The sequence below is a fragment of the Bryocella elongata genome (assembly GCF_900108185.1).
GTDB classification, from domain to species: Bacteria; Acidobacteriota; Terriglobia; order Terriglobales; family Acidobacteriaceae; genus Granulicella; species Granulicella elongata.
Genome location: NZ_FNVA01000002.1, coordinates 1 through 57671 on the forward strand (window position 1 = coordinate 1; position 57671 = coordinate 57671).

At 60.0% G+C, this 57671-nt stretch carries 33 protein-coding genes and 1 riboswitch (1 of these 34 running past the window's edge); of the genes, 13 read left to right on the top strand and 20 right to left on the bottom strand.

Annotation, left to right across the window (positions count from 1 at the left end; genetic code table 11):
• Positions 1-97: 97 nt before the first annotated feature.
• Positions 98-1213, bottom strand: a complete 1116-nt coding sequence (locus C4S68_RS06350) for a Fic family protein (protein ID WP_103932235.1) — start codon at positions 1211-1213, stop codon at positions 98-100.
• 1139 nt (positions 1214-2352) lie between these two features.
• Between C4S68_RS06350 and C4S68_RS06355 the strand changes: the two genes are divergently transcribed.
• From C4S68_RS06355 to C4S68_RS06365, 3 genes are all read left to right on the top strand, one after another.
• Positions 2353-3864, top strand: a complete 1512-nt coding sequence (locus C4S68_RS06355; RefSeq protein WP_160115036.1) for a tannase/feruloyl esterase family alpha/beta hydrolase — start codon at positions 2353-2355, stop codon at positions 3862-3864.
• 242 nt (positions 3865-4106) lie between these two features.
• Complete coding sequence (locus C4S68_RS06360; protein ID WP_103932237.1) at positions 4107-5330, top strand: glycoside hydrolase family 27 protein; 1224 nt, start codon at positions 4107-4109, stop codon at positions 5328-5330.
• Positions 5331-5528: 198 nt separating this feature from the next.
• The gene (locus tag C4S68_RS06365) at positions 5529-6548 is read left to right on the top strand and encodes a ComEC/Rec2 family competence protein (RefSeq protein ID WP_268807271.1); all 1020 of its coding nucleotides are present in this window, start codon (positions 5529-5531) and stop codon (positions 6546-6548) included.
• Between the two features lie 48 nt (positions 6549-6596).
• On the opposite strand, the gene C4S68_RS06370 is transcribed toward C4S68_RS06365, so the two are convergent.
• Positions 6597-7862 carry a hypothetical protein gene (locus C4S68_RS06370; RefSeq protein WP_103932239.1) on the bottom strand — a complete coding sequence of 422 codons (1266 nt, stop codon included), beginning with the start codon at positions 7860-7862 and terminating at the stop codon, positions 6597-6599.
• 315 nt (positions 7863-8177) lie between these two features.
• Here C4S68_RS06370 and C4S68_RS06375 point away from each other — a divergent pair, with 315 nt between their 5' ends.
• Positions 8178-11681 carry a carboxypeptidase-like regulatory domain-containing protein gene (locus tag C4S68_RS06375; protein ID WP_103932240.1) on the top strand — a complete coding sequence of 1168 codons (3504 nt, stop codon included), beginning with the start codon at positions 8178-8180 and terminating at the stop codon, positions 11679-11681.
• Positions 11682-11797: 116 nt separating this feature from the next.
• The gene (locus C4S68_RS06380; protein ID WP_103932241.1) at positions 11798-13315 is read left to right on the top strand and encodes an alpha-L-fucosidase; all 1518 of its coding nucleotides are present in this window, start codon (positions 11798-11800) and stop codon (positions 13313-13315) included.
• A gap of 1278 nt (positions 13316-14593) precedes the next feature.
• Here the strand turns inward: C4S68_RS06380 and C4S68_RS06385 are convergent.
• The 5 genes from C4S68_RS06385 to C4S68_RS06405 all read right to left on the bottom strand — a co-directional run bounded on the left by C4S68_RS06385 (position 14594) and on the right by C4S68_RS06405 (position 20685).
• Positions 14594-15643, bottom strand: a complete 1050-nt coding sequence (locus C4S68_RS06385) for a glycosyltransferase family 2 protein (protein WP_160115038.1) — start codon at positions 15641-15643, stop codon at positions 14594-14596.
• Between the two features lie 164 nt (positions 15644-15807).
• The gene (locus C4S68_RS06390; protein WP_146072045.1) at positions 15808-17958 is read right to left on the bottom strand and encodes a hypothetical protein; all 2151 of its coding nucleotides are present in this window, start codon (positions 17956-17958) and stop codon (positions 15808-15810) included.
• The gene (rffA, locus tag C4S68_RS06395; RefSeq protein ID WP_235011422.1) at positions 17909-19135 is read right to left on the bottom strand and encodes a dTDP-4-amino-4,6-dideoxygalactose transaminase; all 1227 of its coding nucleotides are present in this window, start codon (positions 19133-19135) and stop codon (positions 17909-17911) included. The genes C4S68_RS06390 and rffA overlap by 50 nt, the downstream gene beginning before the upstream one ends.
• Positions 19136-19180: 45 nt before the next feature.
• Positions 19181-19729, bottom strand: coding sequence for a methyltransferase domain-containing protein (locus C4S68_RS23940; protein WP_407641098.1), 549 nt, complete (start codon positions 19727-19729; stop codon positions 19181-19183).
• A gap of 200 nt (positions 19730-19929) precedes the next feature.
• Positions 19930-20685 (bottom strand): GNAT family N-acetyltransferase, encoded by a 756-nt coding sequence (locus C4S68_RS06405; protein ID WP_103932245.1) that lies wholly within the window; start codon positions 20683-20685, stop codon positions 19930-19932.
• Positions 20686-21405: 720 nt separating this feature from the next.
• On the opposite strand from C4S68_RS06405, the gene C4S68_RS06410 reads away from it, so the two are divergent.
• Positions 21406-22854 carry a glycoside hydrolase family 28 protein gene (locus tag C4S68_RS06410; protein ID WP_103932246.1) on the top strand — a complete coding sequence of 483 codons (1449 nt, stop codon included), beginning with the start codon at positions 21406-21408 and terminating at the stop codon, positions 22852-22854.
• 231 nt (positions 22855-23085) lie between these two features.
• A complete protein-coding gene (locus C4S68_RS06415) occupies positions 23086-26469 on the top strand; it encodes a WD40/YVTN/BNR-like repeat-containing protein (RefSeq protein WP_103932247.1) in 3384 nt (1127 codons plus the stop codon).
• Positions 26470-26637: 168 nt separating this feature from the next.
• Here the strand turns inward: C4S68_RS06415 and C4S68_RS06420 are convergent, their stop codons facing one another.
• The 9 genes from C4S68_RS06420 to C4S68_RS06460 all read right to left on the bottom strand — a co-directional run bounded on the left by C4S68_RS06420 (position 26638) and on the right by C4S68_RS06460 (position 40201).
• A complete protein-coding gene (locus C4S68_RS06420; protein ID WP_160115039.1) occupies positions 26638-29571 on the bottom strand; it encodes a sensor histidine kinase in 2934 nt (977 codons plus the stop codon).
• Positions 29572-29707: 136 nt separating this feature from the next.
• Positions 29708-30394, bottom strand: coding sequence for a response regulator (locus C4S68_RS06425; RefSeq protein ID WP_103932249.1), 687 nt, complete (start codon positions 30392-30394; stop codon positions 29708-29710).
• 123 nt (positions 30395-30517) lie between these two features.
• On the bottom strand, positions 30518-30952 hold the full coding sequence (locus tag C4S68_RS06430) for a universal stress protein (RefSeq protein WP_146072046.1): 435 nt from the start codon (positions 30950-30952) through the stop codon (positions 30518-30520).
• A 128-nt stretch (positions 30953-31080) separates the two neighbouring features.
• On the bottom strand, positions 31081-31530 hold the full coding sequence (locus C4S68_RS06435) for a hypothetical protein (RefSeq protein ID WP_146072047.1): 450 nt from the start codon (positions 31528-31530) through the stop codon (positions 31081-31083).
• A gap of 29 nt (positions 31531-31559) precedes the next feature.
• Positions 31560-33854 (bottom strand): patatin-like phospholipase family protein, encoded by a 2295-nt coding sequence (locus C4S68_RS06440; RefSeq protein ID WP_146072048.1) that lies wholly within the window; start codon positions 33852-33854, stop codon positions 31560-31562.
• Positions 33855-33916: 62 nt separating this feature from the next.
• On the bottom strand, positions 33917-35338 hold the full coding sequence (locus C4S68_RS06445) for a TolC family protein (RefSeq protein WP_103932253.1): 1422 nt from the start codon (positions 35336-35338) through the stop codon (positions 33917-33919).
• A gap of 44 nt (positions 35339-35382) precedes the next feature.
• Positions 35383-36990, bottom strand: a complete 1608-nt coding sequence (locus tag C4S68_RS06450; RefSeq protein ID WP_103932254.1) for an MFS transporter — start codon at positions 36988-36990, stop codon at positions 35383-35385.
• Between the two features lie 2 nt (positions 36991-36992).
• A complete protein-coding gene (locus tag C4S68_RS06455) occupies positions 36993-38144 on the bottom strand; it encodes an HlyD family secretion protein (RefSeq protein ID WP_103932255.1) in 1152 nt (383 codons plus the stop codon).
• A 440-nt stretch (positions 38145-38584) separates the two neighbouring features.
• Positions 38585-40201, bottom strand: a complete 1617-nt coding sequence (locus C4S68_RS06460; protein WP_103932256.1) for an FAD-dependent oxidoreductase — start codon at positions 40199-40201, stop codon at positions 38585-38587.
• Positions 40202-40510: 309 nt separating this feature from the next.
• On the opposite strand from C4S68_RS06460, the gene C4S68_RS06465 reads away from it, so the two are divergent.
• Complete coding sequence (locus C4S68_RS06465; RefSeq protein WP_103932257.1) at positions 40511-41140, top strand: response regulator; 630 nt, start codon at positions 40511-40513, stop codon at positions 41138-41140.
• A gap of 434 nt (positions 41141-41574) precedes the next feature.
• Here C4S68_RS06465 and C4S68_RS23580 read toward each other — a convergent pair whose 3' ends face one another.
• Complete coding sequence (locus C4S68_RS23580) at positions 41575-41736, bottom strand: hypothetical protein (RefSeq protein ID WP_235011423.1); 162 nt, start codon at positions 41734-41736, stop codon at positions 41575-41577.
• Positions 41737-42510: 774 nt separating this feature from the next.
• Between C4S68_RS23580 and C4S68_RS06475 the strand changes: the two genes are divergently transcribed.
• The 3 genes from C4S68_RS06475 (at position 42511) to C4S68_RS06485 (ending at position 47529) form a co-directional block, all read left to right on the top strand.
• Positions 42511-43026 carry a Dps family protein gene (locus C4S68_RS06475; RefSeq protein ID WP_103932744.1) on the top strand — a complete coding sequence of 172 codons (516 nt, stop codon included), beginning with the start codon at positions 42511-42513 and terminating at the stop codon, positions 43024-43026.
• Between the two features lie 139 nt (positions 43027-43165).
• Positions 43166-43357, top strand: a riboswitch (cobalamin riboswitch).
• A gap of 100 nt (positions 43358-43457) precedes the next feature.
• Positions 43458-46307: a ribonucleoside-diphosphate reductase subunit alpha gene (locus tag C4S68_RS06480; RefSeq protein WP_103932259.1), complete on the top strand. Its 2850-nt coding sequence runs from the start codon at positions 43458-43460 to the stop codon at positions 46305-46307.
• Positions 46308-46389: 82 nt separating this feature from the next.
• Positions 46390-47529 (top strand): ribonucleotide-diphosphate reductase subunit beta, encoded by a 1140-nt coding sequence (locus C4S68_RS06485; RefSeq protein WP_103932260.1) that lies wholly within the window; start codon positions 46390-46392, stop codon positions 47527-47529.
• A 188-nt stretch (positions 47530-47717) separates the two neighbouring features.
• Here the strand turns inward: C4S68_RS06485 and C4S68_RS06490 are convergent, their stop codons facing one another.
• The 3 genes from C4S68_RS06490 to C4S68_RS06500 form a co-directional block, all read right to left on the bottom strand.
• Complete coding sequence (locus tag C4S68_RS06490) at positions 47718-48164, bottom strand: helix-turn-helix domain-containing protein (protein WP_103932261.1); 447 nt, start codon at positions 48162-48164, stop codon at positions 47718-47720.
• 230 nt (positions 48165-48394) lie between these two features.
• Complete coding sequence (locus tag C4S68_RS06495) at positions 48395-52540, bottom strand: carboxypeptidase-like regulatory domain-containing protein (protein ID WP_103932262.1); 4146 nt, start codon at positions 52538-52540, stop codon at positions 48395-48397.
• 387 nt (positions 52541-52927) lie between these two features.
• Entirely contained in the window at positions 52928-54376 is a 1449-nt protein-coding gene (locus tag C4S68_RS06500) for an amidohydrolase (protein ID WP_103932263.1), read from the bottom strand.
• 540 nt (positions 54377-54916) lie between these two features.
• Between C4S68_RS06500 and C4S68_RS06505 the strand changes: the two genes are divergently transcribed.
• Both C4S68_RS06505 and C4S68_RS06510 read left to right on the top strand, forming a co-directional pair.
• Positions 54917-56053 (top strand): M20/M25/M40 family metallo-hydrolase, encoded by a 1137-nt coding sequence (locus C4S68_RS06505; protein WP_160115040.1) that lies wholly within the window; start codon positions 54917-54919, stop codon positions 56051-56053.
• A 47-nt stretch (positions 56054-56100) separates the two neighbouring features.
• On the top strand, positions 56101-57671 hold the 5' portion of the coding sequence (locus tag C4S68_RS06510; protein WP_103932265.1) for a transferrin receptor-like dimerization domain-containing protein. 685 nt of this gene lie beyond the right edge of the window; 1571 of the gene's 2256 nt are visible here — the first part of the coding sequence; the start codon lies at positions 56101-56103; its stop codon lies beyond the right edge, outside the window.

Here is a 57671-nt window from a genome sequence, read left to right on the forward strand (position 1 = left end):
AGAGGGGCCATGGCCCCTCTCCCTTCGAAAACCACAACCATCAACAATGAAGAGAATCTCCAGTTATGAATGGCAGGAAGGCTGGGGGCAGGTCAGTTCAATTCAGTCTGCCTTCGATCATGGCCTCGTACTGATCCGCCAATCGATAGCGACGTGTCTTTCTAGCCATGCTTGTCGGAATCAGGAAGTTGCTTTCAACCCAGCGCTGGCAGAGGAGTGCAGCAGTTCGTGGCTGAAATCCGAACAAGGTGCCGATCTCCTTCGCGCTGATCTCTCGCGAATCTCGAAAGAGCGCTAAAACCTTTCGCTGACGGGCATCCAAAGTCCTAAGCAGCCGTGATTGGTCGATGGCGCCCCTGGTCGACTCGGCTTGTGCCTGCTCTTTGACCTTCTGGAAGGAGACGGCCATACCGTCGATGAAATAGGAGACCCATCGGGTGATGTCTGCCGAGGCCCGACCCATGTAGTAGTTGTGCGAGGGGCCGATGGTCAGGGCCTCGTAGTAGTCCTTGAGTCCGCGGGCATAGTACTCCTCGAGGGCATAGAGTCCCTTGAGGCCATAGCCTCCGAGATGCAAGATGAGTGTGGTCAGTAGTCGTGCTGTACGACCGTTGCCGTCGTAATAGGGATGGATCGTGGCGAATTGGTAATGCGCAATTCCGGCACGGATCGGTACGGGTAGGTCGTCTTTGATGTTGATCCATCCGACGAACTCCTTCATCAGTGTTGGCACATCCTTCGCTTCTGGAGGCATGTAGACGATGCCGCTCGATCGACTATCGCGGATGACGTTCTGGCCGTCGCGATATGGCGTTGGCCGAACGCGCGTCTTCCCTCCGGCCATCACGAGAGCATGGAGCTTCTGGATCGTCGCCTCGCTGACGGCTCCCTGTCGTTCGGTCAACCGTTCAACCTCATCCAGAGCCGCGTAGTACCCCTTGACCTCGGCTTCATCCCGCTCCCGCCCAGCGAAATGCTGTTCCGCGCTGATCACCCTGCCGACCTGCTCCTGGGTAAGCCGGTTGCCCTCGATCATCGTCGAGTAGTGAGTAGAGAACAGTCGGGCGGTTTCACGGAGGCTTGCCAGTACACGCGGGTTGATCGGAAGGGTTCCTATAGTCTGGCGTACCGCCTCGATCCGCATTAGGTTGGCAGCGGTGGCGGGGCTAATCCCAAAGGTGGGCGCGAACCCTCCTATCCTTTCCTTTGCCATCGGTCTCCTTTGCGCCTGCCGATATGTTGCGCTCTGTATGCCGTTATTTTACTGATAACGTGCCGAAAGGCACAGCTGGATCGACCGTTTCATTGGCATCTGCCTCCTGAGCCTCGATCTACTGCCGCAGCCTGTTCGGGAAAATGAACGGGCTGATCCCCCACGGACCAGCCCTTCGCCGCCTGCCCAAAGTTTGTCGCATTCTTGTCGCAAAGAGCGCCCAGTCATGCGGTTTTGCCGGTTATGCCGACTCGTAAGTTACATGCCGTCTATAGATTGCGCTCGGACCTACAACATGGCATGGGAGAGGTCATCGGTTCGATCCCGATCAGGTCCACCAAATATTCCTGACAGTTTAGTAGGTGTTTGTAACGGTGCCGCTGCCGAGACAGAGCTGCGAGCCTTGTCTCGCTCGTGAGCGCATCTCTGCCTGTGGTGGACGCAATGGCGATCGCCTGCTGCCTCTGGAATTAATCAGCCTTTCAGTCATCGTTCGTTCATGTCTGCGCTATGGATTGGCAATATGGCGAAGGAGCACGGCGAGTGGGCGAGGATGACCAGGATAGCAGCGTCCAAGAGGCGCGCACGAGGCGTGCAGGCTTAGGGCGTCGGCGAAGGCGCCTGGGCGAAGGGGATGAGGGTGCCGCCTCCGACGAGCGCGGCGACCAGTAGGCCGGAGCCGCACGGTGAGCGGGCCGAGTCCAGCGATGGTGGATGTGAACAGTATGGGTACCATGATGAGTTGCACAGGCCGATCGTTAGGAGGCATGTGACGGAGGGAGGTCCGCGTGTGACCAGACTGGCGAGCACCAGCGCCGAGGCGCCGGCCGCGACCCGGGCAAGCTGGTAAGAGCGTTCCGGCCCAGCAGGCAGCGTCAGGTAGTTGATCCGTCGGCTGACGATGGATATTTCCGCGCCCACATCCCTCCCCGCTGAGCGGGCATTGCCTTTCAGGCCACAGGCGATGACTGCAGCTGGGATCAGCTAGAGTGGACGCTGGATGATCAGCCGGTTGTGCCTTCCTGATTACGTTTCTCAGCGTTCTGTTCGAACCGAAAGTTTTCCGGAATTCTGCTTATAGAGCCACCTGGCCACGCTCCAAGACCACGTGTGATCTTGAACTGATCGCGAGCATGAAGATGAAGCACGAAAATGCATGGCGGAGCCGGGCGGCGCGAATCGTGGCTGTTTTCGGCACGCTGATCGGCCTCGCGCCGGCCCACGCCGCGATTCGATGCGAAGATCTGCGCCAAGTGGAGATCTCGCAGATGAACATCTCTGCTGCGGAAGTGGTGCCCGCAGGGGGATTCCACTCCGCGATGGGATTCAACGGGCTCGAAGCCGCCAAGTTGCCGGAGTTCTGCCGCGTTACGGTCGTCGCTCATCCCTCTGCTCAATCGCATATCGGGATCGAGGTATGGCTCCCTACGGGGGATTGGAATGGAAAGTTCCTCGGTACGGGAAACGGTGGGTTTGCAGGGCACATCGCGTATCGTTCCCTGGCCGACGGGCTGCGTTCTCATTACGCGGTTGCCAACACTGATACCGGCACTTCACCGGATGCAGGCTATTTCACCTCTCGGGAAGAGGTGAAGGACTGGGCCTTTCGCTCTGTTCATCAGATGACAATCGCAGCGCAATCGCTGGTGAAGGCGTTCTATGGGAAGCCGCCGAAAGAGCGATATTTCAGCGGATGCAGCAGCGGAGGCCAGGAAGGCTTGACCGAAGCGCAGCGATTCCCGGACGACTATGACGGCATTCTGGCGGGAGCGCCGGCGAACGATCGGGTCGACTTGCACGTCGCCCTCCTCTGGAACTGGCGTGCGATGCACCGCGCTGACGGGACCGCGATCTTTTCGTCCGAGCAGTTGCTGCTCTTGAGCGCGATGGTAGCGAAGTCGTGCCCTTCGGTAAATGGAGTCGTGATGAATCCGGCTGTCTGCGCCTTTGACGTGGCGCAGTTCAAATGTCGCCGCGACGACCACGGGGAGGGATGTTTCACCGGGGAGCAGATCGCGGCGATCCGGAACGTCTACAACGGGCCTGAAGATCCAAAGTCACAACGCCGGATTTATCCGGGGCTCGCGTACGGAAGCGAGAGCCAGTGGACGGCGTTGCTGCCGACTGAGCATGGCGGAGGTGCCATGCCGTATGACGCCCTGTTGCGAGCCGCTTTGGGCGCCGAGTGGCACGGAGTCTTTGGCTTCCGCTTTGGGCAAGACACGGAAGCGGTCGAACGCGACCTCTCCACGGTGGTGAACGCGACCGATCCCAACCTGGATGCGTTCAGGTCGCACGGAGGAAAGCTCCTGTTGACCCACGGCTGGGCCGACCCGGTGATCGCTCCGGGAGGCTCGATTCGCTACGTGGACGAGCTCCGCAAGCGGTACGGGGCGGACGTAAATAGCTTCCTGCGCTTTTATCTGGTGCCTGGAGAGGCGCACTGCGGAGGAGGTCCAGGGCCTTCCACGTACGAGGGTCTGGGAATCCTGGCGGACTGGGTCGAGCGAGGGAAGGCTCCCTCGGCGATTCAGGCGACCGGGGGGAGCCGCCTGAAGGAGGCGCTCCTCTGCCCCTATCCGCAGCGGGCCGTTCTCAAGGGAGCGGGAGTGCCTGATGAAGCGCGCAGCTATGCGTGCGTCTCTCCATAGCGGGCTCTTTCCTTTGCCCCAACCGGTCTGGCGGATCAAACCGGCTGCCTTGTGAAGCGTACGCCTTAGCCGTGGCGGTGCGGGAGATGGCCGAAGGACCGCATAAAAAGCGGGCATAACGGTTCGTAACGCTGGTTTGACGACAGAAGTTTCCTAGGATGAGTGGATCGATCGCCGCACCGGTAGTCGAACGGGGCCGGTCAGAATCATGTCCAGCTTCAAAGATAAGGGAAAGCTTCTGCATGAAATGGAACAAGCTCTCATGGGCCCTGATGGTCGTCGTCATGGTGATGGCCAGGGCGACGGTTTACGCTCAGGCCTCCGTCGCGAATGTTGTGGCCGCACGTCCTCCGATGGGATGGAACAGCTGGAATCACTTTGGGGATAAGGTTACGGCTGCGGACGTAAGGGCTGCGGCCGATGCACTGGTGACCTCGGGGATGCGTGACGCCGGCTATGTCTATGTGAACGTCGACGATGGCTGGCAGGGAACCCGCGATGCTGCGGGAAGGATTCACGCCAACGTCCGTTTCGGCGACATGAAAGCTCTCGTGGACTACGTGCACTCCCGGGGGCTGAAGTTTGGGATCTACTCATCGCCTGGTCCCAGGACCTGCGCCGGATATGAGGGCAGCTTTGGGCATGAGGTCGAGGACGCGCAGGTGTATACCTCCTGGGGCGTGGACTATCTGAAGTACGACCTCTGCACGTTCGGAGGCATCATCGGGACCTATGGCCCAAAGGCGAAGGAGATTTCTTACGCTGACGCTCTTATCCAGATGCGCCGGGCTTACGAGGTCATGCATCGCGCTTTGATGGCCACGGGCAGACCGATTCTTTACAGCTTCTGCCAGTACGGCTTCGGCCGCTCCTGGCAATGGGCTGCTGCTGATGGAGCCAACCTATGGCGTACGACCGGCGACATTCAGGACAACTACGACAGGATGATCAATATCGGGTTCTCGCAAGATGGCCTGGAAAAGTTTGCAGGGCCTGGGCACTGGAACGACCCCGACATGCTGGAGGTTGGCAACGGGCATATGACGCATGACGAGTACCTGTCCCACATGAGCTTGTGGGCATTGCTTGCTGCTCCTCTGCTCGCTGGCAATGACCTGAGCACGATGTCGGATGCGACTCGCGCGATTCTCACAAATCGAGAGGTCATTGCGATCGATCAGGATGAAGCCGGGGTGCAGGGGCATCGAGCCTGGTCCGAGGGCACCCTCGAAGTGTGGGTCAAGCCGCTGGCGGACGGCAGCTCCGCTGTTGGATTGTTCAACGAAGCAGACTGGACCGCATCGGTCGACGTGGACTGGGAGCGGCTCGGCTATAGCGGGCCGCTCAACATCCGTGACGTCTGGTCCGGAACAGACCTGGCCGCAGGGAGTGAAAGATTGAGACGGCTGATACCGAGGCATGGCGTCCTGCTATTGAGAGTGAGCCGTGCAAGCAAGGGCAGTTGATCTGGCTCGGGGGCGCGGTAGCCAGCCATCCCCGCCGCGCGCGGATTGTGCAGTCGATTGGCCCAACATTTATCCCGTCGTGCTCTTGCCTAGACGACAACATAATCGGATAGGAGATCCGTGGTGGTAATGAGTTCTCACATGAAAACACGCTTGACCGGACTACCTATGTATAGGCGGATCGCCTATTTTGCCTTGATGTTTGTCTTGCTGAGCGGCTGCGCCCTTGCGGGAACGCCGCGTGCTAAGAAGGGCGAACGATTCCAAGTGACTTGCCTTGAGGTTGCGGACTCGGGCCGAGGGGTTGGACTGGCGGTGATTCTCCAGACCCCTGGAGGCCACACGTATCTCTACGACACAGGTGTTGGTTACCCCACGAAGGATGATCCCTCTGGCTGGGTTGCGGGGATCAACACCGGTCGCGATCAGATCGCTCCCTTTCTTCGCGCCAATGGTATCGAGCAGATCGATGGCGTGGTGATCAGCCACGCGCACCTCGATCATTGGGGCGGGCTGCTCTGGCTGGTCGATCACTTCCCGGTGCGTAAGCTCTACGACTCTGGCTACGACTTTCCCGGTGCAATGAATCCGGAGTGGCGTCAGGAACTGGGTGGCTATACCGACTTGCGCAACCGATTCATCCAGCGCGGGGCGTATCAGCAGGTCAGAGCCGGCGACAGGTTGCCGTGGGACCCTGAGCTCGAGGTTGAGGTGTTGGCGCCACCGCGCGATCACTATTTTTCCGAGCCACGTCCGGAGCTGCGCAGTGCAGCGGATCCACCGTCCCACTACCTGGTGAATGCCAACTCGGTTGAGTTGCGCATCCGCTACGGCAACGTGGTGTACCTGTTCCCGGGAGACATCCAGAAGGACGATGTCGATCACAGCCTGTTGACAAGCGTTCCGCACGACAAGTTGAAGGCGAATATCCTAATTGCGCCCGCTCATGGCATCAACGCGAACCAGTCGGATGCCTTTGCGAAGGCGGTGAGCCCGCAGGTGGTCGTTGCGAGTTTGTTTCCTCGCTGGCTGCAGGACAAGCTGGCCCCCGCACTATATAGCGATCGTGGGGCGAAGGTCTACATCACGGGTGAGCGCGGTTGGGTGAAGATTGTCTCCGATGGAGAACACTTCACGGTCTATCCCGAGCGTAGTGGCGAGTCGCACGCTGTCAGCGTGCCGGGCGTTCCGGATCATTTCTCGGTGACAGGGAAGTAGTTTCGAGCTCCAGCAGCTGGTTCTTGCGGTGGCAGGCGCGGGTCGGGGTTATCGCCAGTAGTAGCTGGCGACGACCTCTGCCGGTCCTGGCGTCTCACCGACGACCTTGGTGCGCAGCACCAGTTGCAGATTCATCCGCTCCCACCCCTTGGGTGCGGATCGCGTCAGCTTCTGGATGGCCGCAGGGTCGGTGACGAATTCTCCCGCTGCCTGACTTCCATAGCCACTGATACCCGCGATGGACACGAGCGACTGCCCGGTACGTGCGACCAGGACCCTCGATACGATGGCGTAGTCCTCGGTCGCATGTCCCGTCTTCGAGAGCGAGGGGACGGACCAGAAGGTCGACGGCCGGTCGCGATCGACGATGACGCGCTTATCGTCCTGTTCTGCAAAGGAGAAGCGCAGGCCGTTGGTCATGGACATGGTCCAGCGGTTCGAGAAGCCTCCGACCAGCACCGCAGGTGCCTTCTTCAGATCGGAGAAGCTGACATCGTCGCCCAGCCTGGCCTGGCTTCCTCGCCCGAAGGACTGCAACGCGCGGCCGATCAGGAAGCTGGCGTTCGAGTCTCCGATGCCGACGTAACCATCGCGGATCAGCTCGACATCGGGATGGGTGCGGCTCTCGGAACTCGTGACATAAGCCACAGGTCTCAGGCTTTGCAAGGGTCTGGAACGAGCCTCGTCCATTGCAGGCTCACCATGGGTCGGGATATAGACATCAGGATGCCCAAGGCAGACGATTGGTGAGCTGGAGCCGCCGAGCATTGGCTCCCAGAAGAGCCGCAGCGGGTCACGCGAGTGCATGACGGCGCTAACGCCCGCGACGGTGCATAGCATAACAGCCGAGACCACAGCCCAGCGCGACACCAGAACACCACGCCTTGAGGGCACGATCCGGGCCGAGTCCTTATACCAGTCGAACTGCGGAGCATAAGAGCCAGCTGGCAGTTCGATCCGAACACGCCGCGCGGGGTCAGCGCCCAGCGAATATTGTGCAAGGCGTTTGCGCACTTCGTTCGCCTTCACGCGAACGATGGCGTCGTCGCCGGTGTCGTAGTCGGGAGTTCTGCCGAACAGGTCGATGCCGAGCGTGCGCTCTTTCAACTGATCGGCGTTCCCTGTGGACGCTGCTTCGACTACGTAGCGAAGGAAGGCCTGGCACCGCTTGCTGCCCTTGAACGAATCGCTCGCAAGGATGTTGTCGAGTTCCAAGCCGATCAGCTCACGAGGGTCCACCCTGGAAGGGATCGCCTGGTGCGGGCGGACCCGCGAGGCGATGGTTCGAATGACCGCTCGGATCTGATTGTGCATATCGATTGAGCCTACCTGCCTTCGATGAAATTCCCTTGAATGCCGGAACCGTGCACAACAGGGAGCCAACTGTTGCCTGTCATCGTAGAGGAAGAAACTCTAACACCCGGTGAATCAGCTCGTCTGCCTCTCACGCTGTGTTGACGATTCCATCCATTCACACCTCAATCATCTTGGGTCATGGCGAGATTAATCCCTTGAAGAATCAGCGATCCACGTTGTCCATAACGGTTCGTAACGTTGTGAGGGACGTCCATGCTCACTAGGGTCAAGCATGCGTCATGGAGCAAATCGCACTTGTTTGAAGGAAGACCGATGCAATTATCTCGATCGTTGGCACGCCACTCCAGAATCCGATTCTTTCTGACCTTCGGCCTGGTCGTTATGAGCCTGGCCGTTCTCTCGCCCAAGGCCCTGGGGCAGGTCTCGTCAGCCTCCGTGACCGGTAATGTGCGCGACGGCTCTGCGGCGAACGTCGTCGGAGCGGTTGTCGTGCTGCAGAACGTCGACACGAAGGTCGTCCGTGAGACCGTGTCGAATGGCGCAGGGCGCTACTCGTTTCCCAGCGTTCCTCCCGGAAACTACACGCTCAACTTCACCGCGACGGGATTCGAGACCCAGGACGTCCAGGCCTTCCAGGTCGCGGTCGATCAAACGGTGGATGTAAACGCCAATCTTCGTGTCGGCGAAGTCCACACGACGATGGTCGTTGAGGCACAAGGTACCCAGGTCGAAAGCGCTACCGCACAGCTCGGGACAGTGATCGCAGAGAAGCAGGTCAATGACCTACCGCTGAACGGCCGTAACTTTACGCAGCTGTTGCAGCTGACGCCGGGCGCGACGCCGATCAGCGTGGGACAAAATGCGGCGGGGACGCAGACGGCGATCACCGCAGGGTCGCAGTTTACCTTTCCGTCGATCAACGGCCAGCCCAACCGCGCGACGATGTTCCTGGTCGACGGGCTGAACGATAACGATGCCTGGTACAACACGTATGCGATTGCCCCCATCGTCGACTCGATCCAGGAGTTCAAGATCAACTCCCACAGTGACGCCGAGTACGGTCAGGTACTCGGTGGCGTGGTAAATGTCTCGACGAAGTCCGGGACCAACAGCTTTCATGGCTCGGCGTGGGAGTATGTACGCAACAACGACTTCGATGCCACCACCTACTTTCCTTCGCGCCCGCTGTACCACCAGAATCAGTTCGGAGGATCTCTGGGCGGCCCGGTCGTGCTACCTCATCTTTACGACGGTCACGACAAGACGTTCTTCTTCATAGCTGCTGAGGGCTTCCACTACAGCAAGGGCAATGGGACGTACTTCCTTCAGCCCACCGCGGCGCAGCTTGGAGAGTCCACGTGGGGAGGAGCGCAGAACCTGGGTTACGGTGACTTCAGCAGCGCCACGACGGGCGCAGCGGGTTGCAGCGCGGGCGCAACCAGCACGGCCACCTGCCAGCTTTACGATCCGACGGTGAGCAACGCGGCATCCAACCGACCGGCGTATGTTGGAAACCAGATTCCAGTCTCCGAGATGGACTCTCGTGCGGTGGCGTATATCAACGCTATCTTCTCAGCGCCGATCGTGATCCCAGGGGTTTCACCCACGACAGACAACGGAGAGATCACGGACCCTTCGCGGCAGACGCAATATAACTACACGGCGCGGATCGATCAGCACATCGGAACCCGCGACTTCATCTTCTTCCGTTACTCGGGGCAGACCCTGGAGACGGTAACGCCTGGCGCGGTGCCGCACCTGTTCTCCGACAACACGCTTCCCTCGCAGCAATATGGCCTGAGCTGGTTGCACGTCTTCAGCCCATCCACCAGCATGCAGGTTCAGTACGGCCGCACGCACGTCGAGTCCAACATCCTCAGCAAGTTCAACGTGGCCGATATCACCGGAACCTACGGGATGTCGGGGGCCTTCGCAGGGAACTACATCGGAGGTGTCACACTGCTGCCCAGCCTCGCGGTTACAGGGTACTTCTCCGGAGGCGAGGTCGAGAGTACGGCTCCGAATCTCTCCAGCGTGCATGAATGGAAGGGCAGTGTGGTCAGGACCTTCGGCGCTCATGTCGTGCAAGTCGGCGGAGGCTGGGACGAGATCAACTATACGCAGATCATCCGCCAGCCCAGCGTGACGTTCAGCGCGGCTACTACGGGCAACTTTGCGGGTAACCCTGGGTCGACAGTTGCGTCTTCCATCGCGACCACGCAGGCGGGCAACGCACTGGCCAGCTTCCTATTGGACTTTCCCTCAGCGGAGTCGAAGATCAACAACCAGATCCTGGAGCAGCCTGGTGGCATCGCAGAGATCTACGTGCAGGACAGCTGGAAGGCGACGTCCAGGCTGACGGCCAACTTTGGTCTTCGCTATGACCGCACAGTGATTCCGCAGCTGCAGGCGGGATTGCAGTCAGGTGACTTCGACTTCCACACCGGCGAGTACATTCTGCAGGAGACGCCGCAGAGTTGCAGCGTCACGGGGCAGGCGCCTTGCGTTCCGGGCACCGGCGCGTTGCCGGATCACGTTCGTGTCGCCGCTCACGGCAAGATCCTTGAGGGGACAAAGCTGAACTTCGCGCCTCGACTGGGGCTGGCGTATCGCGTGAACGATCATCTTGCGGTGCGTGCAGGCTTCGGTATTACGTTTGACAACTGGGCCGCGACGCTGCAGCTGCCGCAGAACTTTGATGGCACCTGGCCGAACATCGGCAGTCAGGGCCTGTCGAACACGAACACTCCGGGTTCGGCGTACGTGTCTGCGCAGAATCCCTTCGGGACTTCGTCGGGCAATCTGCCTGCAGCATCTCCCTTCTTATCCTCGAACGTGGCCTTCATGGTGGATCCCGAGATACGGAATCCCTACTCGGAGCAGTGGAACGCTGGTATCGAACAGCAGTTCGGCAGCCGCGTGCTGCTCGCACTCAACTATGTCGGTTCGGAGTCGCACCGGTTGGATCTTGGAGGTTTCTACAACACGGGTACACCTGCTGCGGGTATCTCGTTTGCCACAAGGCAGACCGCAGGCACGACCGGCCAGCCTTTTCCGTACACAGTGCCCAATCGTTGGGATCACTCCGGCGGTAACGGTACATACAACGCGCTCCAGGCGTCCCTAGCCAGGAGCTTCGCTTCGGGGCTTGCGTACCAGGTGGCATACACATGGAGCAAAGCGATCGATGAAGGCGACTCAGGATGGTTCGGTGCGGAGGGCTTCGCGCTCGAGGATCCTTACAATCCGCGGGGCAGTCGTAGCGTGTCAGCCTACAACGTTCCGCAGCTGTTTACCGTAAACGTGAACTATGAACTGCCCTTTGGGAAGCAACACTCGACCGGCAATCGGGTGGTGGACTATATCGTTGGCAACTGGCAGGTGAACTCGATCTTTCTGGCACGGTCGGGGCAGGTGTTCTCCATTACCGCTGCAGGAGATATAGCGAACACAGGCAACGGCGCGACCTATGAACGCGCCAACCTGACCGGGAATCCCAAGCTAGTCAACCGCACACGCAGCGAATGGTTCAATACGGCCGCGTTTTCTGCACCTGCAAGCGGGACGCTGGGAAATGCAGGCCGCAACATCCTGCAGGACCAGACTTACTGGGACCTCGACTCTTCGGTGATTCGCAGGTTCCCAATTCACGACAGCCTGGCGGTAGAGTTGCGCGCCGAGGCCTTCAACGTGCTCAACCACCCTGTCCTTGGGACGCCGGCGAACTCCGTGACTACGCCTTCGAGCTTCGGGCAGATTACATCGACAGCGAGCAGCCAGCGCCTGATGCAGTTCGCGGCGAAGATCGTGTTCTAGCACGAGCTCAGGGGCGACACTGAGGCGCGGGCCACACCGTTTCGGGGTATGGCCCGCGCCGGCGCTGGTAGGGGTCTTGCCAGCCAGATACTTCAACCGCTCGAAGGAGATCTTTCTTGCACAACCTTCGCCTCGTCCTTGCCACCGTGCTGCTAGCGGCTGGTTCCTCAAGTGCCTTCGCTCAACTGGAGGGCGCCGCGGTGGAAACTGGCCCGGTGCACCATCCGGTGCCAGCCATTCAGGATACGGAGACGCCGGCCCAGCGCGCAGAGCGCATGCGATGGTGGCGCGAGGCTCGCTTTGGCATGTTCATCCATTGGGGACTCTATGCCGTGCCGGCGGGAAGATGGCAGGGTAAGCAGGTGCCCGGGAACGCCGAATGGATCATGAACGGCGCATCGATCCCGGTCGCGGACTATAAAGCTCTCGCACCCAGGTTCGATCCGGTGGGCTTCAACGCTCACGACATCGTCGCGCTGGCGCGGTCGGCAGGCATGAAGTACATCATCGTCACGGCGAAGCATCATGATGGCTTCGCTATGTTCGATTCTGCTGCGGACCCGTTCAACGTGGTTGCAGCGACGCCGTTCGATCGTGACCCCTTGCGCGAACTTGCGGAGGAGTGCAGAAGGCAGGGCATCAAGCTGGGCTTCTACTACTCCCAGGACCAGGACTACACGGCCCCGGGAGGCGGAGCGTATAAGACTGGCGATCACCAGCCGCCTTCGTACCACTGGGATAAGGCGCAGGACGGTGACTTCGCGACCTATGTCCATAAGAAGGCCATACCGCAGCTCCGCGAGTTGCTAACGCACTACGGCGAGTTTCCGGCTGTCATCTGGTTCGACACACCCAAGGATATGACACCTGATCTGGCCGGAGAGATCGTTGCCCTGCTGAACCAACATCCGAACTTGATCTGGAACAATCGCCTGGGAGGAACGTACGAAGGCGATATCAGGACTCCTGAGCAATACATTCCGCCGAAGGGCTTTCCCGGGGAGGACTGGGAATCGTGCATGACGATCAACGACTCCTGGGGCTTTCGCGCCGACGACCATAACTTCAAGTCGACTGAGACACTGCTGCGCAGTCTGATCGATGCGGCCAGCAAGGGTGGAAACTATCTGCTCAACATTGGCCCTGACGCCCAGGGAGATGTTCCACCTGAGGAGATGCAGCGCTTACGAGAAATTGGCACATGGATGAGCGTGAATGGAGAGGCCATCTATGGCACTACGGCGACTCTGTTTGGGCCGGAGGCGGGTTCGTTCCGCAGCAACGAGACCGATCACGATGGCAAACCTAAGTTCGCGCCGGCGTGGAACTGGAGATCGACCACTTCAGCCCACAAGATTTACATTGAGCTCCTCACCTGGCCCGGCGTGACCTTTCATCTGGAACACGTCCCGCGCAGGGTGAGCGGGGCGTATCTCCTCGCCGATCCGAAGCATACCCCGCTCACAATCGTCCGGAGCAGCGAAGGCATCGACATTGCGTTGCCGCCGAAGCCACCCGATCCAATCGCCACGGTTCTCGTGCTCGATACGACTGGAACCGGCGCTATGTGCTGTGTAAAAGGTGCAGTGGCTGGCGCGGACGATGCGTGGCGTCGAAGGGTGCCTCGGCCTTAGGCTGTTGCGGTCGCTGCGCCAGCCACTCACCGGGTCGGGGCACAGAATCAGCGGCGTCCACTGGACGCCTCTTCAGCGCAACCAGCCGCTCTCGGAGACGATGGATCTCCCGATCAAGCTCCTCGAGCTTCGTCGCAGCGTTTCCCAATTTCGAGACCCGAGATGCTAGCCAGACGACGACCAGGATGAGGAGAGATAAGAAAAGCTCTTACATGGAACGGTCAACAGTATTCCAGTGAAAAGTTTGCTGTGCAACATGATTGGTTCCGACTGGTCAGGGCTTCGCGGACGGCTCCACGCTCAACTGGAGATGTTCGGCGCGAGGTTCACCCAAGAGCCGGGAGTCCATCTGGTCGCGGCATAGACAGTTCGCTTCCGTCCAAGCCGCCACGTCAGTGCCTTCGCTGAGTATTCACGGCGCTCGAGCATTGAACAAGGATTGGGCTGCCCCACGGTCAGCCCAACACCCACTGGTTGGAAATTGATGCCATTTTGATGCCAAACTGCGCCTGAAATACCGGCTATTACCAGTTCTTCCGGTTTATAAGTCCTTTAGAATGTGAGGCCGGCTGGTTTGACCCCACCCCTCTTCCGTGCCATGGAGCGCATCAAAACGCAAGTCACAGACGGTAAAGCCTTCACACAATGGAAGTCACAGGCGCGGATGAGCGCCGATACAGACAGGGATCCAAAGATGAGTTCGGGCCGTCCGCCCACGGCCAGCCCGATCGCCCGAGAGAGATTTTGGCAGCAAAAGCTGCCAAATGTGCCGGGTGTGCCGGTTTATCCGACTCCTAGTGCACCAAAACACCCTTACAGACCAAGCATATGACAGGAGGCGTTCACTCTCTCCTCTCTGTGACCTTGTGTCATTTTGTGTCACGGGCGTTGAAGGTTTACGCCGACCCCGTACGACACCACCAGCTCGCGCCGGTTTTTTCCGCTTCAAACCCACAGTCCACGCCGCTCTTCCTTGCTTGAATTGATGGCGGACCGCACGCCTTCCGGATCTCCTGCATGTAGACATCGGTTTTCAGTTGCCTGCCCGAAAGGAACCCAGACGTCCTGGAAGGGACGGATCTGTGCTGGTCCGGCGTCGATGAATGACTCGGTTATTTGCATCGACTAAGACAGCGGCCGGGCACAATTTCCGAAATTGCATCGCCCACCACAGGAGTGGTCGGATTAGATGGACAACTTGACGGAGTAAGGCATATCTAGCCTTGAAGCTGTCCAGCTCCATCTACGAGAGAGTCGAGAGCGTCAAAAAAGCTCCCTTCAAACAAGAGGCGGTCCTGAACCCAGATCTCCTTTTTGGGTGTCGAGCGAGGATTGCCCCGACCGAAGGCCGGGCTGGGTCAAGTCGTGATGGGTGAGCGTAGCCGAGGGAGCATTGGCGACGATCTGATCGACAACATAGAGCGGCCGCCCTTTGGTCTCATCGTAAATGCGTCCGACATAAATCCCGAGGATTCCCAGATTCAACAGGATGAGGCCTCCGATAAACGTCGTCAGCGTGACGAGACTCATCCATCCGGGAACGGCCAGTATGTGATGAACCAGATACAGAATCAGGACATAGGCCCCAAATCCCACCGAGAACACGGACATAGTTAGACCCACGGCCACGGAAAAGTACAATGGCCGATTCGAAAAGGCGACGATTCCATTCGTGGCTAGCCGGAACAGGCCGCGCAAGTCATAAGAGGATGACCCTTCATACCGGGCCGCATGTTCGACATCCACATAGGCAGTCGTGAAACCCAGCCACTGGACCATGCCGTTGAAGAGCCTGGAAGCCTCCCGCATGCTGCGATAGCCGTCGACCACACTGCGGCGCATCATGCGGAAGCTGCCGACCGCGGGATCCATCCGATGCCCGGATAGCAGATAGTAGACCCCGTAGAAGAAGCGAGAAGCCCAGCGTTTGGACCACCGATCCTTGCGGTCCACGCGACGAGCCAGGACCACATCGTTCCCCTGTTCCGCGACGGCGAGAAGTTTGGCGATCTCTTCCGGTTGATCCTGGAGGTCACAGTCCATGGTCACGGTCCACTCGCCAGAGACAAAGTCGAGGCCCGCTGTCAAAGCGTAGTGCTGGCCAAAATTCCGACTTAGCCGGATTGCCGTGATCGTGGGATACAGCGCAGCCATCTGCCGCATGACTTCCCAGGAGTTATCAGGGCTGCGGTCGTCAATAAGAAAGATCTCATACTCGACGTTCAGGTTCCGCAGGCTTGCGGTCAGCCTCTCGCAGAGAACAGGCAGAATGCTTTCCGCACGGAAGACGGGAATGACGATGGAAATGTAAGGGCGGTCGTTTTTCATGCAACGTGCTTCCTGGTCTCGATTGATTGGGAACTTCGCTGGGCTTTCGCAGTCAGCGTACACGAGAGAATGACTATGACTTGTACGCAGCATAGCGCGCAACATATCCCAAAGCGAAGATCGTGGAGAATTTCGCCATGCTGGTTCTTGGTGTGCGTAGACGCTCAATGAGCGGAGGGCACTTGCTGCAGGTCGTAGAGTCGATACCCTTCGGATGTAAACACCGGATGTTGGACGACATCGGCAGGCCAGGAAAGCGGTTCACCCGGACCAGCAATGTACCAGCGAATGCTGGTCTTGTCTCTAAAATCCTTGAGCGCGCTATCGCTGTTTGCCATTCTCATCTCTTTAAGAGTGTTTGCACGTTCTTCCGATATGTTCAACTCGGGCGTTTTACTTAAATAAAGTATCCAGTAGAAAGGAGAACGCCCAATGTATGCACGCCTCTCCGCCAATGCTGAAAGGAGCGGGTTCAGGTCGAGAGCGTTGGCGGAGTCATGGAGCGGGTCGACGGGTGGAACATTGTCTTGAACGATGTCTATCTGCGCGGAGTGATTACGGACGAATAACGCGCAGTTCAGCAAGCCGAGATCAAAGCGAAGATTGATGGGGGCTTGATAGTCGAACACGGAGTGTTGCACGCTTTTGCCCTGTACCCAGGGAACAGCCATCAGCACTGTGCTGAGTCCAAGAATGAATGCGAGTGGACCGGCTGCGTCGCGCTGGTAATGGGGCTGCAACCACTCAGTAAGGCCTGCCGCGCACCAGACGGCTGCAATGAAATAAAGGCAAACGAAAGGACGGTGCCAGAGTTCGTCCGGCGCGCCAAGCTGGCTGGGGGAAGTGCAAAGCGCATAGTAGAGATAGATCGTTCCTGCGAGCGGCGGCACCACATCGAATAGCTGCCACTGCTTTCGTCTTAGCCTCGAGGACAGAATGACCATCCAGATCGGCAACCAGATACCCAGGATCGCGAATACCAATACGGACACAACTATCGGCTTATGGACGATACGCAGGTCAAATGAGGGGCGAAGGATCAGGTGACTCCAGAACCCAGAGGGCATCATTTTTATGTAACTGGAGACCCACGCCACGCTGCCATTACGTCGAAAGGGCATAAGGTTCGGACCGACGTTGAGATGATGCAGTACACGCAGGGCGCAATAGCCGGTCACTGCCAGGACCATACCGACGAGCAGACGCCTAAGTACAGACCAGCCCTTCTTGCAGCAGACAATCCAGATCAGCCCGAGTGGGATCCCGACAAGAGCGATATGGACCTTGAGGAACGCGTCCGCGGCCAGAAAAGCAACGCCGGCGAGCAGCAGATAGCTGTGGTTTTCTCGTAAGCCCCTTGTAAGGAGAATTAAGCCTGTACTGAGGCCGGCAATGCCGTAGGCAAGACCGATCGAGATGGCCAGAATCCCATGGAAGGCATAGTAGTGGATTGGGACGCTGTAAGTGGGTGCGGAAGGTATAAGGAGGACCGCCGTGATCGCGGCAATGCCGGCCAGGTCGCTTGACCACTCGGTCGCGAGGCAAAAAGCAGCAAACCCCAGCAGAACGAAGCCAAAGGGGATCCAGAACGTCATCACAGTGTCGAAGGCGGTTGTGCCTGGAGACCAGGCTTCGACGGATGCGGGCAGGATATAGCTCGCGTAATGATAGATGGGGAGAGGCCTTCCCATCAGATCGGGATGGCCAAGCTTGATAAAGCTGGCATCATCGTGTATTTCTGCAATGAATTCCGCGTGAAAAAGGGCGTCAATCCAAGGGCCGATCACAACTTGATTGCCCTGAAAGGTCAAGGCGGGTCGCAGGTCTTGTGTCCAGAACGTAGCTGCAGCCAGGATCAGGAAGGTTGCCGCGACGGCCAGCCATGACCGGTTCCCCTCGTCGCTCACGACCATCCGGCTTGGAGAAAATGCAGCTACACACAACGCAACCAAAAATAGAAGGCCGTCCGCAGCGAGCAGTCGCAGGGGAAGGAAGACGTGAAAAAAAAACAACAGCAGAATGCCCAGGACGCTGCCGAACAAGAAGGCTACAGGAAACGCACGCGCGGGGCGCAGGGGAATGCGCAGCCAGCGAAGTGCGCCGTCTCCGAGGTAGAAGAAGGCGAGGGGTAGTAGAAGAAAAAAGAGAACGGCCCGGGCATGAATTCCACCTGTAACGTGCTGCATCCAGAGCAGGAACGTTATGGAACAGGCCACGCTGCAGATCCCGTTGATGCGGTTCAAGCGAAGCTTCTCGACCACAGTTTCATCTGCTCCCCAGGAGAAAGTGTTCTGAAGACTGACGATCGGCGCCATGAGTGGAGCCAACTTCAAATTCGTGAATCGCAGAGATGACAACGTTCTGCTCCTCGGCGCTCATGTCAGTGAAGAACGGCAGACGAAGAAGACATTCGCTGACCCTTTCGGTCACGGGACATTGGCCCTCATAGCCTCCATAGGCTCTTCCCATCTCGGAGCTGTGCAGCGGGACGTAGTGCGAAACGGCCAAGATGCCACGTGCATCGAGGTGGTCTTTGAGATGCCGGCGAACTTCGGGTGAGGGCATCAGCAAATAGAACATGTGAGATGGCTGTTCACAATCGTCGGGAACTGTGGGAAGTCCGATCCCGTAGGTGGTGGCCCAGTCGCTCAACTCTTCGATGTAGTGGCGCCATATCTGCGCACGTGACTTCTGGATCATCTCTCTTTTTTCAAGCTGTGCGTACAGAAACGCCGCGAGAATGTCAGATGGGAGATAGCTCGATCCAATGTCCACCCATGTGTATTTGTCGACCTGCCCCCGGAGAAAACGGCTTCGGTTGGTACCCTTTTCGCGTATGATCTCGGCCCGTTCGAGGTAGTGCGGTTCATTGATCACCAAGGCACCACCTTCGCCGCAGACGATATTTTTCGTCTCATGGAAGCTTTGTGTTGCCATCGCTCCAAAGGTTCCCAGAGGCTTACCCTTATAACTTCCGAATAGCCCATGAGCATTGTCTTCAACGACGTTAAGGTTGTGCGTGTTCGCGATCTCCATGAGGACATCCATTTCACAACCGACCCCAGCGTAGTGGACGGGCACAATGAGCCTGGTCGCGTGGGTAATTGCCTGCTCGACCAGCTTTTCGTCGAGATTGAGCGTATCGGGGCGGATATCCACAAAGACGGGTCTGGCTCCGCGAAGGACAAACGCGTTCACCGTGGAAACGAACGTGAAGGAGGGAACGATGAATTCATCCCCAGGCTGGATATCGAGGAGAAGCGCTGCGATTTCCAGCGCATGGGTGCACGAGGTGGTCAAGAGAATGTCAGCTGCGTTCAATGTCTCCTTGAGGAGGGCATGGCATTTTTTCGTGAACGCACCGTCCCCGGAGATATGGCCCTGGGCGATGGCGTCTGCAATATAGTGAAGCTCATCTCCGGTGAGGGAAGGCCGATTGAAAGGGATTCGATATTTGGTCATTAAATCGACCTCACTGCTGCTGATGTGCACTTTAGTATCCAGAAAGACGACTCCGCATTGTGTGGCTTCCAAGAATCACGTTTGCAATTTCACACCAGCGACCGTTTGTGTGCAATCGTCAGGCAGCTTCCGCCCATGCGAATTGTTCGTTTGTCGACGATCCGCCGTAATTCCCGCTGCGTAAGCCCACGCAGAATCCGGTTTACCAAACGACGTTTCGATCCATGATCGGAGCGGACTGTATCCTTGGAGGCCTCTCTCCGCGTCATGACGAGATGGCAAGGGGTGACGCGGTGAAACAGACTCAGCGGAGGCAGGGAACCCGAACCTATAAGTTTCATAGTCGATGGTGAAGCCGGCCTTCTCAAGCGACTGGCGCAGCATTTTCAAAGTGTATCGCTGGGCGTGACCGGAGGAGGAGTCTTCATCGGACCACAGCCACTGGTACGCAGGGACGGTAATGTAGATGCTGCCGCCTGGAATGAGCAGGCGATGCCTGTTGCGAACGAAGGCGACATCTTCACGGATGTGTTCCACGACGTCGAAGAGCCCGATGCCCCTACGGAATTCGGCAGCACGCGAGGGGCGTTCGATGTCGAATGTACCCCATGCCGTATATCGCACCGCATTGCATTGCGGACACCGCCGATCCCCGCTTCCACCAAGACGACATCGAATCCGGCGTCCCGGATGGCGCGGGCAACATCACTGTTCCCGCCACCCACATCCAGAACAGGCCCGATAAGGCGGAAGGAGTTTCATTGCCTGGAGAATGCAATCATTCCTATGCGTAAACCAGAAGGTGCGTCCTTACCTGTTACATATCAATTCTGCTCAGCCGCCTGATTCGTTCCGCGGGAGATCCACTTGTGGTAGCACAGTTTGGTCCCTCGCATTCGAAACCCCAGTCCTTCGTAGATACGAAGGGCGGTAATATTTCTGGCCTGTGCGATGAAATTCACATGGACGCAGCCGTTCTCCTGGAGATAGCGGGTGCCCTCCCGCATGAGAGCGCCTCCAAGTCCCTGTCCACGCGCCTGCTCCGCCACGGCGAGCAGCCCGAGCGATCCCTCGCCATCCGGATGCAGATGACATGAGATATAACCGGCGGGGGCTCCGTTGAACTCGGCCACTAAAACCTGGTTGGCATATCCCATGCAACTCCGTTCGATCCACCGTGCATACAACTTGTCGCAGGTCTCCTGCGGGAAGCGGCCATCAGAATAAAAGCGGGAACCGCGGTGGCTGGTAGAAGCAAGGCTCATGAGCGCCGGCACGTCTTCGGGCCGGAAAGAGCGTATACCGCTTGTGGGCGCCGTGATTGCCCCGCTTGAAGGGAGCTTCATCTCAAATTCGAGTCGTATGTCCACCAGGTGACAGTTCATGCGCTCGGCGGAGACAATACTCTCGTTATCGTCCGCATTGCAAAAAAAATAGAGACAGTCGATTGCCTCCTCACTTGCCCAGTCCTCGATGAGGCTGACTTGTGCAGCGGTGAGATGGTCATCCTTGATCCGCGCGATGCGAACGCCAAAGAAGTTGGTGTCCCATTCGAGAAAGTCACAGACGGTATCTGGCATTGTTATTGAGCTCTGGGTCTGGCTGAATTCGCCGTGACAGGGTGAGATATGGGTTCGGTAACAGCATCAACATCATACGCGGGCTGACCCATCATGCGGAAATGACTTCGTGCAACATACTCTTCGATAAGGCTAAGAGCGAGGAGTTGTGCCCCGGAAGATATAGCCACATTCGATGCAGGAAGAGGCAATGCAGGATGACTGCCGAGAGAGAGAATATTGCGAATTCCCAGATGGGCCCGTACAGCAACCCGGGCGATCGTGAAGCCAAATCCTGTCAGGCTCGCGAATTGAAGGGGCGGCCAAGCCTGTCCTGTTTCGATCCTTGCTACGGCTATTGCTTGAGAGCGGGACGATCCGCTTTCACTCGTCCTGCCCACGGATGTAGAGACATCATGGCGATGGAGAGCGAGGTTTCCTATTCCATGTTTCTGGAACAACTAAAGCGCACGAGGAGCTGCTGCTGAGGTGAACTGTCGGTCAAGGTAAGCGCAACCTGCGCCAGCGGTGAGCTTCCAGACCTGCGGCCCCGGGCATCGGGGAACTACAGGGGCCATTCACCATGAGGCTGCGGATAGTCCGCTGGCGCATACTGGACGCGTACCAGTTGCTGCATGGAGCTGCATCGAGAGCCAGCTATTGGCCGGCCTGTGTTGCGAAGGCGCAGGGTCATCTCGAGTCGGGGTTGCTTCAGGGGCTTGGCGTGTCAACGGAGGATCGATGTCACCTTATTCGCAGGCCATGGCGCTGGCGGCGCTCTTGCTGCCCGCAGCGGTTGTTGCTCAGGACGCTCGTGTCGTGAAAGAACCGGCGATCCCGCCCGCCTGTGTGAGGCTTGCTGCGCACCTGACGGCGGTGAACGATGGGACGTACAACAAGCTGGCGCCTGAGGACGAGCGCAAGCTGGATACGGAGCGCATCCAGAAGGCGATCGACTCGTGCGGCGCGGGCAAGGCGGTCGTCCTGGAGGCGCAAGGGCCAGCGAATGCATTCGTCAGCGGGGCGCTCGACCTGCGTGCCGGTGTGACGCTGGTCGTCGCTCAAGGGACGACGCTGTTTGAGACGCTGGACCCGAAGGTGCTTGAGATTTCGCCGGGGAGCTGTGGCGTCGTGAGTGCGGGGCCGGGCAGGGGATGCAAGCCGCTCATCACCGTCAGCCATGTGACGGGTGTGGGCATCATGGGCGAAGGGGTGATCGATGGCCGGGGCGGCGAGCCGATTCTGGGTACGACGACCTCCGCGTGGGACCTGGCGCAGGCTGCGCTGAAGGATGGTGGAGGGCAGAAGGTGAGCCGGCTGATCGTCGCGGATCATGCGGACGACTTCACGCTGTACCGGATCACGCTGCGCAACTCGCCGAACTTCCACGTCTCGTACAACGCGGGGGATGGTTTTACCGTGTGGGGTGTGAAGATCGACACGGTGCACCGCATAGCAAATGCGGTGCATCCGCTCTCGCGCAACACGGATGGCATCGATCCTGGCAATGGATCGAAGAACATCACGGTGACGCAGTCGTACTTTCGCGAGGGCGACGACAACATTGCGATCAAGGGCGGCCCGGGTGGCGTGACGAACATGAGCGTCATCCACAACCATTTCTACTGGGGACACGGGATGTCCATCGGCTCCGAGACGAACGGCGGCGTGAGCAGAATTCGTGTGTCGGATCTCACGCTGGATGGGACGGACTCGGGCATTCGCATCAAGTCCACGGGTGCGCGTGGTGGGCTGGTGCACGATGTGGTGTATGACGATATCTGCATTCGCAACTCGGGGCGGCCGCTGGACATTACAGCGGCATATGCAGCGAATGGGCCGGTGAAGGGCGACTCGCCGCCGACCTTCCGCGACATTACGCTGCGCAACGTCAGCATCTCTGGCGGCGGACAGATCCTGTTCGACGGCTACGATCACGACCATCGCGCGCAGCTGAATCTCGACGGTGTGTATCTCACGGATGCGGCGGACTCGGCGCATCCCTACACGTATACCTTCGACCACGCTGACATCGTGTTTGGGCTGGGTGGGAGCAATCTGCAGCTGCCCGCGGGGAACGACGCGACCGTGACGCACGTCGCGGGCGAGGGGGCTCCCGCGGCGGGGCCTCAGGTGCAACGCCCGGCTCCTTCCTGCGCGGAGCGGTTTGTGCCGTTTCCGGCGAGCTAAGGCCGGATTCCCAGCCGAGCGGCCCGGAAGCGGATCGCGAGGCAAATAAGGCGGCTTTCGGAAACTTTGGCGGAGCCGCGACCGTTACCCGGTAAAGAACTGAACGTTGGCGATTGGGCAGCCCGCGAATCGTCTCCTGCCCGCTGCTCCGGTTCTGAGGAGCGCAAGGCAGGGCGACGCCGCCGGGAGCCCCGTATACTACCTCGACCAACTGCGAAGGGTAATTCCACGATGATTCGAATCTCGCGCGCGGCCTGTTTTGGGCTGGCACTTTCCGCTGTACTGGCAACCGCTTCGAGTGCGGCGGCGCAGGTCAACCCCAATCTCTACTCAGGACTGAAGTGGCGGAACGTCGGGCCGTTCCATGGCGGACGTATCTCGTCCGTCACCGGAGTGATCGGCCAGAGCGGCACGTTCTATATGGGCACGCCGCTGGGCGGCATCTGGAAGACAACGAGCGCGGGGGTGACGTGGTTCCCGGTGTTCGATCATGAGACCAGCTTGGACAGTGTGGGCGCCATCGCGGTTGCTCCTTCGGACCCGAACATCGTGTACGCCGGCGCAGGGGATCCCATCGGCGGCAGCCTTGGAAACGGCATGTGGAAGTCGGCCGATGCGGGTCTTACGTGGCAGCACATCGGGCTCGAGGAGACGGTAAAGATCGGCAGCATCGTGGTCGATCCCACGAACCCGAACCTTGTCGTGGTCTCCGCGCTGGGCAATCCGATCCACCATGGTGGCGGCGTGTATCGCACGACCGATGGCGGCGCGACGTGGACCAGCGTCCTGAAGACGCCCGGCTACGATGGAGCGCGCGATCTGCAGTCCGCGTTTGACGACCCCAGCGTGATGATTGCCGCCACGCAAGGCACCAACGATGGCCGAGGCGACGCGGGCGGTGGTCCGCGAGCGAAGGCCAAGCCGGCGCAGGTGTTCAAGTCGACCGACGAAGGCCTGACCTGGACGCAGATCCAGATCCCTCCGTTCGAGGGCCGCATCGCGCTGGCCGTTGCCATGCATACGCACGGACAGCGGTTCTATATCGTGGGCAACAACATTGAGAACGGCTCGGGGCTGTACCGCTCCGACGATAGCGGCGTGACCTGGCAGCACATGGCGGGCAAGGATACCCGCATCAGCAACGGACAGGGCGCCTATAGCAGCGGTGTATTCGTGGATTCGCAGAACCCCGACATCCTGTACACGATGAGCACCGCGATGTATCGCTCGGTCGACGGCGGCAAGACCTTCGAGCCCTTCAAGGGCGCGCCCGGCGGCGAGGACTATCACAAGCTCTGGATCGATCCGACGAACGGCCATCGCATGCTGGTGGGCTCGGATCAAGGTGCGAGCGTCACGCTGGATGATGGCCACACGTGGAGCCTCTGGTACACGCAGACGATCTCGCAGGTGTACCACGTCGCCACGGACAGCCAGTATCCCTATCGGATCATGGCGGCGCAGCAGGACACGGGCGCGGTGATGATCAGCAGCCGCGGCAATTGGGGCCAGGTGAATTTCACAGACTGGAGCCCTCTGCCATCGTCCGAGTTTGGCGTGGTGACGCCTGACCCGAAGAACCCGAACATCATCTACGGCGTTGGCTACGGCCCAGGCGGCGGTGGCAGCGGCATGATCAAGATCGACATGTCGACGGGGCAGTGGCAAAACGTCGCACCGAACTTCGGTGCGGCCTCAGCGAAGTATACGGCGGGTCGCGACTTCCAGAAAAAGTTCGACACGGCCTTTGATCCCGGTGCACTGTATGTTGCCTATCAGTGCCTGCTCGTCACGCACGATGCAGCGCACTCGTTCACGGCAGTGAGCCCTGACCTGACGACGGCCAAGGGAGCACCGCAGGTCGCGTGCGGCATGGAAGCCAAGCCTGCAAGCGCCGCGACCACGGCAACGAGTCCCGGACCGACTCCGGCGCCGCGTGGCGGTGGGCCGCCGCCAACGCCTCCATCGATCTCGGACTTCTCGATCTCACGCGTGAAGCGTGGCGTGATGTGGACGGTGAGCAGCAACGGCCAGATCTTCAACACGATGGACCACGGCAAGACATGGACGAACGTCACGAACCTGCCGGACGTGCCGCCGCACACCTCCTTCAACACCATCGAGGCGGGACATGACGCCAACACCGCTTTCGTTGTCGGACACATCGCGGCGGAACGCGGACAGACGCTGCCTCCGGAGCTGAACGCCGACGTGCCGCTGGTGTGGCGCACGACCGACGGAGGCAAGACGTGGCAGAGCATTGTCACGGGTTTGCCTCGCGACGAGCGCACGGGCAGCTGGGTGAACAGCCTGCGCGTTGATCCCGGCCAGCCCGGCCTGCTGTTCGCGGGCACCGAGACGACCGTCTACGTTACGTTCGATAACGGCGATCACTGGCAGTCGTTGCGGCAGAACCTGCCCAGCACATCTATTAGGGATCTCGACGTCCACACCGATCATCAGGAAAACGATCTGGTCATCGGCACGTATGGCCGTGGCTTCTGGGTGTTGGATGACATTACGCCGCTGCGGCAGATCGCAGCGCATGCGCAGGAGATCAGCTCTTCGTTGGCTTATCTATACGAGCCCGAAGCTGCGATCCGCGCTCGCATCAACAGCAACTGGGATCAGCCGTTCTCGGTTGAAGTGCCGCATGTGGCGAACGTGGCCTATGGCGCGCTGGTGGACTACTACCTGAGCACCGAGCCGAAGGCACCGATCCAGCTGCAGGTCTTCGACGCGCAGGGCACGCTGGTGCGTACGATGACCAGCACGCTGCCGCCTTCGATTGAGGACGCGTTGTATCCGCACTACTGGGTGGCGACGCCGGAGTCACGCGCTCTCGGCACGAAGGTCGGTCTCAACCGCATTAATTGGAACCTGAACTACGACGATCCACCAGCTGTTCGGCATGACCTCGAAAATCAGATGGACATGGTCGAAGGTTCGGCTACGCCAGGACCGCATGGGCCTCAGGTGGTTCCGGGCGTCTACACGTTGAAGCTGACGGTGGATGGCCAGGTCTACACGCGAAATGTCACGGTTATCAACGATCCTCGTGTCGGCGAGAGTCCTGAAGTGATGGCGGCGTTGCGTGTGCAGAGCAAGCTCACGCTGCTGTCGGTTCGCGGCATGGAGCAGAGCTTTGAGGGCCGTGAAGAAGTGGATGCCGTGAGGAACCAGATCTCGGCCATGATGAAGGGTGACCTGCCGGCCGATGTCGCTGCGCAGGCCAAGGCGTTGAACGCTGAGCTGCTGAAGATCGGCGGCGCTATGCCAACGCGTGGCGGTGGAGGCGGAGGTGGTCCGCGCCGGACTGACCTCACCTCGCCCCAGACGTTCTTTGAGGTGAACGACTCCTACAACACCATGGTCAGCATGATGCAGGTAGGGCTCGACATGGCGCCGACGCCAACGCAGATCGACACGTTTATCGTGGACTGCAACGATTACAACCGCACCAGAACAGCGTGGGAGAGTGTGCAGAAGAAGATTGCTGACTTCAACGCAATGCTGGTGAAGAACAGTCTGCCGCAGCTGACTGTGGCACCGACGAAGCTGACTCCAGAGTCGTGCACCTTTGGGCCTGAAGCGAGCAAGAAGGGAAAGAAGTAAGCTCGCTGACTGTCAGCCTTGTCGAATGAACGAATGAAAACGGACCGAGCCCGTATGGGTTCGGTCCGTTTTCCGTTCCAGGTAAGAGATGCGTTCCGCCGCTCGAGCCTCGATCGCGCTCGTCGCGCCGGATTGGAAGTGACCTGGACGCCTTCTTCGGTGGCTGTCTCACTTATCCAAAGAGCGCACGGAATCCCTGCGCCTATTGAGGTATCGCAGGATACGGCACCAGGTGCTGTCGTTGCGATACGCCCTGCGTGCGGGAATCTTTATCTCCAGCGTCGTACCGGCGCCGCCGGTGCTTCGGATCGTGAGTTTGCCATCGATGGTGGCGACTCGCTCGGCGATGCCGACGAGTCCCCAGTGTCCCGGGCGCTGTCGTCTCTTCAGGATCTCTTCCGGGATGCCGACGCCGTTGTCGCCGCAGCGCATTCGCAGGTCAGATGAGGAGTAAATCAGGCTGACGCGGGCGTTCGTGGCCTTGGCATGGTTCATGGTGTTGATGAGGGCTTCGCGCGCGATGCGGCAAAGCTCCGCCTGCACCTTTCCGACGATCACCCTGGGTTCTCCTTCTTCGTTGACTGCGAAGTCGAGGCAGCTTTGGATGTCGAGACCTTGTGCCATCTGGAAGAGCTGCTGGTTGAAATGAGGTTCGTCAGGTACCTCATCGCGCAGGAGTTCGATGCGTTGCCGGGCCTCGAGGAACGCGTCATCGGCACGCTGCAAGGCGAGTTGCAGGGGCTCTCTCGCAGGCTCATCGGGCGGAAGTTCGTTGGTCGCGAAGTGGAAACGAAGCATGAGGCCATGGATCGACTGCAGGAGAGTGTCGTGCAGCTCCCGGGAGATGCGCAGCCTCTCGTTGGCGCGCTCCTGCATCTTGAGGCGCAGTGCGTTGGTGACGATGCGTACGCGAAGTGAGTAGGCCAGGTACAGGATACCGATGACGGCGAGCGCCATCAGGAGCATGAACCAGTACGTCTCATAGAAGGCAGGCTGCACGACGACGGACAGAGGAAGAGTGAGATCCGTCCATTGCCCGAGGTCATCGGACTCGGACACGCGAAAGGTGTAATGGCCGGGCGACAGGTGGTCATAGAACGCCTGACGCCGGTCACCCACCTCCTGCCATGAAGGGTCTTTTCCCTCCAACATGTAGCGATAGCGAATCTTTTCCGGTGCGGACAGATCGACTCCGGAGTAATCGATCTCGAGCTCCTTCAGGCTGGTTCCCTTGAAGGCGATATGCGACACCGGATGTTCGCGGTCTCCGACGACTGAACCATTCAGCAGCAGCCTCTCCATGACGAGGAGAGGTTTCGTGACCGTCTGCATGATCTGCGTGGGGTCGATCTCGAGAAGGGCGCCGGTTGTCGAGGCCCACAGGGGGCCTGCCTTGTCGAGCACCAGGGAAGGGGTTGGATCTCCCTGGGTAGCGGTGCCCTCGACGCCCTGGCGGTCGTCGAAGCGATCATACTCAAGGCCCTGCTCAAGGCTGGATGTGAGTTGTGCGTGCAGGATGCGATAGAGTCCGCCGCCTGTGTTGAACCAGAGATTGCCCGCGTAGTCCTGCACCATGCCGGAGACTCCACGAAGCACGCCGCTCCGCGCAAGCGAGATGCGATGAAAGGCTCCAAGCTCGAAGTAGGAAGCCCCGTTGGTGCCCGCAGCCCACACGCGACCGTCGGCGACGGTGAATGCCAGTACGTTCCCGAGGCTGCTATCGGCGGTGGGAACGAAGGTGCGGCTGCCGGAATCATCGCGAAGCCCGATGATTCCGTTCTCATAGCCAAGCCAGACTCTTCGCTGGCTGTCGCGAAAGATGGACAGAGGCTCGTCCTGAGGAAGTCCTGCATCGACGACTCGCGTCCATGAGCCGTCGAAGCGCCAGAGGCCATAGGGGCGGAAGGCCATTAACAGAGCGCCATCGCGATCGAGCCCGATCGCGTGGGCGGAGGCGAGGTGAACGTCAGGCGGGAGAGCGATGCGTGCCATCCTGCCATGTGTCCAGCTGGTGAGCTTGTTGGCGAGCGGATCGACCATCCAGACGCTGCCGTCATCGCGACAAAGGATGGGCGCGGAACCTACCTCTGTCCCGACGGCCCGCACGACATCGTGCGAAGCGAAGATGATGGGCTCCGAAAGGATTCCAATCCACGCACCGCCTTCAGGGGCTGCGCAGATCTCGGGATAGTACTCAACCCTGGTGTGGATGAGGTGTTTGACCTGGGTGGAGTGGAAGCGGTCCAGTCCGCGCGAGGTGCCTACCCACACATTGTTGTCGCGATCGGCGAAGATCGCGTTGGTCTGCTCCGAGGTGAGTCCTTCCTCCTTGGTCAACGCGATGGACGAGTGTGGCCAGTTGAGATGAGTGACTCCGCGATAGTCCTGCGCGAGCCAAAGGTCGCCCGAGTTCTCCATCGCCATGCGCACGTAGCCATTGATCTCCCAGCCGCGATGGCCTTCGCGGGGATGGAGTGGCCGGATCGTCTTCCAGGCATCACAAATCCAGATCTCGCCATCGGGCATCTGGGCCATATCGACGACCATGAAGGTCTGCGTCGGGTAGGGTGTGAAGTGCCCGCCACCTTCCTTCATGGAGAAGAGGCGCCCTCTGGTTGAGGTCCACATCGTTCCGCTTCTGTCGATGAAGAGGGTCAGGAGAGGATCGTCAGGAAGGCCGCTGCGATTGCCGAAGTTCTCCCAATGGTTCGCTTCGAAGCGATAGAGGTGATTATCGCCGATGGCCCACAGGGTGCCGTCCGCGGCATAGACAAACTTCTGTGCGGAGTTGGGGCCAAGTCGTGAGGCTAACGAATAGCTCTCGACGGCGCCGTTGACGCGGAGATGTGAGATTCCGCCTGCGTGATAGCCGATCCAGAGGCCACCTTCGCGGTCGGAGAGGAGAGCGGTGACGTCGTTGGAGGGAAGCGGTGTGCTGAGCGTCGTGACGGGGTAGCTCGCGAACTGCGTGCCATCGAAGCGATACAACCCAAAGGGCGTGCCAAGCCAGAGGAAGCCATCGGTTGTCTGCGCGATGGCTGCGATATCTGTCGGTGCTCCATCGCGCTCGAGCCAGGTGGTGTGCGCGGTGACCGGAGCCATGACCCCACTGAATGGGCCTGCCGGGCGTGGTTCGCCATGAGCGAGGGAATACGAGCCGCAGAAGAGGATCTGCAGGAGTAAGCACCCCAGCATGAACGTGCGATCGAACCTGATTCGCTCTCTCTTCATGCGGGGGCTAACGCTGTTGCGGCTCCAGATGACCACGGTTTCTGGCGATTGTCAAAGCATGCTGCGCGTCCGTCGCGTGCAGGCGCTGGAGGATGTTCCTTATGTGCGCTGCAACGATCTCTTCGCTGATTGCAAGCGAGGTCGCAATGGAAGCCCTCGTCTTGTTCTGATCGACGAGGCGAAGGATCTCGATTTCTCGTGCGGTGAGCATCCTTACGCCCATGAGCGACGAGAGTTGAGCAGCGATCTCAAATGGTACGACGCGACCACCATCCGAGATGGTGCGGATCGCGGGAAGAAGGTCGGTGCGCAGTATGTGCTTCGACAGGTAGCCCTCAACGGAGACCGCGGAGACATCCTGCGAAAGCAGATCGTCGGCGTAGGTGGTGAGCAGCAAAAACTTTGCCGTGGGGAAGTTCTTCCGGATGCTTCGTATGGTTCCCACGCCACCAAGGCCGGGCAGATTGAGGTCAATCAACGTGAGGTCTGGCCGTAGTCCAGAGTATGCTGCGGTGGCTTCTTCCGCTGACGTGGCCTCGCCGACGACTTCGAGATCTGACTGCCCGTTCACGGCGTAGGAGATTCCATCGCGCAGCAGCGGGTTCTGTTCGACGCAGAAGATTCGAATCTTGCGAGAAGCAGAATCGCTCGCCGCAGGGATTCCAGAAAGTCTTTGGCAATCGTCTTTGCTCATTCAGACTCCAGAAGAGCCACCTGGCCTGCCCTATGTCCTGCGACACGGAGTGTCATCCGACGAAATCAGTGCGCCGCGGCGATGGCTGTTGACGGACAGCAGTACAAGGAGGGTTGCGGGAGGCTAGTGGACTCCAAGCACGCTGCATGGTGCGTCCTCTGCGAAGCTGTATACGGATCGCCAAAGCCTCGAAATGACGGGCCCCTTGTGATGTAATCCCAGGATGAGGAGAGCCGTCTTGCTGTCCTTCAGGCGAGTGATGACATCGTGGTGCTCGTCCGATTCGAATAGATGGAACTCCGGTTCAACACCTGCATCGCGCGCACTTTTCATCGCCCGCTCCTGAAGTCCTCCGTAGCTTGCGATGCGATCTTCAGCTAGAAGTTCACCAGCTTCCGGGATCACTGCCTGAGCATAGGCCGTGTACGCCGGCGTACGAGCCATCATCACGATGACTTCCAGCGTCGCATTGAACATGCGGGCTATCGGAAGCGCAGCCGACAAGGCGCGGGTGGATTCGGGCGAATCGTCATAGATCACAGCGATCCTGTCGTACATGGGGACTCCATTCGGCGGCTTGATCGAGTTCAGCTGCACTTATTCATCACAATGCAAAGCCGACCGCAACACACCACACGATGGTGTTGCCAACCGTCGCCACGATGGTGCACGCGTTCCCCGGGCCATCAGCCAGCGGCGCGAAAAAGACGCAGCAGGTCCCGGCGACACGCTGCGCTGAAGCGCTTGAGCGGATCAAGCTTTGAGTCAACGGCTGCTTGACGAAAATCGTCGAGGCTTAGATTCGTTTCTCCATACCGTTGCACGATCGTCTTCACCATGTCTTCGGCGGCGTGGACAACGTCTTCCTGCGCGACGAGCCTGATCCTGCTTGTGAGTGCATAGAGGCGTACGACCTCGCCCAGGTCGAACGCGCTCTTCGTCATGGCATCCGCATGGAGACGCGCTGCGGCAGAGATGAACTTCGCATAGAGCTTCTGTCGCTCGGAGATCTCGCGATTGACGAGATCGCGCCTGGCGACGCGGCGTTGCAGCACGTAGTTGCTCAGCACTGGTGAAAGAGAGCCCACTGCCGCTCCGCCGAATACGGCCACGGCGCTCATTGCCGACTGATTCATGGTTTGCCTCCCCTGTTGAGAACGGGACGTCAGAACAACTTGCCGAAGGTGAAGAAGAGCTTGCGATGATCGTCATCGCCCACGGCTCCGCCAAGCGTGATGGCTCCAAGCGGTGTGCTGAAGAGGAGCCCGCCGAAGCCATCCTGCACGAAGATTGCAGGATGTTCCGGCGACCAGATATTGCCCTGCTCGTATCCGCCCGTAACGTAGATACCCTGACCTATTCCCGTCGGCAGCGAAGCGACCCGCCTTGAATAGATAGCTCGGACCAGCTCCACATCAGTGCCGCGATACTCATCAATTGAGGAGGCGTAGAGGCGAAGTGGTCCACCGAGGGTGAAGCGTAGGGGATCGGCAACCTGGTTGCGGAAGTAGCTGTCGACCTCGGTCGAGATACTGATGAGGTTGACGTTTGCGAAGGTGAAGGATTGCCGGGCCTTCAGTTCGACAAAGGGCGCGTCCTTGCTGGCGCTGGTATCAAAGAGATGCCCGACCTGGAGATCTACGCTGGTGCCGTGAGGAGAAGCTATGGCTGCAGTGCGCGTGGAGAAGATGACGTGCGCCGCTAGGCTCTCTTCGCGGCCCGATAGCTGCGGCGTAGGACTCGAGTCGGCGCCGTCGACCAGCGTCCAGCGAATGGTGGAGGCACGGTATTCGATGGCAGTCTGCAGGTTCCTGCTGAAGGCAAAACCCGCGTCGAAGCCGCCGCCTGCATGCTGCAGGAATCTCTCCGAGATGCGTCGCTGGTCCTGCCAGAGATAGACCGGTTCGCGGCGCAACTGCACGTCCGGCTGGATGAAGAAACGTGTGCCACCGAGTGGATGATAGAACTCGGCGTTTGCCTGGGTGCGGTAACCAAGGCGCACATCGGCCAGGAGCTCCGAGCCATAGCCGCCGAAGTTCTGATCGACGAAGCGGATATCGAAGATCGTGCTCGTGACATTGGAGGTAGAAGCGACGACCTCGGTTCCGAGAAGAAGGTACGGGGGGCCTTCGGCACGCGGGTGCCAGAAGATCTTTACGCCATCATCGGGCACGGTGCTGGACACAGCGGTGCCAGCCTGTGTGCTCGCGGAGGAAAAGGTTTCGTAGTACGCACTCAACGCCCCATCACCGCGCAAAGTCGCCACCACACCTTCGGCTCGAGGTGCACTGAAGGGATGATTGTTGAGTGTGTTGGCCAGCACCTGGACCTGCTTCGAGGTGGCCGCATCGGGGCCTGATACGGCGGTCGTTCGTATGAGGCTAGGCGGAGTTCGCTTCCTTGATCGCGCCGCCGCCTGGTATTCGGCCCAGTCAGCCTCAGAGAGCGCAAGGGGAAGCAGCTTTGCGCGCTGCGACTCTGTGGCCGCGTACCCCGCGTGAATGAGTGCCTTTGCCTTGCGGTAGTCGACGACGGAATAAGCTTGCACCTGTGGCGCGATCTCGATATCTGCGTGGGGACGATTCAGCTCTACGTTGCGACTTGTGCCGGCGGAGAGAGCCCTTTCGAAGATCCCCACGGCGGACGAAGCGTCCTGCTCAGGAAAAGGCGAGTCGCCCAGATACACGGAGATGACGACCTCCGCGTGCTGCTCGTCGCGAAGAACATCGATGGGCAGGTTGTCGAGGATCGCGCCGTCGACGAGGATGTCGTCGCCGTGCCGCACAGGGGGAAAGACACCCGGGATGGAGATAGACGCGCGGACAGCGAATGGCAGAGACCCGGTACGAAATACCGCGGGGCGCAGTGTTGTGAGGTTTGTTGCGACGCAGCGAAAGGGGATGGGAAGCTTGTCGAAGTCGAGGTTCTCACTGTTGTAGCCATCCATCTCGCGAGAGAGGAAGGCATTGAGCTGATCGTCTGCGATGAGTGCGCTGCCAAGCGAAGGCGTGCCGTGGCGGAGGCCTATCGTGATCGCTTGCGGGAGCTCCGTCTTCTCCATGCGTCGCCGGAAGCTAAGTTCGCTCAGAGATGGTTGCAGCGTGAACAGCGTGTCGAAGTTTGTATCGGTGGAGAGGTGTTCAATTTCGGCTGCTGATCGGCCTGAGGCGTAGAGCGATCCGATCAGCGCGCCCATGCTGGTTCCGGCTACCTCATCCACAGGGATGCGGTGCTCTTCGAGCCAGAGCAGTACCCCAACGTGCGCGATGCCAAGAGCTCCGCCGCCTTCGAGGGCGAGGCCGATGCGGGGGCGGACCGCTGTGGACGGCGTTGGCGTGTTTGAGCCGAGGGTAATGGCGGGCGCCTGACAGGACGCGCCCTGGATTGCAATAGCGGTGACGATCGCGGGGATCAGGGTTCGCAGGTTTGATCTGCGCACCAGCGAGCTTGCACTTGTCATCTTGATCTCCGAGAGCTTGATGTTCCCGATGGGCGACGTGAGCGAATGCGCGTGGCTCTTTCTCACTGGGGTCGCAGGCCAAGCGTCTCGAGCAGCTGGTTCTGCGTGAGGCGCAGGTTCAGGCGAGTCTGCAGGAGTGTGGCCTGTGCGGCAGCGACCTCAGCGTTGGCGCGTGCCGTCTCCGTGTCCAGCGCAGCACTCTGCTGCAGGCGCACCGCACTCACTCTCGCTGCCTCCTGCTTCACCGCGAGCATCTCGGTGGCAACGTTGACGAGCTCGGTGAGCTTCTCAATCTCGTCATACTGCGCATTGACTTCGACCGAGAGGTCCGCCTCAGCCTGCGAAAGCTGCAGCTGGGCCTGACTGAGTTGAATGCGCGCAGCTTTGAGCCGAGCCTCTCGGGCGCCACCATCGAAGAGGTCATAGCTGACTAGCCCACCGAAGGTGCCGAAGTTATGAACGAGGAATGGAATGCCGGACTGATAGCTGTAGCGAGCCATTCCACTGACGTTCGGGATGTAAGCATCTTTTGCCGCTGTCACTCCGGCGTGCGCTTTCTCCACGGCTTGCCGTCCCGCAAGGATCTTTGGATTGCTCGTGTTCGCGGCGCGAATCGCTTCTTCTTCCGTGGGGAGGGTTGGGGCTTCGCCAAGTTCGTTCGGATCCAGGATCAGCTTCGTGCCGAAGGACAGACCAAGAACGTCATTGAACTGCTCGTTGAGGTCGCTGAGCTCGAGTTCGAGTGTCAGGTTGGACTGCTTCGCCGCGAGCAGTGCGGCGTGCGTTTGCAATTCCACCACGGGGAGAGATCTCCCTTCCGCGACGGAACGCTTGCTCTCCTCTTCCTCAATGGCTCCGGCATCCACGGCGGACTGCGCTGCGTCGCGCTGCATCTGCGCGGTTAGCATAGCGAAATAAAGCTTGTGGACCAGTAGGGCCACGGAGTTCTGGCTGTCCTGCGTGTTCAGTTTCGCGATGTTGACATCGGCGGTCGCGGCGCGAACACCGGCATGTACCGTCAGCAGCTGCGTGATGGGTTGTACCAATCCGGTGCCGCTGGTGAAGCCCTCTTGTGCCCCCTGGCCGATCTTTAACGTCTGGCTCGGGACTGTGCCTGTCGTAGCGGAATTTGCAAAGGCGCCGGCGGGGATCACGACGCCTTCGAGTGCGGAGATGTAGACTGCGCTCGACTCATTGCGTATGTGCGGCGCATAGTCGGAACGAGCGATGAGCTTCTTCTGCTCGGCCTCCCTGGTTGCGAGGTCAGAGGCCTGGAGGCGTCGATTGTGCTGTGCAGCGAGCTCGAGTGCCTTCGGGAGCGTGAGCTGCAACGTCGGTCTCGCTACGTGGGCTGTGGCGGCCGGTAATGCTGTTGTCTGTGCCTCTGCGTCAAACGCTGCGTGCTGCAGGAGAGGGGCCATCAGAATGAGTGGCAGGAGGCGTCGTGAGATTTCAGGGATCCGCTTCGCGCCATAGATTGTCATGTCACTGCTCCAGTCGTTTGTCGTCGGGTTCGAGGGCGTATTCGTTAGCTGGCGGAAGGGGGTGCGCTCGTCACCTGCTTGTACTGCAGCTTCAACGTGGTCATGCAGGCAACCACGAGCATGCAAACGATCGAGGCCACTGCGACGAGGCGAAAACAGTCAGCAATGGCCAGCGTGAATGCCTGCCGGCGAACCGTCAGGGCCAGCAGGGTGGCTGCACGTCCTGCCGCCGTTGTTGGAGTCGAGGATTCCTGCAGCATCGCAGCGGTGAGTCCAAAGGAGCGATGCATCGTCTCTGCGGAGCCGGCCTGGACGTGGAGCCCGAGCGTATTGGAGTGGAACTGTTCCCGCTTCTGCAGAAAGTACTGGATGAAGGTGGAACCCACCTCGCCGCCAAGCAGGCGGATGGACTGAAAGAAGCCGGAAAAGGTCAGGACATCGATGCCACGGGTCAAGGCGCCGGAGTTGACGAGTTCGAGGATGATGGTCCCGACGAGGCCGCTGAAGGCGAGTGCTTCGCCGAGCGACAGCACAAGCTGCGTGGCACGGAAGGTGGAACCGCTCCACGTTGCCGAGAGACGCGCATTGGCAATGCAGGCGGCGGCCACGAGGCCGAAGCCAGATGCCAGGATGAGCCGCGAGTCGACGCGTCCCAGGAGAGCGATGGCGACGATGCCCACGATGAGTTGTGGGATTGCAACCCACAACAGCACGGGACCGACCTGCTCGGGGCTATAACCTGCGACGCTACCGAGATAAGTGGGCACCAGCACAACCGTCGAGAGAAGAGCAAAGCGAAAGAAGAACAAAGTCACTGCAAGAAGGAACGAATTCCCTTCGCGCAGGAAGGCGAAGTTGATAAGGGGATGAGGCCGCATGATGTGGCGCAGCAACGCGGCCGCCATGAAGGCGCTTCCGATGAGAACCATTGCGATGAAGGACCGCGAGCGCCACCAGTCGAGTCGCTGTCCCTGGTCGAGCGCGGCATAGAGGCAAGCAGCGCCCGCGCTGAAGTAGAGGAAGCCGCGCCAGCTCGGCCGAGGTTGCCCTGGCTTTGGGACAGGTAGAGGCTGACGCGGAATCCCGAAGTATATGAGGACGGCCATGCACGGCGTGGCAATGCTCTCTGTCCAGAAGATCCAACGCCATGAAAGATTTTGTATCAGCCATGATTCGTAGGAGTGGGCCACGTGTGTTGTGACGACGATGTCGATGGCATACGCGGCGATACCGAAGAGGAGGTACTTCTGCGGCAGATTCCTGAGGACGAACGAGAGAGTAAGCGGATAGAACGTCCCTGCGGTGAGGCCTGCCAATGAAAGCAGCACGATCATCGCCGGGAGATGAGGAACCAGCGGCAGCGCGAAACAGATGACGCTAAAGGCCACGGCGCACGCAAGCAGTACGCGTCGTGCTCCCAGCAGTCCGCCGAGGTAAACCGAGAACGGCCCAATAAACATGAGCCCGACGTTGTAGGAAGTGCTGATCCACGATGCACCGTCGAAGTCGAGGTGGAGCGCGCCGCGGAGGTCCGCGGCTCCAACGCTCAAGAGGCGTCCGAGGATCGTTGCGAGCGAGGCGCCGAGGAGCACAGCGAAGATGCCAAGGATCGGCCGTTCGGTGGGGGCTTGGGTCTGGAGTGGCGTCTCCATGCTTACCTCGACTCGCGAGGGCTGGAGCTGCCGTGATTGTCAGATGATGTATGAATCTTGACCACGGCTGAGAATCCGGGACGCAGGCGCGCGGTCTGGTCGTCCGGCGTCAACTCAATGCGGACGGGCACGCGCTGCACGATCTTCGTGTAGTTACCGGTCGCATTGTCGGGAGGGAGCAGAGCGAACTGTGAACCGCTAGCGGGTGCAATCTCGGCGACGTGGCCGTGGAAGGTGTGTTCAGCGATCGCGTCGACGGTGATGTCTACGTTGTCTCCGGGCCTCACGTGGCCCAGCTGTGTCTCGCGATAGTTGGCTTGTATCCAGACGCCGCTCTGAACCAGTTCGACGACTGGCATGCCTGGGCTCACCAGCTGGCCGGGGTGGACATGGAACTCGCCGAGTCCTCCCGATGCCGGAGCGTAGAACTTTGTGTAGCCGAGGTTGACCTCTGCGATGGTGATGGCGGCCTTCCTCGCCTCGATCTGTGCGAGCAAAGCTGCGTCGCGCGCATTCAAGCTGGCGCGCTGCTGTTCGGCAGCCGCGAGGGAGGACTGGGCTGTTGCCACCATCGTGCTGGAGCGGGAGAACTCCGCTTGCTGTACCTGAAGCTGGGCTGCGGCGTGATCCCGTGCGGCGAGCGCAGCTTCGTACTGTTGCTGCGTCGCGGCCTTGCCGACGAGCAGATTCTGCTGACGCTGAAACTCGGAACCCGCGTGGGTCACTTCAGCCTGCACGGCAGTGATGCCTGCGCTGGCTGCGGTTGAAGCGTCGCGGGCGCCAGCGATTGCAGATCTTGCGGAGGCGACGGCTGCATCGGCTGCACGCTTGGCGTCCTGGTTGGCGGCATACTCGGCATTGGCCGCTGCGAGAGCCGATTGCGTTTCGGCTAAGGCAGCCTTGTAGTCGTTGTCTTCCAGTTCAAGGATGAGCTGCCCCTTGGTGACGGTTTGATAGTCGCCCATATAGACCTGCCGCACGGTGCCACTCACCCTGGTGCTGAGCGGAGTCTGATCGGCACGGATGTAGGCATCGTCTGTTTCGGGAAGACTGGCGGTGCCCGTGAAGGGCGACCACTGCGAACCCAGTGCGACGAGGAGTGCTGCGGCAGCTCCAGCAATCAGGACAGGAATGATGATCGAACGCTTCAGCACGTCGGCAACCCTCGCTTAGTCTCCTCGTGCGTGGACGAAGAGTTGATATCGTGTCGTTGTCTGGAGCCTATGTCGCCGGGGCCGCGTGAGACAGATGCAATGCGGTTGAGCATCGACGACACTTTCGTGTGGCTGACGAGTGGGACTTGTTACAGGGGGGAGCGGATTGCATTACAGACAGGAACGGAGCTGGGATACAACGGGCGGTGACTGTTCCGTGAACTGGCGGCGAAGGCCACGATCTTCCCGTGGCCTGGAACCCGGGTCCGCTCCTGGTGCGCGCTGAAAGTCCGATCATTATCCTAAAAAGCGCACTCTCCGCCATGCCTCTGGAGGATGGGAGATTTGCCGCACTTTCGTACCGTGCCGGGATCAAAGCCAGCAAGAGACCAGTAAGAAGTCGGCATCGGGCTCAGGAGCTGGGGAGAGATGCTCGGGGCTCAGGCAGCCGTCATCGAGACGGCACAGGCTTCAGCCAGATAGCGGTGTATCTCCGAGATGACAGCGGCACCTTCGCCGGCCGCCGAAGCGACACGTTTGACGGAGCCGGAGCGCACATCGCCTACGGCAAAGACACCAGGCAGACTGGTGGCATAGGTGGAGCGTATGCCGTCGCTTGTATTACCGGTGACGATAAAGCCTGCGGCGTCCAGAGCCAACGTGCCCTCCAGCCATTCTGTGTTGGGCGCGGCTCCGATCATCGTGAAGATATTGCGCGTAACGCATTGGGACTGCCTTCTATCGGAGGCACGGACGATGACGGCGATGGTGTTTTCTCCAGAGGCCTCGATACGGGAGATTGCCGCTCCACAATGCAGAGTGACGTTGGGGTTGGAGCTTAGGCGCTGAATGAGGTAGTTCGACATCGTCTCCGAGAGCGTGTCTCTGCGTACCACCAGGTGCACATGGCTCGCGTGCCTTGAGAGGAACAAGGCTGCCTGGCCAGCGGAGTTTCCTCCACCGACGACAATCACCACCTCACCGGCACAGTGAAGTGCTTCCAGCGGCGTTGCCGCATAGTGCACAGCGACCTTTTCCGCGCAGTCCGAAGACATCTCCAGATCAAGGCGTCGATAACGGGCGCCAGTTGCGACGAGCGCCGCCTTGGCCTGGATGACGGCTCCGTCGCCAAGCTCGACGTCGATACGTTCTCCGCAGTGGCAGATGCGTCCGGCGGCGTGCGTGATCAACAGCTCTGCACCGAAACGTTGGGCCTGGATCTCGGCGTTCGCCGCGAGCTGCTGGCCCGAGATGCCGGTAGGAAAGCCGAGGTAGTTCTCGATTCTCGAACTGGTTCCTGCCTGGCCTCCGGTCGCGTGCCGCTCCAGCACGACGGTGTGAAGTCCCTCGGAGGCCGCGTAGACGGCTGCGGCGAGACCCGCAGGACCGGCGCCAATAATAGCGAGATCGCACTCTCTGCGTGGGACGGTCTTGCCGGCCAGTCCCAGCGGCTCGGCGAGTTCTCGATTCGATGGGTTCCGCAACAGGCCCTGACCCGCCAGGAAGACGGCGGGGAGATCAGCGTTGGAGCACTCGAGAAGGTGCACCAGCGCGGCCGCGTCCTCGTTCAGAGAGACATCAACAAACCGGTGAGGATTTCTGCTGCGGACGAAGAAGTCCCGGACGCGGAGCGTGTCGCTGCATCGCGCACTGCCGATCACCACTGCGCCTCCGTGGCCTGCGCGCATCAGTTCCTCTCTGCGTCCGAGGCAGGCAAAGACGATCGCCTCCGCGAGATCCCCTTCAGACTGGAGCAGAACCTGGAGACGTTCGCGAGAGATCCGCAGGACATCGGAACGGCGCGTGGCCCGGCAACTAAGCAACGAACGCCGCGAGTTGAAGAGGTCCAGCTCTCCGGTAAATGCCCCCTCGGCCACCGCGTGCACGACGTGCACGAAGCCGTCCCGCTTTGTCTCGAACATCTCGAGCCGCCCTTTGAGCACGACAAAGAGGTCGAGACCTGCGTCGCCTTGCCGGAAGAGGATACTGCCCGGAGCCACGGTCTCTTCCTTGCCGTAGCTGCAGAGTCGTTTGAAAGCTTCATGCGCGAGCGTCATAAGCTTTGTTCCTTGTCACCGCGGTTTACGTGCTCTGGAGGACGGGGTAATGCATGCATCTTCGGGCTCCCACAGTATTGCAATGCAACATGCTCTGGAGAAGCCTCAGAAGTGGGGTAGCAAGGCACAACCTTTGCGGCGGCTGAGCTGCTTGCGAGACTGTGCCAGGAGAAAAGCGGAGGCCGGGACATCTCGACCATCGTGTACCTGTCTGACCACACTTTTCGGGGGCTGGGTGCCTATCGCGCAAGCGTAGTCTTAGCCTGTCTGGAGCTTCACGCATGCACCAGGCCAGGCGGCAGGTGACCCATGACCGAGACGAAGAAGATCCGAATCCTGTGCGTCGACGACCATCCACTCGTTCGCGATGGGATTGCCTTCGCGTTACAGCTGCAAAAGGATATGGAGCTCGTCGGCGAAGCGACGACGGGTGAAGAGGCTGTGCAGGAGTTCAAGAAGCTCCTCCCCGACATCACATTGATGGATCTGCAGATGCCGGGCATGAACGGAATCACGGCTATCGAAGCGATTCGAGCGCACTCGCCGAAGGCAAAGATTGTTGTACTGACGACGTATTCAGGGGACGTGCAGGCATCGCGGGCGTTCCGCGCGGGCGCCTCCGGCTACCTGCTGAAGAGCATGCTGCGGACGGAGCTGATCGGCACGATTCGGGATGTTCACATGGGGCGCAAGCGAATCCCCCCGGAGATTGCTGCGAGCCTCGCCGAACACCTTAGCGTCGATGACCTTTCGCAGCGCGAGATTGAGGTTCTCCGCTCGGTCTCGTCCGGAAACTCGAACAAGATCGTGGCTGACGATCTTTCCATCACGGAGGATACAGTCAAGGGCCACATGCGGAACATCATGACCAAGCTCGGCGCGAATGACCGAACGCACGCCGTTCTGATCGCAATCAAGAGAGGTTTTCTGGAAGGGTGAACCGAATGAAACGGAGTCACCCCAGCACGCGGTCGATAGCTCGAGCCGCGCGCACTTACATCCTCTGCATGTCGGCTATCGTCGGCAGCAGTGCACCGGCGACTGCGCAGCGCGCGGAGCCGCCTTGTCCTGGAGCTGACAGTACCGAGCCGGGATCGGCATTGTGCAGTGTGGATGTGGCGAACCCGGACCTGGTGCGACTCGCGGATTCGTCGCCTGATCTGACTCCGTTGCGAGGGATCGCTTACTTCCTCGTGCTTGGCTCATTGATCTGGCTGGGCCTCATCCTGCGCACGTTCTACGCCACTTGGCTGATCCAGCAGCGGCTGCAGTCGCGCTCCAGCGGCCGCCTGGAAGCAGCTCGCGAACTTCATGACACGCTGCTTCAGTCTGTCCACGGCCTGGTTCTCCGGTTTCATTATGCGGTGGAGGAGCTAGACGAGCTTCACCCCGCGCGTCCGGCGCTTCGCCTCGCATTGCAGCGGGCTGACCAGATGATCGTGGAGGATCGCGAGCGCGCCGAGAACCTCGGACTTGAGCCCGATCGAGGGCTGGCTCTCACAGAGAAGATCGGACAGGCAGCCCGAAGCCTTCATCTTGACCTGGGTGGTCCCATCGATGTTGAGGAGAGCGGTCGTCGACGACCACTCTCCCGCCTGGTTGAGGCAGAGGTGTGGCAGATCTGCCAGAGATGCCTTTCGGTTGCCTGCACGGGGGAAATTTCACCTTCGCCAAAGCTCTCCATTTTCTATGGAGACAAGTACTTTGCGCTGCGCTGCAGTCAGTCCCCATGTGGAGACGGCGTTGGCCTTTCTCACGAGAATCCAGCGCATGCGCCTATTGAACTCCGAACGTTGGTGGAGGTTGCTAGAGAGCTTGGCCTTCCCTTTCGTTGGCGGGATCGCGCGAACGGCGGGTTTGCCGTCGAGCTCCGGTTCCCGGCTGCGATCGCATATGAAGGGCCTTCGTCAGGGTGGGGACAGATGTTCCAGAAACCGGCCTCCCTGGAGGCGGTTACTGAGTCAGGCCTGCCCGGTTCAGCAGATCATCGAACCGCGGGGCGGAGCGCAAAGGGCCGAGGTACGAATCGGTCTTGAGGCAGGTGAGGGCTTCATCGTGCGCTTTGCAGGCTTCTTCGAGCTACGAAAACGCGCAAGCTTAGGCACGGCGATGGGATGACGCGCAACCTACCCTTTTGGGCGTTTCACAGTCCTCGCGCAAATGGTGTAGTACTCTCAGTGCCTCTGGTGGAACCTTGCTGCCAGCCCTGACATCAAAGAGCTGTGTCATCCCCTGGGATCGGGCCCGGCCTGGAACTCAACCGGCCCGTTGTTTTGTGCGGGCCGTTATTGCAAGAAGGAGAGAACATCGTGTCTACAACGAGCGAAAAGATCGCGCTTCAGAAGTCGCCCCTCAACGTCCACTCGGATCTGCCGGCCGAGGCCGTGCAGGAGATCAGCGGCGCCCTGAATGCGCTGTTGGCGGACGTCTTCGCACTGTACCTGAAGACCAAGAACTTCCATTGGCACATGAGCGGACCCCACTTCCGTGACTACCACCTGCTGCTGGATGAGCATGGCGACCAGCTGTTCGCGATGACCGATGATGTGGCGGAGCGCGTTCGCAAGATTGGTGGAACCACTATCCGCTCGATCGGGCAGATCGCGAAGCTGCAGCGCATCAAGGACAACGATGCCGACTTTGTGACGGCGCAGGACATGCTGGCTGAGCTGCACGAGGACAACAAGGCATTGACCCTGAGCATGCGCGCGGTGCACGCGCTGTGCGATGACGCCGGCGACGTGGCCACCGCGAGCCTGCTGGAGAACTGGATCGACGAGACACAGCGCCGCTCGTGGTTCCTGTTCGAATCGACGCGCAAGTAGCTTGGGTCGCAAGTCGTTCAGAACATGACGGTGATGTAGTGGTGTTGAGCGGCCGGGGAGATTCCCGGCCGCTTCGCTATTACGCGAGTGCAGCTTATCCACAACCAATGGGGTTGTGGTGCGTGTGTGCGCTAGATATAGTAGGCAAACATTCCATGGTTCCTCCAGCGATGGAGGATGAAAAGGGAATCCGGTGAAACTCCGGGACTGCCCCGCAGCGGTAAGCAGGTACGAACGCCAATCACGACACTGGGTGCGAAGCGCCCTGGGAAGTCTGGCTACTAGGTTTGAACCTGCAAGTCCGAAGACCTGCCAAGGAAACATTCGCTGACGCCTCCGAGGGGAGGCGAGGTGGCAGTGCTGCGTCGCGCCGATCCGGCAGGCGTACCGCTGTTTCTTCGCATCGCTTTCTGAGGCCAAGGAGTTACTCCATGGCCGCTCATACCTCCGCAAGCTCCACTGTCGTTATGCCGCCGATCGCTGCCGCGCCGGAGTCTCTCCTGTCGCTGCAGGTGGCTCGCCGCAACGGCACGCTGTCGCCCTTTGACCCCGCGAAGATCTCGGTCGCGATCAGCAAGGCGTTCATCGCCGTAGAAGGCACAGGCGCAACAGCGTCGCGTCGCATCCATGATGTCGTGGAGTCGATGACGGCGCAGATTGTCGCCGCTCTGTTGCGCCGCAGCGGAACGGGCCAGGTGCTGCATATCGAAGACATCCAGGACCAGGTGGAGCTCGCGCTGATGCGGTCAGGCGAGCACAAGGTCGCGCGAGCGTATGTGCTGTATCGCGAAGAGCGCGCGCAACAGCGACGGGAACTTGCGCCTGCGATGGCGCCTGCTTCGACGCTGGGCTATAGCGTGAAGCTTCCGGACGGACGTACCGAGCCGCTCGATGAGCAGCGCATGGTAGAGCAGGTCACCGCTGCTTGCCGTGGTCTCGAAGGCGTCTCGGTGGATGCAGTGATGACCGAGGTACGGCGCAATCTGTACGACGGCATCCAGCTGCATGAGCTTGGCCTCGCGCAGACCATGTCCGCTCGTGCGTTGGTTGAGAAGGACCCGGGCTACGCCTATGTGAGTGCCAGATTGTTGCTGGGCAACCTGCGTGCCGAAGCTGTTGGTTTCATTCTGCCTGCGGCCAGGGTGCACTCGCAATCGCAGAGCAGCGTCAGCTATGGGGAGTACTTTCCGGAGTACGTGCGCAAGGCAGTTGCGATGGGCTTCCTCGATAAGGAGCTCGCAACCTTCGATGTGGCGCGGCTCGCGGCTGCATTGAAGCCGGAGCGCGATGGCAACTTCCAGTTTCTCGGCCTGCAGACGCTTTACGATCGGTACTTCCTGCACAAGGATGGCGTGCGCTTCGAGCTGCCGCAAGCCTTCTTCATGCGTGTGGCGATGGGCCTTGCGCTGCGTGAGATCGATCGCGAAGGTCGCGCGATTGAGTTCTACGAGCTGTTGTCTTCGTTCGACTTCATGTGCTCGACGCCGACGTTGTTCAACGCGGGCACACTGCGTCCTCAGCTTTCGTCGTGCTTCCTTACCACGATTGCTGACGATCTCGATGGCATCTTCAAAGCGATCAAGGACAACGCCCTGCTTGCGAAGTACTCGGGCGGACTGGGTAACGACTGGACACCGGTGCGTGGACTCGGTGCGTATATTGCAGGGACGAACGGGCAGTCGCAGGGCGTGGTGCCATTCCTCAAGGTGGCAAACGATACGGCCATCGCGGTGAACCAGGGCGGCAAGCGCAAGGGCGCGGTGTGTGGCTATCTGGAGACATGGCACATCGATGTGGAAGAGTTCCTCGATCTCCGCAAGAACACGGGCGACGATCGTCGTCGCACGCATGACATGAACACTGCGAACTGGGTCCCCGACCTGTTTCTCGAGCGGGTGGAAGCCGATGGCCCATGGACGCTGTTCTCCCCCGACGAGACGCCTGATCTCCATGATCTCTGCGGTAAAGCCTTTGCAGAGCGCTATGCGCAGTATGAAGCGAAGGCTGAGTTGGGTGAGATGAAGGTGAGCCGCAAGGTACGTGCGTTGGATCTATGGCGCAAGATGCTGACGATGCTCTTCGAGACGGGACATCCGTGGATCACCTTCAAGGACCCGTGCAACCTGCGCTCGCCGCAACAACATGTGGGCGTGGTGCACTCGTCGAACCTTTGCACGGAGATCACGCTGAACACCAATGACCGCGAAATTGCGGTGTGCAACCTGGGGTCGGTGAATCTTGCGAATCATGTGACGCCTGAAGGGATCGACGAGACGCGCTTGCAGCGCACCGTGAAGACAGCGATGCGTATGCTCGACAACGTCATCGACATTAATTTCTATACGGTGCCGGAGGCACGTTACTCGAACCTTCGCCACCGCCCCGTGGGCATGGGCATCATGGGGTACCAGGACGCGCTCTACGCTCTGAGGATTCCCTTTGCCTCGGAGGCTGCGGTGCGCTTCGCCGATCGCAGTATGGAGCTTGTGAGCTTCCACGCGATCTCGGCATCGGTGGATCTCGCGGCAGAGCGCGGGCGTTATGCGACGTACGAGGGCTCGCTGTGGAGCAAGGGCATTCTCCCCATCGACTCTATCGAGATCCTGCAGCAGAACCGTACGCATACCCTGGACCTCGATCGCTCGTCCACGCTGGACTGGAATGGACTACGCCAACGCGTGATGAGCGTTGGCATGCGCAACTCCAACACGCTCGCGATTGCTCCTACAGCGACGATCTCGAATATCTGTGGTGTTACTCAGTCGATCGAGCCGACATATCAGAACCTCTTTGTGAAGTCGAATATGAGTGGTGACTTTACTGTGGTGAATGCGGCACTGGTGCGAGACCTGAAGTCGCTGGGCTTGTGGGATGAGGTGATGATCTCGGACCTCAAGTACTTCGATGGCTCGCTGGGGAACATCGAGCGTGTGCCTGAGGAGATGAAGAGGCTTTATGCGACGAGCTTCGAGATTGAGCCCACGTGGCTGATCCAGGCCGCAGGGCGCAGGCAGAAGTGGATTGACCAGGCGCAGTCTTTGAACTTGTACCTTGCGCAGCCCAGCGGGAAGAAGCTGGACGCTCTGTATCGCGAGGCCTGGCACGCGGGGCTGAAGACGACGTACTACCTTCGCTCGAGCTCCGCAACGCATGTCGAGAAGTCGACCATGCAACGCACCGATGGCAAGCTCAACGCCGTCGCTGTCGCGGCCTCGACCAGCGACTATGCCGGGCCGAAGCAATGTGCGATCGATGACCCTGGCTGCGAGGCTTGCCAGTAGGGTTGCACTCTGATCGCGCGGGAGCATGTCGCCAAGTTGCGCTGCTCCCGCCAACGTATTTTTTAAATTTCTCAGGAGTCCCATGTCCGTGCTGAACTGGAACGAACCGAACGAGCAGCCCACGACGCTGGTGCTGACACAACCTGATGCTGGCGACCTTGCCGGTCCGGATCCGACAGGACTTGGCGACATCGCGCGAGGTGCAGCGCGCGTTCGCGTCGATGACAAGGCGATGATCAACTGTCGTGCTGACGTGAATCAGTTGTTGCCCTTGAAGTATCGGTGGGCGTGGGAGAAGTATCTCTCCGGTTGCAACAACCATTGGATGCCGACAGAGATCTCGATGCAGGCAGACATTGCGTTATGGAAGTCGCCCAACGGCCTGACAGAAGACGAGCGGCGAGCCATCAAGCGCAATCTTGGATTCTTCGCGGCCTCTGAGTCGCTGGTTGCGAACAACATTGTGCTTGCGATCTACCGACACCTCACCAACCCCGAGTGCCGCCAGTACCTGCTGCGCCAGGCGTTTGAAGAGGCAGTGCATACGCATACGTTCCAATACATCGTCGAGTCGCTGGGCCTCGATGAGGGCGAACTGTTCAACATGTATCGTGAGGTGCCTTCGATTACGGACAAGGCCTCTTGGGCGCTGAAGTATACGCAGCATCTGAGCGATCCGACGTTTTCGACTGGAGCAACGGACACGGACCAGTCCTTCCTGCGAGACCTCATCGCGTTCTACGTCGTCTTCGAAGGGATGTGGTTCTACACGGGGTTTGCGCAGATCCTCTCGCTGGGACGCCGCAATAAGATGGTGGGCATCGCAGAGCAGTACCAGTACATCCTGCGAGATGAGTCGATCCACCTGAACTTTGGCATCGACGTGATCAACCAGATCAAAGCTGAAAACCCGTATCTGTGGACAGCGGGCTTTCAGGATGAGGTGCGAGGGATGTTGCGATCTGCCGCGGAGCTTGAGGCTGCCTATGGACGTGACACGATGCCCAACGGCTTCCTTGGACTGAGCGCGGCGCAATGCGAGCAGTACATGCACTTCATCGCGAATCGGCGCTGTGCACAACTGGGACTGGAAGCTGTCTTCGCGGTGACAGAGAACCCCTTCCCGTGGATGAGCGAAGCGATGGACCTGAAGAAGGAGAAGAACTTCTTTGAAACGCGGGTCATCGAGTATCAGAACGGGGGCTCTCTGGCCTGGGATTGAGGACAGGGAGTCAGATCGCTCAGGCTCGGCTGAGCGATCCTGGCGGATCAGCTGCTCGTGGATGCAATGGGTGGAAAGGCTTGCGCGCGAGCTTGAAACGTCTTGTGTCAGGGGGCGTGGCTTCGGCGGTTCATGTTTGCAGCCAGTGTCCCAGGAGGTTGGTTCACGCTGCCGGCCCTGAGCCAAGCTCAAGCGACGAGGCCAGCTTTGTAAGCAAAGTCCAGAGAGCTTCTGTAGGATGCTGCGGCCCGCAAGGGGAACGTCGTGAGAGCGGCGTCTTCGGCGTGGTGTTGAGCGCGCCACCGTGCGGGGGATGTTCCCACGCTCGAGGCGAAGGTGCGGCTGAAGGCCGCCTGGTCAGAGAAGCCTGCCTCGGTCGCGATCTCGGCGAGAGAAAGCGACGAACTCAGCAGCAGTTTCCTGGCCTGCTCCACCCTGCAACGGATCACAAATTGATGCACCGAGGTCCCGAAGGATGTGCGGAAGCACCGGCAGAAGTAGCTGGTGGAGAGCCGGCACTCGGCGGCGAGCCGGGCGAGACTAAGGTCGCCGCGCAGATGTCGCTCGATGAGGTCCATGGTGCGACGGCGCTGCCAAGGTGCGAGTCCGCCGCGATAGACGGGGTTTGCCAGCATCAGTCCTCCTATGGCCCTTAGCCGAAGGCCGCAGAACACAATCTCGTCCGGTGTGTGCTTAGGCTAGGCGGGATGGCGTCGGGGTTGAAGCCCCAGGATTACCAATGTGGTGCAGTCATTTCGAGGGGCGTTGGAGGCCGGCATTTTCGAGAGGCGGCGACGGCCTTCGAGGCAAAAGAAGGCGGCGCTGGAGGTTGCCCTCCAGCGCCGCCGGTTTGTATTGCGTTGAGTTAGAAGTTGGCGCGAACGCCCATCTGGATCTGACGCGGAGTGTTGCCCTGCGTCTTGGTGACGCCCCATGCCGAGGTGCTCTGCAGGCTGAGGGAGGGATTGGCGAAGTCCAGGTGGTTGAGGGCGTTGAACATTACACCCGAGAACTCGAGGGAGTAACGATCGAAGATACGCATTTCCTTCTTCACGCTCAGATCGACGTTCATGTAGCCAAGGCCAGAGACGGTGCTCGAGAGGCTGTCCTTGGTGTCGTAGCCGAGGATCGGTGCGCGAACCGTGGCGTAGACTGCGTCGGGGTTGCTGAACATGTTGACTGCGGCGGATCCAGGACCCTTGACGGAAGTACCGGTTGTGGAACCGGTAATGCCGCGGTAGGTGTGCATCACAGCAGGCTCATGCTTGGTGAAGATGCAGGTTTCGCTGTCGGTGAAGGTCGAACCGTCTTCGCCACCGAAGTTCTGACCGCTGTTGTTGGATGTGCACTGCAGGGGCTGACCGGTACCGGCGGTAACTACAGGAGAGAACGTCCAACCGCCGGCGAGGCGGCCGATGATACCGTTCTGGCCCTTGAACCACGGGGTCTGGTAAACCACGAAGGTGTTGAAGATGATCTTCTGATCGAAGGACTGACGACCATACTGGTTGGCGAGGTTGTAGGAGTCCTGCGCCGTGATGGACGACGTGGACTGGTTGTAGGTACCGAGGCCGAGCGCCTTGCTCCAGGTCAGGTTCTCCTGCAGCGTGATGCCGTGGAAGCCGCTGATCTTGTACGAGACGTAACCGCCGTGGTAGTTAGCCCAGCCATCCGGTGTACCGATCGAGATACCGGTGACCGTCTGTCCAGCCGAACCGTAGGTGGTGTTCGAGGTTGCTGTACCAGCGAGCGAGCGGTTGAACGTGAAGCCCGCCCCATTCGCACCGTTCATGTTGTTGTCCAAAGCCTGCCATAGGGAGAACACCTGTTGCGCGCCGAATTTGCTGGCTTGCTTCATTACCAAGGCCTGTGTGCAGCTCGTCGCTGCGACGTTACTGATTGAGTCGGTGTAAGCGCAATATGGTGAGGAAGCACCGCCGAGAGCAGCCTCGAAGAATGGCTGAGCTGAGACGATTGGGAAGACCCGGGTCGCAGCCTTTGAGGATGTCGCGGAGGTAGTGGTCGCCTTGCAGGCAGCGGCGGTCTGGGTGCAACCCATGGCCGATTCAACGGCGGCATAGGCCTGTGCGAAGGATTGCCCATTTAGTGCCAGGTTGTACGGAACCTGATTGGGGTTCTTCATGATGTAGTCGTGGTTGATGTAGCGACCGATGTAACCGACCTCAAGCAGCTGACGGTGACCGATCTGGCGCTGAATCGACAGGTTGAAGGTGTCGGCGTAGCTGGGACGGAGGGACGGATCGAGCGGCGAAGCGATCGAAACGCCAGGACCGTCGATACCAGGACGGTAGGGCTGCGGGAGGGTGGTGGGGGCCGGCGCCGAAGCGAGGACGGGCGAGGTGCCGTCGACGCCGAAGCGGTAGGCAGTGTTGTCGTTGAAGTTGAGCGAGTTGCAGCCACTGGCCTGGGCGTACTTGCACTGCGTCGCCAGGATGAGACCCGGGCTGAGCAGCGGATTGAGCACCTGCAGGTCACCATTGATACGCGCATAGAGACGACCGTAGCCGCCGCGGATTACGGTTGCTCCGCTACCGAAGATCTTGGCCATGCCTTCGTTGGTGAACTTGGGGTTCCACGCGAAAGAGATGCGTGGGCTGACCGAAGCGTAGTAGGGGTTGTAGGCGTACTTACGACCGCCACCGTCCACATTCTTCAACAGGGCGAAGGCAAAGTAGGGGTTATAGACGGTGCCCTGAGCTGCCGCTGTGTAGCGGTTCTCAAGCCACTTGTCCGTGCTCTGCTCGTTGCCGCTGGGGTCGGTCCACATCACCTGGTTGCCGTTCGCTTCGTGCGGCGGCATTTCGATGGCGTAGCTGATGCCGTAGTTCAGCGTCAGGGTGGGGGTTACCTTCCAGGTATCGGTTCCGTAGATGTTGTAGTACGGAATCGTGGTGTGCGCTCCGATGGGAGTCGCTGCCGGGTTGAGCGTCAGCGTGCCACCGTTGTTGGTGTAGGTGTTGGCAACCTGCGTGTCGGTCACGATGCCGTAGTAGGTATCGAGGATACGAGCGTAGTTTGCGGTACCCGCACCGACCGAGCCGAGGCCCGTCGCGGAGTACGCCACGTTACCACCACCGCCGGAATCACCGATCTGGTAGGTCGGCGTGTAGTTGATGCTGGCGCCATTGTCCGTGCGCTGGTGGTAGTTGAAGTTGTGCTGGTACTGGAAGCCGGCCTGAAGAACGTGGTTGCCCTTGATCTTCGTGAGGTCGTCGCGGAAGAAGTTATCCTTGCCGAGCCAGATACGAGTACGGATGTTCTGTGCGTTGACGTTGTACGGAGCGAGCACGGTGGTGGTGTTCTCACCCAGCGGTTCGATCACGCCGCCTGCACCGGAGATCTGCGCAGGAGCGCCTGCACCCTTCCACTGCCAGAAGTTGCGCAGGTAGGAGTAGTGGAAGTCGTTGGTCAGCGAGGAGCTGATGTTGGTGGTCATACCAACAGCGAGGAACCAGGGCTGCTGAGGACGCGGGGTGAGAGCTGTCGGGACGCCCAGCTTGTCGTTGCCGATGACACCGCCAATGTCAACCTGATTGCTGGTGACATTCTGCAGGTTGTAATAGCGGTAGGTCGCCATGAAGTGCCACTTGTCACCGAAATCGTGATCGAGACGGGTGGCGAGGAAGTTAGAACTCTGGGGGATGGAGATATTGGCCTTGTAGCCGATGGTGTTGACGCCATCGCAATACGAGGTGGACAGGGCACCGCAGCTCTGATCGAAGGTCCCGTAGTAGGACTTTCCATCTCCGCCGGTCGAACCGGTCAGGCTAGCGGGAGCCACCGGAAGCTGGGTTTGGTAAAAGGTCTTCATCGTCGAGTTGAAGCCGAGACCGCGCGGATCAGCGTTCGTCAACTGCTGTGAAGAGCAGGTGGAAGAGGGGGCAGTGGTGGAGCCGTTAAAGGTGCAACCACCCTCATTGGCCGCAAAGGTCAGCTGGCCGTTCTGGAGGTAGTTGTAGGACGGAATCGTGCGCTCGTACGTAGCAGCCGCAGGGTAGCGGAAGCCTTCGTAGTTAGCGAACAGGTAGGTCTTACCGCCGAAGTACTTGGGAAGGATCGGGCCGCCAGCAGCAGCGCCGAAGCGGCTGAAGTGGTAGCTCGGCTTGGGCGTGTAACCGGTGCCGGGGAAGTTGTTCTGCCAGGAGTTCGCGTTGAAGGTGTTGTCGAGGTAGTACTCGTACACCGTGCCGTGAATGGTGTCATGGCCGCGCTTGGTAACGACCTGCGAGTTGGAGCCGGTGGAGTTGTTGAAGTCCGCCGTCTGACCCGAGGTGGACACCTTGAACTCTTCGATGGAGTCCTGGGGCATCGGCATAACGCCGGATGCGCCAGCGCCGAGGAAGCCGCCCGTGGTGGAACCGAGGTTGTTGCTGGTGTAGACGCCCTGTGTGCCGTCCATATCAGCCGAGTTCTGACCGCCGTCGAGCGAGATGCTCGCCTGATCCTGCGCGGTACCGGCCACGTAGCCTGCCGGCGAAACGCCCGGCTGCATGGTGACGAACGTGGCAACGTCGCGGCCGATAGCGGGCAGCGAGTTGACCATCGCCTGCTCGACCGTCTGACCGGTGGTGGCGTTGATCGTCTGTAGGTCGGCGTTGGAAGCCTCGACCGAGATGACCGTGCTTTCCGCACCAACCGCCAGCTTGAAGTTGGCCGTCGACTGGGTACCAACGTTCACGGTGAGGTCCGGAATCTCGTCGGTCGAGAAGCCGGGCTTGGTCACCTTGACGTCGTAGGTACCGATGGGCATGTCAGGAACCACAAACTGGCCGTCCTTGTTCGTGACGGTCGTGCGGGACGTAGCCGACTTTGCGTCGGACACGGTAATGGTGGCTCCCGGAATGACAGCTCCGGTTGGATCGGTGACGGTGCCGGTGATAGTGCCGGCGTTTGCGGACTGGGCTCTGGCAGTGCTTGCTCCAGCCACACACAATGCTGCAAGCAGCACTGCACAGGAGATACGGCGATACAACGATGAGAATCGGTCCATCGAGAGAAAACCTTTCCCTTTGCGTCCACCGGACGAAGGACGAAATGGCCAAGTGTTTGTGGTGAAAAAGTGAGACAGCGGGAATACGAACTGCTTGTTTGTGAAGCGGTCAGTCTTTGAACGAGAAAGCCAGCTACATCGACTACAAAAGTTTCGACACCGCGCCCTCAGCGGAAAAATATGGCGCTGTGCCGATCGTCCGGAGAAGTGGATACACTTCGGACTTCAGTCGAAGAAAACTGCTTTGTGACGATGAGGTGAATGTACTATGATCTTGCTCCTCACGCAACTCATTTGAGGGTTTTCCTTTCACTGATATGTGCTATTTCAGGGCATGGAAAAGGGCGAAGCATCTTGTGCTTCGCCCCCTATCTTTTTTGCTTTTAGCTACTTGCCGCGATAGTTGATCAGAGGCTTCTGACCCGCGGGAATCGGCGAACTATAGGTCTTTCCGGCCAGTTGTTTGTCGAAGTCTGCCTTGGCGTCGGACACCAGCTGCGGTGTCGTGAAGAGATCAATCGCAGTAAGAGCCAATGCCTTGGACGCAATGACCATACCCGTCTGCCCGATGCTCATGCCTGCCGACGCTGCGGCCTGCCAGCTGTGCGCCGCCACGCCCGGAACAAACGTCGCGGTCGAGAATCCGATCGTCGGAACGTTCCAACTCACATCGCCTACGTCGGTTGAGGCGGAGGGCTGATTCGGATCGTAGGTGCGCAGCGGCTGGACCTTCTCGGTGACATCGAGCGACGGGATGCTTTCTGCATTCAGCGACTTCCGCAGCTCAATCGCGAATGCCTTCTGGTCGGGTGTCATGGTGTAGCCGCCCACTTCTTCGAGGTTCTTTTGGGCAACCGGGGCAAGGGCGTCGTTGGGGATGATGTTCGCGTCGCTGCCGATGTCGGTCACCTCGAGGGTGGTACCGGTCATCAGGGCTGCTCCCTTCGCCACGTCGAGGATGCGCGCCCATACGCCGGCGAGCGTCTGGTTGAAGGGGCTGCGCGCCATCAGGTCCATCTGGGCGAGGTCGGGGACGATGTTCGGTGCGGCGCCGCCCTTGCTGATGATGTAGTGAATTCGGGTGGTGGCGGGTACGTGCTCGCGCATGTACTCGAGGCCTGTGCCCATGAGCATCACTGCATCCAGCGCTGATCGCCCGCGGTCCGGCGACATGGCGGCGTGCGCGGCTACACCGTGGAAGGTGAACTTGGCGGAATCGACGGCGAGCGCGCCGCCGTTCGCTACCGTGTTGGAGTTGCCGGGATGCCACTGCAGCACGACGTCGACGTCCTTGAAGAGGCCGTCGCGCACCATGTAGACCTTGCCCGAACCGCCCTCTTCGGCCGGTGTGCCGTAGAAGCGCAGGGTGCCGGCGATGTGATGCTCGGCCATGTACTGCTTCACGGAGACGACCGCGAGCGCGGCGCCGGCGCCGAGCAGGTTGTGTCCGCAGCCGTGTCCGGGAGCGCCGTCGACGACGGGATCACGATCCGGCACGGCCTTCTGTGAGAGGCCGGGGAGCGCGTCAAATTCGCCCAGGATGGCGATTACCGGCTTGCCCGAGCCATAGCTGGCAATGAAACCGGTGGGTTCGTCCGCAACACCCGCTTGAATGCTGAAGCCCGCGGCCTTCAGCTGTTGCTGCAGCAGGGTCGAACTCTTGTTCTCGTGGTAACCCATCTCCGCGTAGTCCCACACCTGTTTGGAGACGTCCTTCCATTGCTGCGCGTGTTCATCGACGATCGCCTTCAGCTCCTTGTGAGCTGAAACGGAAGACTGCGCCCAGACGGCGGGAGCAAGGGCAAGCAGGGCACTGCAGGCAAGCAGACGCTTCATAAAGAAAATCCTCGTGGTTATGCGCCGATGGGTACGGCAAAGCTGATCCGGCACGGATGTGGCGCGAGGAACGCCTCGCGAATACCGCACCGGCGCAGGTGCTTCGCGCAGGAGAGCAGGTTGACACTCGATGAAACAGTGATTACAACCGATGCTATCGCGATACATGCGGTACCACGCAACCGGTACCTCTCAACCAAGGGCAGTTGTGAGCTGAACCGCTCTGCTTCCGCGCCGCCGTGTCCTCTGCAGTGCTCTTCGCCGGCGCGAGGTGCAGTCGCTTCAAATCCTCACGCTCCCGCAACGAGTCTTCCAGCCTGTCTCGTCCCTGGCGTGATGACGGAAGAGCCCATCTGCGGCTCGCCGATCTCGCCGGGATTCCCGGAGTTCCGCATGTTCCCAGCACGTCCGAAGCCAGCCTCCCGCCGCGTTCTTGCGGCCGGTTGCTGTGCTGTCGTCGCCCCCCTTTTCGCCTTCGCGTCGTCTGCCGCTGCGCAGACGCCCTCCGAGATTCTGGCCCGGCCAGATGTTCAGAAGGCGATGGCAACGATCAAAGAGACTGAGCCTCACTTTGTCGACGAGCAGATCCGCCTCTGCGAGATTCCTGCTCCTCCGTTCAAGGAAGATAAGAAGGGTGCGGAGCTGGCGAAGCTCTTCAAAGCTGCTGGCCTGCAGAATGTCCGCATCGACAAGGCTGGGAACGTTCTCGGCGACCGCCAGGGTGCGGCTGCGACGCCTCACCTGGTGATGGCCGCGCACCTCGATACGGTCTTCCCAGAGGGCACGGACGTGCATGTGACGCGCACCGGCAATGTGCTCAAGGGACCCGGTATCGGCGATGACTGCCGTGGGCTTGCAGCGCTGCTCTCGGTGATCAATGCCATGCAGAAGCACTCGTTGAAGACCGCCGGCACCATCACTTTCGTCGCCGATGTCGGCGAAGAGGGTCTGGGCGATCTTCGGGGCATGAAGGAGCTGTTCGGCACGACGATGAGGGGCCAGATCGACGACTTCATCTCGATTGAGCCAGGTGAGGCCGACCGTGTAAGCAACGGCGGCGTGGGCAGCTATCGCTACAAGGTCACGTTCATGGGCCCCGGTGGTCACAGCTACGGCGCCTTTGGTCTGGTGAATCCGATTGCAGCGATGGGCCGTGCGATCACCTACATCGACCAGATCGTTCCTCCGAAGGATCCGCGCACAACCTTCAACGAAGGCGTCGTTGGCGGTGGTACTTCGGTCAACGCGATTCCGTTTGAGGCGTGGTTCGAGTTCGATGAGCGCTCGCCGGATGTGAAGTCGCTGGATGAGATGGACGCGAAGTTCAAGGCTGCGGTGCAGAAGGGCGTCGATGACGAGAACGCTCGCTGGGGTAAGGGCAAGATCACGGTGAAGATGGAGACGCTGGGTATCCGACCGGCCGGTGAGACGCCGCTGGATTCGCCCATCGTCAAGACCGCGACCGCATCGATCAAGGCTCTCGGCTTCGGCGACGCGAGTTATGGCGCAGGCTCGTCAGACTCCAATGTGCCCATGCACCTCGGCATTCCTGCGATCACCATCGGCGGCGGTGGCAAGGATGCCGGCGCGCACTCGCTCAACGAGACCGATGACGTCACCGACTCCTACAAGGGACCGCAGAACGCCCTTCTTATCGCTCTTTCGATCTTGAAGTAACACGTCCTTTCTTCTAACAAGGCAGTTGCAGTCATTCAGGAGTTGTTATGCGTAAGTACAGTGCTTTGCTTCTCACGTTGTCCATGGCTTCGTATGCCGTCGGGCCAATGCAGCCTGCTCCCCTTCGCGGATATTCCGCTGAGCATTCGACCTCCGAGGTCGACTGGGAGAAGAAGTTCCGTGCCATTCCCGAGCAGGATCGTCTGCGCGAGAACATGCGTCGCCTCGCCGCGCGCCCGCACCACGTAGGCTCGCCCTATGACAAGGACAATGCCGAGTGGCTGGTCGCTCAGCTGAAGTCCTTCGGCCTCGATGCAAAGATCGAGGAGTTCGAGGCATTGTTCCCGACTCCGAAGTCCCGCAAGCTCGAGTTGCTGGGCGATAAGCCATTCACGGCGAAGCTCGAAGAGCCGACGATCGCTGTCGATCCGACCTCCAATCAGCACGACGAGCAGCTGCCCACTTACAACGCTTATTCCAAGGACGGCGATGTTACTGCCCCGCTGATTTACGTGAACTACGGTGCCCCTGCGGACTACGAGGAGCTCGCGCGGATGGGTATCTCGGTGAAGGGTGCGATCGTGCTGGCGCGTTACGGCCAGACGTGGCGAGGCATCAAGCCGAAGCTCGCGGCTGAGCATGGTGCAGTGGCTTGCCTCATCTTCTCCGACCCGAAGGATGACGGTTATGTGCGCGGTGGCACGTTCCCGGATGGCCCGATGCGTCCTGCCGATGGAGCGCAGCGTGGTTCGGTGATGGACATGCCGGTGTACCCGGGCGATCCGCAGTCGCCGGGTGTTGGTGCGAAAAAAGGCACCACCGGTCTGATCCCGCTCGACAAGGTGCAGACCATCACCAAGGTTCCGGTGATGCCGATCTCGTATGCTGATGCGCTCCCGTTCCTGCAGGCGCTCGGTGGCCAGACGGTTCCCGATGCGTGGCGCGGCGGTCTGCCGATCACATACAGGACCGGCCCGAGCGTAGTGAAGGCGCACTTCGCGGTGTCGTTCAACTGGGATCGCAAGCCGCTCTATGATGTCATCGCGACGATCCCCGGTGCGGCGCATCCCGAGCAGTGGGTGATCCGCGGGAACCACCACGATGGCTGGGTGAATGGTGCGGGCGATCCTATCTCAGGCGCGAGTCCCGAGCTGGAAGAAGCGCGTGGCCTGGGTGAGCTGTTGAAGCAAGGCTGGAGGCCGTCGCGCACCATCATCTACGCATGGTGGGACGGCGAAGAGCCGGCGCTGCTGGGCTCGACGGAGTGGTCCGAGTTCCACGCCAAGGAGCTGAAGGAGCACGCTGTCGCCTATGTGAACTCCGATGGCAACGGCCGTGGCTTCTTCCGCGCGGAAGGTTCCCACTCGCTGGAGAACTTCGTCAATGGCGTGGTGAAGGACGTGGAAGATCCCGAGACGCACATGCCCGTATGGCAACGTGCCTCGCTGGCGGCGCGGGTTCGCTCGGGTCGTGGTGGCGAGGGTGGAGAAGGCGGAGCGGGCGATCGCAACCGTGCAGATACCCGCATCGGTGCGCTCGGTTCCGGCTCCGACTACTCTGGCTTCATCGACCACCTCGGCGTACCCAGCCTGAACATCGGCTACGGTGGCGAGGATGA

Coding starts and splice junctions, on each gene's coding strand:
- C4S68_RS06350 (WP_103932235.1), bottom strand. CDS start 1,213: ATGGCAAAGGAAAGGATAGGAGGGTTCGCGCCCACCTTTGGGATTAGC.
- C4S68_RS23580 (WP_235011423.1), bottom strand. CDS start 41,736: ATGAAGGCTTCGGGCTGCCTGTCCGATCTTCTCTGTGAGAGCCAGCCC.
- C4S68_RS06435 (WP_146072047.1), bottom strand. CDS start 31,530: ATGAATCAGTCGGCAATGAGCGCCGTGGCCGTATTCGGCGGAGCGGCA.
- C4S68_RS06500 (WP_103932263.1), bottom strand. CDS start 54,376: ATGAAGCGTCTGCTTGCCTGCAGTGCCCTGCTTGCCCTTGCTCCCGCC.
- C4S68_RS06375 (WP_103932240.1), top strand. CDS start 8,178: ATGCAATTATCTCGATCGTTGGCACGCCACTCCAGAATCCGATTCTTT.
- C4S68_RS06385 (WP_160115038.1), bottom strand. CDS start 15,643: ATGAAAAACGACCGCCCTTACATTTCCATCGTCATTCCCGTCTTCCGT.
- C4S68_RS06370 (WP_103932239.1), bottom strand. CDS start 7,862: ATGCACAATCAGATCCGAGCGGTCATTCGAACCATCGCCTCGCGGGTC.
- C4S68_RS06360 (WP_103932237.1), top strand. CDS start 4,107: ATGAAATGGAACAAGCTCTCATGGGCCCTGATGGTCGTCGTCATGGTG.
- C4S68_RS06410 (WP_103932246.1), top strand. CDS start 21,406: ATGTCACCTTATTCGCAGGCCATGGCGCTGGCGGCGCTCTTGCTGCCC.
- C4S68_RS06460 (WP_103932256.1), bottom strand. CDS start 40,201: ATGACGCTCGCGCATGAAGCTTTCAAACGACTCTGCAGCTACGGCAAG.
- C4S68_RS06450 (WP_103932254.1), bottom strand. CDS start 36,990: ATGGAGACGCCACTCCAGACCCAAGCCCCCACCGAACGGCCGATCCTT.
- C4S68_RS06355 (WP_160115036.1), top strand. CDS start 2,353: ATGAAGCACGAAAATGCATGGCGGAGCCGGGCGGCGCGAATCGTGGCT.
- C4S68_RS06480 (WP_103932259.1), top strand. CDS start 43,458: ATGGCCGCTCATACCTCCGCAAGCTCCACTGTCGTTATGCCGCCGATC.
- C4S68_RS06465 (WP_103932257.1), top strand. CDS start 40,511: ATGACCGAGACGAAGAAGATCCGAATCCTGTGCGTCGACGACCATCCA.
- C4S68_RS06420 (WP_160115039.1), bottom strand. CDS start 29,571: ATGGCTCCGGTCACCGCGCACACCACCTGGCTCGAGCGCGATGGAGCA.
- C4S68_RS06390 (WP_146072045.1), bottom strand. CDS start 17,958: ATGGCGCCGATCGTCAGTCTTCAGAACACTTTCTCCTGGGGAGCAGAT.
- C4S68_RS06445 (WP_103932253.1), bottom strand. CDS start 35,338: ATGACAATCTATGGCGCGAAGCGGATCCCTGAAATCTCACGACGCCTC.
- C4S68_RS06405 (WP_103932245.1), bottom strand. CDS start 20,685: ATGCCAGATACCGTCTGTGACTTTCTCGAATGGGACACCAACTTCTTT.
- C4S68_RS06490 (WP_103932261.1), bottom strand. CDS start 48,164: ATGCTGGCAAACCCCGTCTATCGCGGCGGACTCGCACCTTGGCAGCGC.
- C4S68_RS06365 (WP_268807271.1), top strand. CDS start 5,529: ATGTTTGTCTTGCTGAGCGGCTGCGCCCTTGCGGGAACGCCGCGTGCT.
- C4S68_RS06425 (WP_103932249.1), bottom strand. CDS start 30,394: ATGAGCAAAGACGATTGCCAAAGACTTTCTGGAATCCCTGCGGCGAGC.
- C4S68_RS06430 (WP_146072046.1), bottom strand. CDS start 30,952: ATGTACGACAGGATCGCTGTGATCTATGACGATTCGCCCGAATCCACC.
- C4S68_RS06415 (WP_103932247.1), top strand. CDS start 23,086: ATGATTCGAATCTCGCGCGCGGCCTGTTTTGGGCTGGCACTTTCCGCT.
- C4S68_RS06440 (WP_146072048.1), bottom strand. CDS start 33,854: ATGACAAGTGCAAGCTCGCTGGTGCGCAGATCAAACCTGCGAACCCTG.
- C4S68_RS06485 (WP_103932260.1), top strand. CDS start 46,390: ATGTCCGTGCTGAACTGGAACGAACCGAACGAGCAGCCCACGACGCTG.
- C4S68_RS06505 (WP_160115040.1), top strand. CDS start 54,917: ATGGCAACGATCAAAGAGACTGAGCCTCACTTTGTCGACGAGCAGATC.
- C4S68_RS06495 (WP_103932262.1), bottom strand. CDS start 52,540: ATGGACCGATTCTCATCGTTGTATCGCCGTATCTCCTGTGCAGTGCTG.